Origin of the sequence: Actinomadura flavalba DSM 45200 (genome assembly GCF_000374305.1) — a bacterium.
Lineage (GTDB): Bacteria > Actinomycetota > Actinomycetes > Streptosporangiales > Streptosporangiaceae > Spirillospora > Spirillospora flavalba.
In genome coordinates, this window is the sequence record NZ_KB894098.1 from 224,867 (window position 1) to 280,932 (window position 56,066).

General features: G+C 74.4%; 58 protein-coding genes (2 of these 58 running past the window's edge). 15 read left to right on the top strand and 43 right to left on the bottom strand.

All coding sequences use genetic code 11. The annotated features are described in order from the left end of the window. From C229_RS0121670 to C229_RS0121735, 14 genes are all read right to left on the bottom strand, one after another. On the bottom strand, positions 1-537 hold the 5' portion of the coding sequence (locus C229_RS0121670) for a hypothetical protein (protein ID WP_155884972.1). Its footprint begins 207 nt before the window's first position; only the first 537 of its 744 coding nucleotides appear in the window; its start codon is at positions 535-537; the stop codon falls past the left edge of the window. A 1,143-nt stretch (positions 538-1,680) separates the two neighbouring features. Further along, positions 1,681-2,469 (bottom strand): hypothetical protein, encoded by a 789-nt coding sequence (locus C229_RS0121675; RefSeq protein ID WP_018657207.1) that lies wholly within the window; start codon positions 2,467-2,469, stop codon positions 1,681-1,683. 73 nt (positions 2,470-2,542) lie between these two features. Then, entirely contained in the window at positions 2,543-4,204 is a 1,662-nt protein-coding gene (gene lgt / locus C229_RS35055; RefSeq protein ID WP_240487364.1) for a prolipoprotein diacylglyceryl transferase, read from the bottom strand. Between the two features lie 196 nt (positions 4,205-4,400). After that, a complete protein-coding gene (locus tag C229_RS0121685) occupies positions 4,401-5,168 on the bottom strand; it encodes a DsbA family protein (RefSeq protein WP_018657209.1) in 768 nt (255 codons plus the stop codon). Between the two features lie 45 nt (positions 5,169-5,213). Continuing rightward, on the bottom strand, positions 5,214-5,708 hold the full coding sequence (locus tag C229_RS0121690; RefSeq protein ID WP_155884984.1) for a vitamin K epoxide reductase family protein: 495 nt from the start codon (positions 5,706-5,708) through the stop codon (positions 5,214-5,216). Between the two features lie 125 nt (positions 5,709-5,833). Next, positions 5,834-6,661 carry a tryptophan synthase subunit alpha gene (gene trpA, locus C229_RS0121695; protein ID WP_018657211.1) on the bottom strand — a complete coding sequence of 276 codons (828 nt, stop codon included), beginning with the start codon at positions 6,659-6,661 and terminating at the stop codon, positions 5,834-5,836. After that, complete coding sequence (gene trpB, locus C229_RS0121700; protein WP_018657212.1) at positions 6,658-7,899, bottom strand: tryptophan synthase subunit beta; 1,242 nt, start codon at positions 7,897-7,899, stop codon at positions 6,658-6,660. The genes trpA and trpB overlap by 4 nt, the downstream gene beginning before the upstream one ends. A gap of 119 nt (positions 7,900-8,018) precedes the next feature. Beyond that, a complete protein-coding gene (gene trpC / locus C229_RS0121705) occupies positions 8,019-8,825 on the bottom strand; it encodes an indole-3-glycerol phosphate synthase TrpC (RefSeq protein ID WP_018657213.1) in 807 nt (268 codons plus the stop codon). A gap of 88 nt (positions 8,826-8,913) precedes the next feature. Next, on the bottom strand, positions 8,914-9,330 hold the full coding sequence (locus C229_RS35840) for a DUF2752 domain-containing protein (protein WP_026314036.1): 417 nt from the start codon (positions 9,328-9,330) through the stop codon (positions 8,914-8,916). A 117-nt stretch (positions 9,331-9,447) separates the two neighbouring features. After that, a complete protein-coding gene (locus C229_RS0121715) occupies positions 9,448-10,116 on the bottom strand; it encodes a winged helix-turn-helix transcriptional regulator (RefSeq protein ID WP_018657215.1) in 669 nt (222 codons plus the stop codon). Further along, positions 10,113-10,703 carry a Trp biosynthesis-associated membrane protein gene (locus C229_RS0121720; protein WP_033424672.1) on the bottom strand — a complete coding sequence of 197 codons (591 nt, stop codon included), beginning with the start codon at positions 10,701-10,703 and terminating at the stop codon, positions 10,113-10,115. Before C229_RS0121720 ends, C229_RS0121715 begins: the two co-directional genes overlap by 4 nt. Positions 10,704-10,741: 38 nt before the next feature. Continuing rightward, positions 10,742-11,125, bottom strand: coding sequence for a phosphoribosyl-AMP cyclohydrolase (gene hisI / locus C229_RS0121725; RefSeq protein WP_018657217.1), 384 nt, complete (start codon positions 11,123-11,125; stop codon positions 10,742-10,744). A gap of 110 nt (positions 11,126-11,235) precedes the next feature. Beyond that, positions 11,236-11,442, bottom strand: coding sequence for a cold-shock protein (locus C229_RS0121730; RefSeq protein WP_018657218.1), 207 nt, complete (start codon positions 11,440-11,442; stop codon positions 11,236-11,238). A 235-nt stretch (positions 11,443-11,677) separates the two neighbouring features. Continuing rightward, complete coding sequence (locus C229_RS0121735) at positions 11,678-12,358, bottom strand: TIGR03085 family metal-binding protein (RefSeq protein ID WP_018657219.1); 681 nt, start codon at positions 12,356-12,358, stop codon at positions 11,678-11,680. A 191-nt stretch (positions 12,359-12,549) separates the two neighbouring features. Here C229_RS0121735 and C229_RS0121740 point away from each other — a divergent pair, with 191 nt between their 5' ends. The 6 genes from C229_RS0121740 (at position 12,550) to C229_RS0121770 (ending at position 19,595) form a co-directional block, all read left to right on the top strand. Continuing rightward, positions 12,550-14,340, top strand: coding sequence for an ABC transporter ATP-binding protein (locus C229_RS0121740; protein ID WP_033424673.1), 1,791 nt, complete (start codon positions 12,550-12,552; stop codon positions 14,338-14,340). A gap of 85 nt (positions 14,341-14,425) precedes the next feature. Next, on the top strand, positions 14,426-16,237 hold the full coding sequence (locus C229_RS0121750) for an ABC transporter ATP-binding protein (protein WP_018657222.1): 1,812 nt from the start codon (positions 14,426-14,428) through the stop codon (positions 16,235-16,237). 82 nt (positions 16,238-16,319) lie between these two features. Next, complete coding sequence (locus tag C229_RS0121755) at positions 16,320-17,579, top strand: hypothetical protein (RefSeq protein WP_240487365.1); 1,260 nt, start codon at positions 16,320-16,322, stop codon at positions 17,577-17,579. Positions 17,580-17,637: 58 nt separating this feature from the next. Next, positions 17,638-18,012, top strand: a complete 375-nt coding sequence (locus tag C229_RS0121760) for a hypothetical protein (protein ID WP_018657224.1) — start codon at positions 17,638-17,640, stop codon at positions 18,010-18,012. 10 nt (positions 18,013-18,022) lie between these two features. Beyond that, positions 18,023-18,391 carry a hypothetical protein gene (locus C229_RS0121765; protein WP_018657225.1) on the top strand — a complete coding sequence of 123 codons (369 nt, stop codon included), beginning with the start codon at positions 18,023-18,025 and terminating at the stop codon, positions 18,389-18,391. Between the two features lie 37 nt (positions 18,392-18,428). Beyond that, positions 18,429-19,595 (top strand): winged helix DNA-binding domain-containing protein, encoded by a 1,167-nt coding sequence (locus tag C229_RS0121770; protein ID WP_018657226.1) that lies wholly within the window; start codon positions 18,429-18,431, stop codon positions 19,593-19,595. Positions 19,596-20,025: 430 nt separating this feature from the next. On the opposite strand, the gene hisF is transcribed toward C229_RS0121770, so the two are convergent. From hisF to C229_RS0121810, 8 genes are all read right to left on the bottom strand, one after another. Beyond that, positions 20,026-20,796, bottom strand: a complete 771-nt coding sequence (hisF, locus tag C229_RS0121775; protein WP_018657227.1) for an imidazole glycerol phosphate synthase subunit HisF — start codon at positions 20,794-20,796, stop codon at positions 20,026-20,028. After that, entirely contained in the window at positions 20,793-21,524 is a 732-nt protein-coding gene (gene priA / locus C229_RS0121780) for a bifunctional 1-(5-phosphoribosyl)-5-((5-phosphoribosylamino)methylideneamino)imidazole-4-carboxamide isomerase/phosphoribosylanthranilate isomerase PriA (protein WP_018657228.1), read from the bottom strand. The genes hisF and priA overlap by 4 nt, the downstream gene beginning before the upstream one ends. A gap of 307 nt (positions 21,525-21,831) precedes the next feature. Continuing rightward, positions 21,832-22,473 (bottom strand): imidazole glycerol phosphate synthase subunit HisH, encoded by a 642-nt coding sequence (gene hisH / locus C229_RS0121785; protein ID WP_018657229.1) that lies wholly within the window; start codon positions 22,471-22,473, stop codon positions 21,832-21,834. Positions 22,474-22,645: 172 nt separating this feature from the next. Then, positions 22,646-22,816 carry a hypothetical protein gene (locus C229_RS34730; protein WP_018657230.1) on the bottom strand — a complete coding sequence of 57 codons (171 nt, stop codon included), beginning with the start codon at positions 22,814-22,816 and terminating at the stop codon, positions 22,646-22,648. Between the two features lie 2 nt (positions 22,817-22,818). Further along, complete coding sequence (hisB, locus tag C229_RS0121795) at positions 22,819-23,409, bottom strand: imidazoleglycerol-phosphate dehydratase HisB (RefSeq protein WP_026314039.1); 591 nt, start codon at positions 23,407-23,409, stop codon at positions 22,819-22,821. A 251-nt stretch (positions 23,410-23,660) separates the two neighbouring features. Beyond that, entirely contained in the window at positions 23,661-24,749 is a 1,089-nt protein-coding gene (locus tag C229_RS0121800; protein WP_018657232.1) for a histidinol-phosphate transaminase, read from the bottom strand. Then, a complete protein-coding gene (gene hisD, locus C229_RS0121805; RefSeq protein WP_018657233.1) occupies positions 24,746-26,053 on the bottom strand; it encodes a histidinol dehydrogenase in 1,308 nt (435 codons plus the stop codon). The genes C229_RS0121800 and hisD overlap by 4 nt, the downstream gene beginning before the upstream one ends. Positions 26,054-26,251: 198 nt before the next feature. Beyond that, a complete protein-coding gene (locus C229_RS0121810) occupies positions 26,252-27,046 on the bottom strand; it encodes a PhzF family phenazine biosynthesis protein (protein ID WP_018657234.1) in 795 nt (264 codons plus the stop codon). A 116-nt stretch (positions 27,047-27,162) separates the two neighbouring features. On the opposite strand from C229_RS0121810, the gene C229_RS0121815 reads away from it, so the two are divergent. Next, positions 27,163-27,813 carry an LON peptidase substrate-binding domain-containing protein gene (locus C229_RS0121815; protein WP_018657235.1) on the top strand — a complete coding sequence of 217 codons (651 nt, stop codon included), beginning with the start codon at positions 27,163-27,165 and terminating at the stop codon, positions 27,811-27,813. Between the two features lie 24 nt (positions 27,814-27,837). Next, positions 27,838-28,335: a Cys-tRNA(Pro) deacylase gene (ybaK, locus tag C229_RS0121820; RefSeq protein WP_018657236.1), complete on the top strand. Its 498-nt coding sequence runs from the start codon at positions 27,838-27,840 to the stop codon at positions 28,333-28,335. On the opposite strand, the gene C229_RS34440 is transcribed toward ybaK, so the two are convergent. Beyond that, positions 28,219-28,761, bottom strand: coding sequence for a hypothetical protein (locus C229_RS34440; RefSeq protein ID WP_240487366.1), 543 nt, complete (start codon positions 28,759-28,761; stop codon positions 28,219-28,221). The genes ybaK and C229_RS34440 overlap by 117 nt on opposite strands. A 191-nt stretch (positions 28,762-28,952) precedes the next feature. Between C229_RS34440 and C229_RS0121830 the strand changes: the two genes are divergently transcribed. After that, positions 28,953-29,660 (top strand): DUF6882 domain-containing protein, encoded by a 708-nt coding sequence (locus C229_RS0121830; protein ID WP_018657238.1) that lies wholly within the window; start codon positions 28,953-28,955, stop codon positions 29,658-29,660. Here the strand turns inward: C229_RS0121830 and C229_RS0121835 are convergent. Then, positions 29,657-30,490, bottom strand: a complete 834-nt coding sequence (locus C229_RS0121835; protein WP_018657239.1) for a helix-turn-helix transcriptional regulator — start codon at positions 30,488-30,490, stop codon at positions 29,657-29,659. The genes C229_RS0121830 and C229_RS0121835 overlap by 4 nt on opposite strands. Before the next feature lie 23 nt (positions 30,491-30,513). Between C229_RS0121835 and C229_RS0121840 the strand changes: the two genes are divergently transcribed. The 4 genes from C229_RS0121840 (at position 30,514) to C229_RS0121855 (ending at position 32,406) form a co-directional block, all read left to right on the top strand. Then, positions 30,514-30,948, top strand: coding sequence for a GNAT family N-acetyltransferase (locus C229_RS0121840; protein WP_018657240.1), 435 nt, complete (start codon positions 30,514-30,516; stop codon positions 30,946-30,948). Positions 30,949-31,055: 107 nt separating this feature from the next. Continuing rightward, on the top strand, positions 31,056-31,367 hold the full coding sequence (locus C229_RS0121845; RefSeq protein WP_018657241.1) for a chorismate mutase: 312 nt from the start codon (positions 31,056-31,058) through the stop codon (positions 31,365-31,367). A gap of 68 nt (positions 31,368-31,435) precedes the next feature. Beyond that, entirely contained in the window at positions 31,436-32,104 is a 669-nt protein-coding gene (locus tag C229_RS0121850) for an AzlC family ABC transporter permease (RefSeq protein ID WP_033424676.1), read from the top strand. Next, the gene (locus C229_RS0121855; protein WP_018657243.1) at positions 32,101-32,406 is read left to right on the top strand and encodes an AzlD domain-containing protein; all 306 of its coding nucleotides are present in this window, start codon (positions 32,101-32,103) and stop codon (positions 32,404-32,406) included. Before C229_RS0121850 ends, C229_RS0121855 begins: the two co-directional genes overlap by 4 nt. 6 nt (positions 32,407-32,412) lie before the next feature. On the opposite strand, the gene C229_RS0121860 is transcribed toward C229_RS0121855, so the two are convergent. The 3 genes from C229_RS0121860 to C229_RS35535 are packed head-to-tail and all read right to left on the bottom strand — an operon-like array spanning position 32,413 to position 34,300. Further along, complete coding sequence (locus C229_RS0121860; protein ID WP_018657244.1) at positions 32,413-33,342, bottom strand: RluA family pseudouridine synthase; 930 nt, start codon at positions 33,340-33,342, stop codon at positions 32,413-32,415. Then, positions 33,339-33,944, bottom strand: a complete 606-nt coding sequence (gene lspA / locus C229_RS0121865; RefSeq protein ID WP_081639982.1) for a signal peptidase II — start codon at positions 33,942-33,944, stop codon at positions 33,339-33,341. The genes C229_RS0121860 and lspA overlap by 4 nt, the downstream gene beginning before the upstream one ends. Beyond that, entirely contained in the window at positions 33,917-34,300 is a 384-nt protein-coding gene (locus C229_RS35535) for a TraR/DksA family transcriptional regulator (RefSeq protein ID WP_240487368.1), read from the bottom strand. The genes lspA and C229_RS35535 overlap by 28 nt, the downstream gene beginning before the upstream one ends. A 618-nt stretch (positions 34,301-34,918) precedes the next feature. Between C229_RS35535 and ileS the strand changes: the two genes are divergently transcribed. Further along, a complete protein-coding gene (ileS, locus tag C229_RS0121875; protein WP_018657247.1) occupies positions 34,919-38,095 on the top strand; it encodes an isoleucine--tRNA ligase in 3,177 nt (1,058 codons plus the stop codon). A gap of 184 nt (positions 38,096-38,279) precedes the next feature. After that, positions 38,280-38,912, top strand: coding sequence for a DUF1707 SHOCT-like domain-containing protein (locus C229_RS31395; protein WP_018657248.1), 633 nt, complete (start codon positions 38,280-38,282; stop codon positions 38,910-38,912). A gap of 56 nt (positions 38,913-38,968) precedes the next feature. Here C229_RS31395 and C229_RS0121885 read toward each other — a convergent pair whose 3' ends face one another. The 16 genes from C229_RS0121885 to C229_RS0121960 all read right to left on the bottom strand — a co-directional run. After that, complete coding sequence (locus tag C229_RS0121885) at positions 38,969-40,417, bottom strand: hypothetical protein (RefSeq protein WP_026314043.1); 1,449 nt, start codon at positions 40,415-40,417, stop codon at positions 38,969-38,971. 147 nt (positions 40,418-40,564) lie between these two features. Further along, a complete protein-coding gene (locus C229_RS0121890; protein ID WP_018657249.1) occupies positions 40,565-41,500 on the bottom strand; it encodes a DivIVA domain-containing protein in 936 nt (311 codons plus the stop codon). 49 nt (positions 41,501-41,549) lie between these two features. Then, positions 41,550-41,834, bottom strand: coding sequence for a YggT family protein (locus tag C229_RS0121895; RefSeq protein WP_018657250.1), 285 nt, complete (start codon positions 41,832-41,834; stop codon positions 41,550-41,552). Between the two features lie 22 nt (positions 41,835-41,856). Further along, positions 41,857-42,393, bottom strand: coding sequence for a cell division protein SepF (locus tag C229_RS0121900; protein ID WP_018657251.1), 537 nt, complete (start codon positions 42,391-42,393; stop codon positions 41,857-41,859). Between the two features lie 109 nt (positions 42,394-42,502). After that, positions 42,503-43,204 (bottom strand): YggS family pyridoxal phosphate-dependent enzyme, encoded by a 702-nt coding sequence (locus C229_RS0121905; RefSeq protein WP_018657252.1) that lies wholly within the window; start codon positions 43,202-43,204, stop codon positions 42,503-42,505. Next, positions 43,201-43,935 carry a peptidoglycan editing factor PgeF gene (gene pgeF, locus C229_RS0121910; protein WP_018657254.1) on the bottom strand — a complete coding sequence of 245 codons (735 nt, stop codon included), beginning with the start codon at positions 43,933-43,935 and terminating at the stop codon, positions 43,201-43,203. The genes C229_RS0121905 and pgeF overlap by 4 nt, the downstream gene beginning before the upstream one ends. Further along, positions 43,932-45,386, bottom strand: coding sequence for a cell division protein FtsZ (gene ftsZ, locus C229_RS0121915; protein ID WP_018657255.1), 1,455 nt, complete (start codon positions 45,384-45,386; stop codon positions 43,932-43,934). Before ftsZ ends, pgeF begins: the two co-directional genes overlap by 4 nt. A 378-nt stretch (positions 45,387-45,764) precedes the next feature. Next, entirely contained in the window at positions 45,765-46,505 is a 741-nt protein-coding gene (locus tag C229_RS0121920) for a cell division protein FtsQ/DivIB (RefSeq protein WP_081639985.1), read from the bottom strand. 55 nt (positions 46,506-46,560) lie between these two features. Then, entirely contained in the window at positions 46,561-47,973 is a 1,413-nt protein-coding gene (murC, locus tag C229_RS0121925; RefSeq protein ID WP_033424640.1) for a UDP-N-acetylmuramate--L-alanine ligase, read from the bottom strand. A 47-nt stretch (positions 47,974-48,020) separates the two neighbouring features. After that, a complete protein-coding gene (gene murG, locus C229_RS31400) occupies positions 48,021-49,118 on the bottom strand; it encodes an undecaprenyldiphospho-muramoylpentapeptide beta-N-acetylglucosaminyltransferase (protein ID WP_018657258.1) in 1,098 nt (365 codons plus the stop codon). Between the two features lie 47 nt (positions 49,119-49,165). Next, positions 49,166-50,419: a putative lipid II flippase FtsW gene (gene ftsW, locus C229_RS0121935; RefSeq protein WP_018657259.1), complete on the bottom strand. Its 1,254-nt coding sequence runs from the start codon at positions 50,417-50,419 to the stop codon at positions 49,166-49,168. A gap of 6 nt (positions 50,420-50,425) precedes the next feature. After that, on the bottom strand, positions 50,426-51,844 hold the full coding sequence (gene murD, locus C229_RS0121940; RefSeq protein WP_051109041.1) for a UDP-N-acetylmuramoyl-L-alanine--D-glutamate ligase: 1,419 nt from the start codon (positions 51,842-51,844) through the stop codon (positions 50,426-50,428). Continuing rightward, on the bottom strand, positions 51,826-52,887 hold the full coding sequence (gene mraY, locus C229_RS0121945; RefSeq protein WP_018657261.1) for a phospho-N-acetylmuramoyl-pentapeptide-transferase: 1,062 nt from the start codon (positions 52,885-52,887) through the stop codon (positions 51,826-51,828). Before mraY ends, murD begins: the two co-directional genes overlap by 19 nt. Then, the gene (locus tag C229_RS0121950) at positions 52,884-54,308 is read right to left on the bottom strand and encodes a UDP-N-acetylmuramoyl-tripeptide--D-alanyl-D-alanine ligase (RefSeq protein ID WP_018657262.1); all 1,425 of its coding nucleotides are present in this window, start codon (positions 54,306-54,308) and stop codon (positions 52,884-52,886) included. The genes mraY and C229_RS0121950 overlap by 4 nt, the downstream gene beginning before the upstream one ends. Then, the gene (locus C229_RS0121955) at positions 54,305-55,849 is read right to left on the bottom strand and encodes a UDP-N-acetylmuramoyl-L-alanyl-D-glutamate--2,6-diaminopimelate ligase (protein ID WP_018657263.1); all 1,545 of its coding nucleotides are present in this window, start codon (positions 55,847-55,849) and stop codon (positions 54,305-54,307) included. Before C229_RS0121955 ends, C229_RS0121950 begins: the two co-directional genes overlap by 4 nt. 82 nt (positions 55,850-55,931) lie before the next feature. Beyond that, positions 55,932-56,066, bottom strand: the final stretch of a protein-coding gene (locus C229_RS0121960) for a peptidoglycan D,D-transpeptidase FtsI family protein (protein WP_476692100.1). The gene runs 1,560 nt beyond the window's last position; only the last 135 of its 1,695 coding nucleotides appear in the window; its start codon lies beyond the right edge, outside the window; its stop codon occupies positions 55,932-55,934.

Below are 56,066 nucleotides of genomic sequence, written 5' to 3' on the forward strand. Positions count from 1 at the left end.
GACGAACCCGGCGCCGCGCGCCGCGTCCAGGCCCGCGACGAGACGTTCGGCCTCCTCCCGTCCGGCCAGGTTGAACACCGTCACCGACAGCACGTGCCCCGGCTCCGGGTCGGGCGCCGCGTACAGGGTGCGGGCCGCCTGCGTGCAGCCGCCCCGCATCAGCTCGGCGGCCACGCCCCGGCCCCACACGGCGGCCGTGCAGTCGGCGTCCAGCCGCTCGGCGCGGCGCGTCAGCGTGCCCGGGACGCCGTCGGCGTCGAGCTTCTTCGCCGCCGACGGGAACGCCTCGCGCTCGGTCAGGGGCTTCGGGTCGCCCGCGCGGTCGGCGAGCGCGGCGTACACCTCGTCCGACGGGGAGCTGGAGTACGACGCCGGAGACGGCCCGCTCTGCGCCACGTGCCCCACCTCGGGAGCGGGCGCGGGCGCGGCCTCGTCGCCGCCGCGCAGCACGAACACCGCTCCCCCGGCCAGCAGCACCACCCCGAGCACGACGGCCGCCACGAAGTAGCCCCGCCCCCCGGACCACCGGCTCCTCACGGGCCGGTCATGCCCCGCCCCACCGGACGGCACACGCCCGTCCACACGCGGCCGCGGCGACCGACGCCCCACCGGCCGCGCCCCCCGCCCACCAGACCCACGACCAGAGACTCCCCGCCGAGCAGACCGACCCTCCAACGACTCCCGCCCACCCCCACCACGCCCGGCGGATTCCCGCCCCAAGGCATCACGGCCGCCTGACGCGCCCCCGAAGGACGCACGATCACCGGACTCGCGCCGCACGGGACCACGCCCGGCGGATTCCCGGCCCGAGGCATCACGACCGACCGACGCGCGCCCCGTGGACGCGCGGTCGCCGGGATCGCGCCGCGCGGGACCACGCCCGGCGGATTCCCGGCTGGAGGCATCGCGACCGGACGACGCGCGGCCGGTGGACGGGCGGTCGCCGGACTCGCGCCGCGCGGGATCGTGTCCGACGGGTTCCGTGCCTGGGACATTGCGGCCCGACGGCGCGTGCCCCGTGAAGGCACGCTCGCCGGACTCGCGGCGTACGGGATCGTGTCCGGCGGGTTCCAAGCCTGGGGAGTCGCGGCCGACCGGCGCGCGGCCGGTGGAGGCGCGGTCGCCGGGATCGCGCCGCTCGGAATCGTGTCCGGCGGGTTCCCGGCGCGGGGCATCGCGGCCGACCGACGCGCGGCCCGTGGAGGCGCGGTCGCTGGTCTCGCGCCTCGCGGGGCCACGCCCGGCGGGTTCCCGGCCGGAGGCGTCGCGGGCGGACGGGGCGCGGCCAGAGGGCGCGCGGTCGCCGGACTCGCGGCGCGCGGGATCGTGTCCGGCGGATTCCAAGCCTGGGGAACTGCGGCCGACCGGCGCGCGGCCAGTGGGGGCGCGGTCGCCTGGATCGCGCCTCGCGGGATCGTGTCCGGCGGGTTCCCGGCGCGGGGCATCGCGGCCGACCGACGCGCGGCCCGTGGAGGCGCGGTCGCTGGTCTCGCGGCGCGCGGGGTCGTGTCCGGTGGGTTCTCGGCCTGGGGTGTTGCGGCCCGGGGCGTCGCGGCGGGTGGGTGCGCGGTCGACTGGGTCGCGTCGTGCGGGATCGCGGCCGGTGGAGGGGCGGTCGCCGGGATCGCGGCGAGCGGCCGGGCGGCGTGGGGCGCGGTCGCGATCGTCGTGCCGCACGGGTCAGCGGCGTCCGTCGGCCATCTGGACCCGGACCCACACGAAGTCGACCGGGTACTCGATGGGGAGGCTCGCCTCCAGGAGTTCGTTCAGGGACGCGGGGTCGGCGCCGCCAGCCTTCTGCACCCAGGCCAGGACCGCGTAATGGCCGCGCGCCTGCGCGAACGCCGAGCTGAAGCCCTTCACGAACGGCGGGGCGCCCTCGGGGTTCAGCGGCAGCACGAATCCGGCGCCGTTGGCGGGGTCGAGCGAACGCAGGATCTGCTGCACGCCCGCGGCGTCGGCCAGGTCGATCGCGATGAACTGTCCGCTGAAGCGCTTGTCCGCGCTGAGGTAGGCGCCGCGCACGATCGCGCGGCACTGCGCCTTGGCCAGGTCCTGCTGGAGGACGGCGCCCCAGGAGACGGCCTTGCAGTCCTTGCTGAGGTGCGTGCCGGTGAGGGCGAAGGTGAGCCCGCCGCCCTTGACGGTCTTGGTGTCGGCGCCGAACACCTCCTCGACGGTCAGCTCGCGGGGGTCGGCGGCGCGCTTGGCGATCGCCGTCGTGCCCTCGTCCCCGAAGTCGGGCGTGTAGGCGGTCGGCTCGATCCGCTGTTCGGGCGGCGGCCCGGCGGCCTTATCGTCGCCGCCGCCCAGCAGGAACACGGCCCCGGCCGCCAGCGCCAGCACGACGACCAGCGCCGTGGCACCGAACAGCAGCTTCGGCTTGGCGCCGCCCTCGCGCCCGCCGTTCCTCCTGCCCGGAGGGCTGTCAGTTCCCGCGCCCGAACCCGCGCCACGTGCCTCGATCACAGACGTGAGCCTAGCGCTCGCCCCGGCCCGGCCGCGCCCAAAAGGGCGATTCCTCCGTATTGCACGCGAGCCCTCAGCCTTCGCCCTTCACAGACCCGCCCCGGGCCTTGCCCACGGACTCCCCCGACGCCCCGACGTCCCCGCCGGAAGGCTTCTCGACGTCCCCGTCGCCCTTGGCGGCAGGGTCCTCGATGGGCTCGATGGCGGCCGCGCCATTCCCCGGCGAAGCGGCAACGGAGGGCGCACCCACCGCCTCGTCACCCGCACCGGCCTTCTCCCCGGACGCACCGACCGGCCCGTCAGCCCCGGCGGTGGAATCAGCGCCCTCTCGCACACGCGCGCCGTCCGGCTCCCCGGCTTCGGCGACAGGCTCGTCGACCGGCTCGACGGCCCTGTCCGCACGCGCGTCGTCCGGCTCCTCGGCCTTGGCCCCGGGGTTGTCGACCGACTCAGCCGCCTTGGCCACATGCGCGTCGTCCGGCTCATCCGCCTTGGCCACAGGCACGCCGTCCGTATCGTCGGCCTTGGCCGCAGGCCCGTCGACCGGCACGTCCGCCTTGGCCACGCGCGCGTCATCCGACTCGCCCGCCTTGGCCGCAGGCCCGTCGACCGGCTCAGCCGCCTCGACCACACGCGCGCCGTCCGGCACATCCGCCTCGACCACGCGCGCGTCATCCGACTCACCGGCCTTGGCCGCAGACCCGTCGACCGGCTTCTCGGACTTGGCCCCGGGGTTATCGACCGGCTCATCCGCCTTGGCCGCACGCACGTCGACCGGCTTCTCTGGCTTGGCCCCAGGGTCGTCGACCGGCTCGTCCGTCTTGGCCGCGCGCGTGTCGTTCGGCTCGTCGGGCTTGATCGCGGGGGGCTTGGCTTTCTCGTCGGTGGGTTCGGCGGCATCCGCGTCGGCCGGTCGGGGCGACTGGTCTTCCGGATCGGTGTCCTCGTTCGTGCCCGGCTCCGGGTCGGCGGGGGCCGCGCCGACCGCCTCCGGGGTCGTCTTGTTCCGGGCCCAGTACAGGTAGGCGACGGCGCCGAGGAAGATGATCAGCGCGGTCCAGTCGTTGAGGCGCAGGCCGAGGACGTGGTGGGCGTCGTCGATGCGCAGCCACTCGATCCAGAAGCGCCCGGCGGTGTAGCCCGCGACGTACAGCGCGAACGCCCGGCCGTGCGTCAGCTTCCAGCGGCGGTCGGCCCAGATGACGAGCACCGCCACGCCGACGCACCACAGCGACTCGTACAGGAACGTCGGGTGGTAGGTGGCGACGTCGGCGTACTGCGGGTCGAGCGCGCCGTCGGCCAGCCGGGGCCGGTGCTCGACGTCGATCTCCAGCGCCCACGGCGCGTTCAGCGGACGCCCGTACAGCTCCTGGTTCCAGTAGTTGCCCCAGCGGCCGATCGCCTGGCCGAGCGCGATGCCCGGTGCGACCGCGTCCCCGAACGCCATGATCGACACGCCCCGGCGGCGGCACGCGATCCAGGCGCCCACCCCGCCCATGATCACGGCGCCCCAGATGCCGAGGCCGCCCTCCCAGATCTTCAGCGCCCGCACCGGGTCGCCGTCCGCACCGAAGTACCGCTGCCAGTCGGTGATCACGTGGTAGAGCCGGCCGCCGAGCAGCCCGAACGGCACCGCCCACACCGCGACGTCCACGACGAAGCCGGGCTGCCCGCCCTTGGCCGCCCAGCGCCGCTCGCCGAGCCACACCCCGACGATGATGCCGACGATGATCATGAGCGCGTACGCGCGGAGCGGGAACGGCCCGAGGTGCCAGACGCCCTGCGCCGGGCTCGGGATGGATGCGACCGGGTGCATGAGCGATGACGTTACCGCCTTCGGCGGCCTGTCCGGGCCGCCGTCCGGCACGATCCGGAAACGCCTCGGGGGCGTGCCCGCGAACGCGGGCACGCCCCCGAGGGACGGGCGGGTGCTACTTGGCCGCGGCGGCGGCCTCGACGGCGCCGCGCACGTCTGACATCTGCTGGTCGCTGAGCTTGGTGCCGTTCAGGTAGACCGACGGAGTGCCGGTGACGCCCCGCTCCTCCAGCGCGTACTTGGTCATCTGGTCGACCTGCGGCTTCTTCTGCTCGTCGCGGACGCACTTCTCGAACCCGGCGTCGTTGACGCCGACGTCCTTGCCCCAGGCGACGAGGTCGTCGGGCGCGAAGCCCTTCGAGCCCTCGCGCGGCTGGAACTCGAACAGCGCGTCGTGGTACGACAGCCACTGCGGCGCCGGGACGCACAGCGCCGCCGCCGCCGACCGCAGCGAGTTGCCCTTGATCGGGTCCTGCTGCTGATTGAACAGGTGGAAGGGCCGGAACACGACCTTCACCTTGCCCTCGGCCGCCAGCTCCTTGATCGTCTTGCCGTTGGCCTCTTCGAACGCCTTGCAGGCCGGGCACTGGAAGTCCTCGAAGATCTCCAGCGTCGGAGCGTTCACTCCGGCCTTGGCCATGACGACCGAGCCGTCGTCCTGACGGGTCAGCGGTGCCTGCGGGCCCGTGTAGGCGGCGGCCGTCTGGTCGCGCTTGCCGCGCTGGTCGAGGACGACCACCGTGACGGCCACGACGGCGGCGATCGCCACCACCGCGCCGATGACGATGCCGAGCAGCCGCTGCTGCTTCTGTCGCGCGGCCTGGCGCTTGCGCTCGGCGGCCAGCTTCTCCCGCGCGGACCGCTCACGTGCGGCCTTGCTCATGGAACTCTCCTCGGGCGCGCAGAGCGGCCACCGGCTCGACGGGAATCAGTCGAGCTGGCCGATACGCCGGAACTCGTCGGACAGGACAAGGACGAACAGCAGGATAGTGATGGCGTGCACCCCGGTGCACCACAGGCAGATCTTGCCGAGCAGGAACTCGGCGGTGACCAGGTACACGACGAACAGGACGCCCGCGCACACCGACGCCAGCCGGCCCCAGCGCAACAGCGGGGACGGCGACCGCAGCGCGGGCGGGGTGACGAGGACGGCGAACCCGACGAAGAACGCCAGGCCCAGCAGCGGCAGGGGTATGCCGAGCAGGGTGGAGAACTCGCTCGTCGTCACGGCGTGGCAGTCGACCGCGCCGGTCGTGGAGCAGATCAGCGCGCCCTCGTCGTAGTGGGACACCGTGAGGTACGCGGAGATTCCCAGCCCGGCCAGGGTGAGGACCCAGGCGACCGGCGCGAACCAGCGCGCGTGCGGGGTCGCCCGCGGCGAACCCTGCGCCTCGTCACCGGGCGCCTCGACGTGCTGCACCATCGCCATCCTCCCGCGTTCCTGCCGGTGGTCTCCGGCCGGGACGGACGCACCGCCACCGGCCGGAGTTCAGCCTAGGGGACCACCGATAAGGTTCGCGTTCGATACGCGCCGGGTTTTACCCTCCGTCAGCGGACGCGTCCGGCGCGGACGCCCTCGGCCAGCTCGGCGGTGAGGGCGCGGACGCCGTCCAGGCCGGAGCGGGCGTCGGGGGCGTCGAGCAGGCGGCGGATGAACGCCGAGCCGACGATGACGCCGTCGGCGAACCCGGCGACCTCGGCGGCCTGGGCGCCGGTGCCGACGCCGAGGCCGAGACCGACGGGCAGGCCGGAGCCGGACTTGTCGATGATGGTGCGGGTGCGCTCGACGAGCCGGGGCGCGCCGGTGTCGATGGCGCTGCGGGCGCCGGTGACGCCCATCAGCGACGCCGCGTACACGAAGCCCCGGCACACGCTCGTGATCTTCTCGATGCGCTCGTCGGTGGAGCTGAGCGCGACGAGGAAGACCTTGTCGAGGTCGTGCGCGTCGGCGGCCTCCAGCCAGGGCCCGGCCTCCTCGGGCGTGAGGTCGGGCGTGATCAGCCCGGCCCCGCCCGCGTTGGCGAGGTCGCGGGCGAACCGCTCGACGCCGTACCGGTCGACGGGGTTCCAGTACGTCATGACCAGCGTGGGCGCCCCGGTCGCGGCGACGGCCTCGACGGTGGCGAACACGTCGGCGAGGCGGGCGCCGCCGGTGAGGGCGCGGTGCACGGCGTCCTGGATGGTGGGGCCGTCCATCATCGGGTCGCTGTAGGGCAGCCCGATCTCGATGACGTCGCAGCCGGACTCGACCATCGCGACGGCGGCCTCCTTGGCCCCCTCGACGGACGGGAACCCGGCGGGCAGGTAGCCGACGAGGGCGGCGCGGTCTTCCCCGCGGGCCCGGTCGTAGGCGGACGTGACGCCGGTGCCGCTCACTGGTCGTTCTCCTCGGGCATCAGGCCGAAGTACCCGGCGGCGGTGTGCATGTCCTTGTCGCCTCGGCCCGACAGGCACACGACGAGCGTGGCGTCGGGGCCGAGCTCGCGGCCGACTTTGAGCGCCCCGGCCAGGGCGTGCGCGGACTCGATGGCCGGAATGATGCCCTCGGTGCGGCACAGCAGCGCGAACGCCTCCATCGCCTCGGCGTCGGTGACGGGCCGGTACTCGGCGCGGCCGGTGTCGTGCAGCCAGGAGTGCTCGGGGCCGACGCCGGGATAGTCCAGGCCGGCCGAGATCGAGTGGGACTCGATCGTCTGGCCCTCGTCGTCCTGGAGGAGGTAGGTGCGCATGCCGTGGATGACGCCGATCGAGCCGCCGGAGACGGTGGCGGCGTGCCGTCCGGTCTCGACGCCGTCGCCGGCGGCCTCGAAGCCGATGAGGCGGACGGACTCGTCCGGGATGAAGGCGTGGAAGGCGCCGATGGCGTTGGAACCGCCGCCGACGCAGGCGAGGACGGCGTCGGGCAGGCGCCCGGTGAGGGCCAGGACCTGCTCGCGGGCCTCGACGCCGATGATGCGGTGCAGGTCGCGGACCATCATCGGGAACGGGTGCGGGCCCATGGTGGAGCCGACGCAGTAGTGCGTGTGCTCGACGCTGGCGACCCAGTCGCGGAACGCCTCGTTGCAGGCGTCCTTGAGGGTGCGGCTGCCGGTCTGGACCGGGACGACCTCGGCGCCGAGCATCCGCATCCGGGCGACGTTGAGGGCCTGGCGCTCGGTGTCGACGGCGCCCATGAACACGGTGCAGTCGAAGCCGAACAGGGCGGCGGCGGTCGCGGTGGCGACGCCGTGCTGCCCGGCGCCGGTCTCGGCGATGAGCCGCGTCTTGCCCATGCGGCGGGCGAGCAGCGCCTGCCCCAGCACGTTGTTGATCTTGTGCGAGCCGGTGTGGTTGAGGTCCTCGCGCTTGAGCAGCACGCGGGCGCCGCCCGCCTCCCGCGAGAAGCGGCGGGCCTCGGTGAGCAGGCTGGGCCGTCCGGCGTAGTCGCGCAGGAGGCCGTTCAGCTCGGCGACGAACTCGGGGTCCTCGCGGGCGGCGGTGAAGGCGACGGTCAGCTCGTCCAGCGCGGCCATCAGGGCCTCGGGGGCGAACCGGCCGCCGAAGACGCCGAAGTGGCCGGAGGCGTCGGGAACGGTCGCGGGCACGGCGGAGCCGGGCGCGGTTTCGGTGGTCATGGGAGTGCGTCCTGTCAAGGGTGATGGAGGGCGGTGCCTGGTCTATGACGACGTCAGGACGGCCCGCCATCGCTCGTGCAGCGGCTCCATCGGCATGTCCACAGCGTACCGCTTCCCGATCAGTTGCCCTGCCGCAGCGCGGGGTGCGCGCCCGCGGCGACCAGGTCGGCGACGGCGGCGCGCGGGTCCTTGCCGCGCACCAGGCTCTCACCGACCAGGACGGCGTCCGCCCCGGCGCCCGCGTAGGCGAGCAGGTCGTGCGGGCCGCGCACGCCCGATTCAGCGATCTTGACGACGTCCTTGGGGATGAGGGGGGCGAGCCGGGCGAAGGTGTCGCGGTCGACCTTGAGGGTCTTCAGGTCGCGGGCGTTGACGCCGAGGACCTTGGCCCCGGCGTCGAGGGCGCGCTCGACCTCCTGCTCGGTGTGGACCTCGACGAGCGGCAGCAGGCCGAGCGACTCGGCGCGCTCGACGAGCGAGACCAGGGCGTCCTGTTCGAGGGCCGCGACGATGAGCAGCGCGACGTCGGCGCCGTGGGCGCGGGCCTCCCAGAGCTGGTAGGCGGTGACGATGAAGTCCTTGCGCAGGACGGCGATGTCGACGCTGGCGCGGACGGCGGCCAGGTCGTCCAGGCTGCCGCCGAAGCGGCGCCGCTCGGTGAGGACGCTGATGACCTTGGCGCCGCCGGCCTCGTAGTCGCGGGCGAGCGCGGCCGGGTCGGCGATGGCGGCGAGGGCGCCCTTGGACGGGCTGCTGCGCTTGACCTCGGCGATCACGCCGACGCCCTGGCCGCGCAGGGCGCCGAGGGCGTCGCGGGGCGGCGGGGCCTGCGCCGCCTTCGCCTTGAGCGAGTCGAGCGACGTCTCTCGCTGCCTTTCGGCGAGATCGGCACGTACGCCGTCGATGATCTCGTCGAGCACGCTCACGCGGTCTGGCCCCCTAGTTCCGGCGATCCGTCGGTCGATCGTATCCATGCGCGCGGACGGTCCCCGACGGCGGGGCGGCCCGGCCGGGTCACGGGGCGAGCGCGTGCCCGAACGGAAGATTGCGGACGATCCAGTACACGACGAACACGACGGCCAGGACGCCGCCGACGACCGGACGCAGCAGCGGATCGCGCAGCCGCTCCCCCCGCGCCGACGCCCACGTCCAGCGTCCCCACAGGTAGACGGCGAGGGGAAGCAGCAGCACCAGCAGCGGATTGGACCCGAACGCGGCGCCGAGGTCCCCGTGCGCCAGTGAGTTCGTCATCCGCAGCCCACCGCACCCCGGGCAGTACCACCCGGTCAGCGCGAGCGCCGGGCATGTGGGGTAATGCCCGGGTTCATGAGGGTCGACGGACGCGACGAGGATCACTCCGGCGACCACCCCGGCCGCGACCGAGACCGGCCCAGCCACCCGCCACCGGCTCCCCCGCACGACCCCGTCCATGTCCCCAACCTAGCCATCCCCGCGCCGATCAGCGCCGCCGCGCCGCCCATGACCCGGCGCGGCCGGAACCGCACGGCCTGGCCGGTTGTCCGGCGGCGGTGTGGTGCGGGACGGTCGTCAGGCGTCGAGGACGTAGCCGACGCCGCGGACGGTGCGGATGGGGTTGCCGGTGCCGAGTTTGGCGCGGAGCTGGGCGACGTGGACGTCGACCGTGCGGCTGCCCGACCCGGCGCCGGCGGACCAGGCGGCGGCGAGGAGCTGTTCGCGGGTGAAGACGCGGCCGGGGTGGCCGATGAGGTGTTCCAGCAGGTCGTACTCGGTGGAGGTGAGGGCGAGCGGCCGGTCCCCGACGCGGGCGGTGCGCGTCACCGGATCGACGGCGAGACCACCGGCGCGCAGGGGCTCGGCGGGGGGCGCGGCGGTGTCGCCGCGCAGCGCCGCCAGCACCGCCGCGACGAGGACGCGCGGCGCGAACGGCCGGGTCACCCGGACGTCGCCGATGCCGCGCGCGGCGGGTTCGGGCGTCGGGACCAGGACGACGACCGGCGCCGGGCGGGCCGCCTCGGTCACCCGCCGGTACAGCTCGGCGGGCCGGGCCGCGGTGGACAGGTCGAGGACGACGGCGTCCGGCCGCAGCCGCGCGCACGTGCCGGGCGCCCGCGCCGGGTCGCGTTCCAGCTCGACCTCCAGGCCCTCGCGGGCCAGGTAGCGGCGTTGCAGCTCCGCGACGGCGGGCTCGTGCTCGGCCACCAGGACCAGCACGGGCCGGTCGTCGCCGGTGGTCACGGCCGCGCCGCGCGGTCCGGCGGGGCGGCGGTCGGGTCCTCGCCCCGGTCGAGCGACTTCCAGAGGGCGGCGGGGTCGGCGTCGTCGCGCGGGGCGGCGGCGCGGCGCTCGTAGCGCGCGGACAGGCCCGGCCAGCGCCGTCCCCGGACGAGCGTGACGATCCCGGCGGTCGCCACGAAGACGCCGCCGGCCGCCGACACCAGCCACCACGGGGACGTCGCCACCTCGGGCGCCGACCCGAGCCGCAGGAGCGCGCTCCGGTCTCCGGCGGCGGCGAGGATGTCGGCGCGGCCCGTCACGGTGACGCTCGCCCACACGATCCCGGCCCCGAACGCGGCCAGCAGCGCGCCGACCACGGCCCGCCCCCGGCCGCCGACGGCGAACAGCGCGGCCAGCCCGGCGAGCGCGGCCCAGCCGAGCGCCCCCGCCGTCGCCCCGAGGTCGCCGCCGGTGACGTCGAGCGTGAACGGCGTGATGGCGTTCTTCGCGGTGACGGTGGCCCAGGCGCGTCCGGCGGCGAGCAGCGTGAGCCCCGCCCCCGCCGCGCACAGCAGGGCCGTCAGCCCCCGTTCCCGGCCGGCGCTCATCGGCCGCCGGTCCGCGCCGGTCTCGGGCGGGCCGGGGCTCACGACGAGGCGGTGGGCCGTTCGCCCACGGTGGCGGGGAGGACGTCGGCGTCCCAGCAGGTGCGGTCGCCGGTGTGGCAGGCGCCGCCGATCTGGTCGACCTTCACCAGGACGGCGTCGGCGTCGCAGTCGAGCGCGACCGACTTGACCCACTGCTGGTGGCCCGAGCTCTCGCCCTTGACCCAGTACTCCTGGCGGCTGCGCGACCAGTACGTGCAGCGGCCGGTGGTCAGCGTGCGGTGCAGGGCCTCGTCGTCCATCCAGCCGAGCATGAGCACCTCACCGGTGTCGTACTGCTGGGCGATGGCCGGGACGAGGCCGTTCGGGTCGCGCTTGAGGCGTTCGGCGATCTTGGGGTCCAGATTGGACGGGCGAGCGGACATGCCCCCCATTGTGCCGCGTGCGGGCGGCGGACGCGCCCGGGCCGGGCCGGGACACGTAAGAGCCCGCGCACCGGGAGCGGAGCACGGGCCCTGACGTACGGCTTCGGGTGTTACAGGGGGACGACCTGGTCGGCCTGCGGTCCCCGGTTACCCTGCGTCACTTCGAACTGGACGCGCTGGTTCTCGTCCAGCGTGCGGTACCCGGAGCTCTGGATCGCCGAGTAGTGCACGAAGACGTCCGGCCCGCCGCCGTCCACGGCGATGAATCCGAAGCCCTTCTCGGCGTTGAACCACTTCACGGTGCCCTGCTGGGGCATGTCTTTCTCCTTGCGGCAAAACCTGGGCCCACACCTCGCGGACCCCGCGGTCGCGCGGAACGCTCTCGCCCCCCGTACGGTCCCGGAAAAGCCAAAACGCCCGCTGCCATCAGTCCGCGGGCGTTACCAAACGATCGAGAACCACGACTGCAACCGACGGCACCACCGTATCACCGGTTCCACCGAAATCGCAGGAGTGGGGACGCCTCGGATTCACCTCCGGGCGAACCCCCGGTTAAAGGCCCCAACCGGCCTCGGTAAGGGCGTTGACCGCCGCCGTCGGACCGGTGGGACGCACGCGTGCGACGTCCGTGCGGCCCAGTGCCCACAGGACGAGTTCGCCTACGGGGCCGTGCACGCGGACCGATCCGGCGGAGGGTCCGCGGCGTCCGCGCGCAACGCGGGCGGCACGGCCGTCCGGACGCACCAAGTTGACCTCTACCGGCACATTTCTTAGGACAAACCGGGCAATTTTGATACGAGCCCACAACGCTTGTTCCAGCTCCGACGTCAGCTCGCGCGGCTCCCACTGGGCGCTTGCCCGCCGCACGTCCTCGTGATGCACAAAGAACTCGACCGTGTTGGCATTATTGTCCACGACCGGAACCCGGTACGGGGAGAACCGGGGCGGCCCCTGCCGGACGCGTTCGACGAGCTCGTCGAACGGCACCCGCGCGGCCGTCCGCCGCCGGACCCGCTCGGTGTACCGGGCCAGCGGCGGCAGCAGGATGCCCGGCGCCGCGTCGGGCCGGCCCTCCCGGACGACCAGGTGCGCGGCCAGGTCGGCGGTGGTCCAGCCCGCGCACTCGGTCGGGGCCGCGGGGCCCCGCTCGGTCAGCGCGTCGCAGAGCAGCGCCCGTTCGGCCTGGGCCGGACGGGGCGCTCGCGCGGGCCCGGCGGATCGGCTCTCGCTCATCCTTCGATCGTAGGCGGGCGCCCGCCGGACCCGCACCCCGGGAATATCGGGCCTCCGCCGGTGGTAGGCATTACCGGGCCCCGACCCCGGCTTGACCGCGCGCCGCGCGGCGGCCGGGCCGTCGCGGCCCGTTTCGCCGTCGAGCCGAGGAGTACGCCGTGCCGCCACCGTCCCGCCGCGTCAGTCCGCGCATGCTGCGCGAGGGCCTCGGGGTGATCGGGGTGGCGATCAGGGCCGAGCCGCGCGTCTTCGCGCTGGCGGTGCTGGCCAGCGCCCTGTACGCGGCGATGACCGTGGGCACCGCGCAGGTGCTCGGCTGGGCGACCGAGGACGTCGTGCTGCCCGCGTTCGCCGAGGGGCGCACGACGGCGGGCGCGCTGTCGGGCGCGGCGGCGGCGATCCTCGGCGTCGCGCTGCTCAAGGCGCTCGGCGTCGCCGGACGGCGGTTCTTCGCCGGGCTCATGCAGTACCGGATGCAGGCCCGCTACCGGCGGGCCGTGACGCGCCAGTACCTGCGGCTGCCGCTGGCCTGGCACCAGAAGCACCCGACCGGCCAGTTGCTGTCCAACGCCAACGCCGACGTGGAGGCGTCCTGGGCGCCGCTGGCGCCGCTGCCGATGGCCGTGGGCGTCGTCGCGATGCTGGTGATCGCGGCGGTGTCGATCGTGCTGGTCGACCCGGCGCTGGCCGCCGTCGGCTTCCTCGTCTTCCCGGCCATCGCGGTGCTGAACCTGGTCTACCAGCGCAAGCTGGCGCCGATCGCGGCGCGGGCGCAGCAGTTGCGGGCCGAGGTGAGCGAGGTCGCGCACGAGAGCTTCGAGGGCGGTCTGGTCGTCAAGACGCTGGGCCGCGAGACGTCCGAGACCGCCCGGTTCGCCGAGCGCGCCGACCGGCTGCGCGACGCCAACATCGCGGTCGGGCGGGTGCGCGGCATGCTCGACCCGCTGCTGGAGGCGCTGCCGAACCTGGGCGTGCTCGCGGTGCTCGTCGTCGGGTCGGTCCGGCTGGAGTCGGGCGCGCTGACGGCGGGCGGCCTGGTCAGCGTCGCCTACCTGTTCACGCTGCTGGCGTGGCCGATCCGGGCGCTCGGCTGGGTGCTGGCGGACGTGCCGCGCAGCGTCGTCGGCTGGCGGCGGGTGCGCGGCGTGCTGGACGCGGGCGGCTCGCTGCCGTTCGGTGAGCGGGAGGCCGGCGGCGACGGCGCGGCCCGGCTGGAGGTCAGCGAGGTGCGGTTCGGGTACGCCGACGGCGCCGACGTCCTGCACGCGGTGTCGTTCGCGGCCGAGCCGGGCCGCACGATCGCCGTCGTCGGGCCGACCGGGTCGGGCAAGTCGACGCTGACGTCGCTGCTGGTGCGGCTGGTCGACCCGGCGGGCGGGAACGTGCTGCTGGACGGCGTGGACGTGCGCGACGTGCGGCGCGGCGGGCTGGCGGCGAGCGCGGCGCTGGTGCCGCAGCAGACGTTCCTGTTCGACGACACCGTGCGCGGCAACGTCACGCTCGGCCTGGACGTCCCGGACGAGCGGGTCTGGGAGGCGCTGCGGCTCGCGCAGGCCGACGGGTTCGTCGCGGCGCTGCCGCACGGCGCGGACACGCAGGTCGGCGAGCGGGGCATGACCCTGTCGGGCGGCCAGCGGCAGCGCCTGGCGCTGGCCCGCGCGCTGGTCCGGCGGCCCCGGCTGCTCGTCCTGGACGACGCCACCTCCAGCGTCGACCCGCAAGTGGAGGCGCGCATCCTGGCGGGGCTGCGCGACGGGGCGGGCGCGGACACGACCGTCGTGGTGGTCGCCTACCGCAAGGCGACGATCGCGCTGGCCGACGAGGTCGTCTACATCGAGCACGGCCGCGTCGCCGGGCGCGGCCCGCACGCCGACCTGGTGACCCGCTCCCCCGGCTACCGCCGTCTCGTCAACGCCTACGAGCGCGCCGAACGCGACACCGGCGACGACGTCGGCCTGAACGACGAGGAGGCGCTGCGATGACCGCCGTACCCGGACGGCCCGCGCACCGCCGCGGCACCGGACCCACCGCCGACGCGCTCGGCCCGCACGACCAGGAGGGGCCGCGATGACCGCCGTGACCGAACGGCCGGAGAAGACGACGACGCTGAGCGAGGCGGCGCGGGACGAGGGCGCGGTCCGCACGCTGGCGCGCGGGCTGCGGCTGAACCCCGAGTTCCGCGCGGGCCTGCCGATGACGCTCGTCCTGGCGCTGCTGGCCACGGCGGGACGGCTCGTCGTGCCCGTCGCCGTGCAGCAGACCGTCGACCGTGGCCTGACCGGCGAGGGCGGCCCCGACGTGGCGTTCATCCGCACGATGGTGCTGGTGTGCGCGGTGGCGGTGCTGCTGACGGCCGGCTGCGCCTACCTGATGAACGTGCGCCTGTACCGGACGTCGGAGACGGGCCTGGCGGCGCTGCGCGTGCGGGCGTTCCGGCACGTGCACGACCTGTCGATGCTCACCCAGGGCGGGGAGCGGCGCGGTTCGCTGGTGTCGCGGGTGACCGGCGACGTCGACCAGATCAGCCAGTTCATGCAGTGGGGCGGGCTGATGATGATCATGTCGGTGGGGCAGCTCCTCATCGCCAGCGTGCTGATGTTCGTGTACTCGTGGCCGCTGGCGCTGCTGGTGTGGGTGTCGTTCCTGCCGCTGATGTACGCGCTGCGGCTCATCCAGCGGATCATCTCCCGCGCGTACACGCGCGTCCGCGAGCGGATGGCGGACCTGCTCGCGGCCGTCAGCGAGTCGGTGGTGGGCGCGCCGGTGATCCGCGCGTACGGCGCCGAGGACCGCACCGCCGCCAAGGTCGACACCACCGTGGACGCGGCCCGGTCCGCGCAGACGCGCGCGCAGGGGCTCGTCGCGATGACGTTCCCCGCGAGCGAGCTGGTCGCGGCGCTGGCGACGGCGGCGGTCGTCGTCGCCGGGACGCTGCTGGGCATCGGCGGGCACCTGACCGCCGGGGAGCTGGTCGCGTTCCTGTTCCTGGTGACGCTGTTCGTCAGCCCGATGCAGGCCGCGACGGAGATCCTCAACGAGGCGCAGAACGCCATCGCGGGCTGGCGGCGGGTGCTCGGCGTCCTGGACACCGAGCCGGACGTTGCCGACCCCGGCGAGGCGGGGCGGTCGCTGCCGCGCGGGCCGATCGAGGTGCGGTTCGAGGACGTCGGGTTCGCCTATCCGGGCGGGCCGCCCGTCCTGCACGGGGTGTCCGCGACGATCGCGCCGCAGGCGCGGATCGCCGTCGTCGGCGAGACCGGGTCGGGCAAGACGACGTTCGCCAAGCTGCTGACGCGGCTGATGGACCCGGCGTCGGGGCGCGTCCTGGTGGACGGGGTGCCGCTGGACGAGGTGCGGTTCTCGTCGCTGCGGGAGCGGATCGTCATGGTGCCGCAGGACGGCTTCCTGTTCGACGCCTCGCTGGCCGACAACATCCGCTATGGGCGTCCCGGGGCCACCGACGCCGACCTGGCCGCCGCCGTCCGCGAGCTGGGCCTGGGCGACTGGCTGGACGGGCTGCCGCGCGGGCTGGACACGCCCGTCGGGCAGCGCGGCGAGTCGCTGTCGGCGGGCGAGCGGCAGCTCGTCGCGCTGGCCCGCGCCTACGTGGCCGACCCCGACCTGCTCGTGCTGGACGAGGCGACGTCGGCGGTGGACCCGGCGACGGAGGTCCGCATCCAGCGGGCCCTGGACGGGCTCACCCGCGGCCGGACGGCCGTCGCGATCGCGCACCGGCTCTCGACGGCCGAGGCCGCCGACGAGGTGATCGTCTTCGACCGGGGCCGGATCGTGCAGCGCGGCGCGCACGCCGAGCTGGCGGCGGTGCCGGGCGTGTACGCGGACCTGTACGCGTCCTGGACCGCGCAGCGGGCGCTGTGAGCGCGCACAGGTCCGGGTTCGGCCGCACGGGAACCCGGGAAAGCACTTGCCCGATATCTGCTCGCCTGCGCATTCTGGCAGGGTGAGCAACGAGGTCATGCGGGAATCTTCGACGACGCTGCACGGTCAGTTGCAGCGAGGGCTCGGCCGGGCGGCGCGGCGTGCCGCCGCCTCGCGCGGGGCGGGCGAGTACGTGTACGACTGCGTCCGCCGCGACCCGCGCTGGGACGCCCAGTGCGAGGAACGCGGGCTCTATTACGCGCGCCTCATCGTCGACCTCGAACTGCCCGCCGGCCCCCTGGCCGACCACCTGTTCGACCCCGCCGACGCCGCCGGCTCCGACGCCGACCGCGGCTGGCTCACGCTGTGCGTCCTCGGTGATCTGGTGCGGCTCAGCCGCCGCGAGTCCGCCGCGATCCTGCGCCGGTACGCCGAGGACGGCACGCACTGGTCCGACGCGCTGGAGATCCTCGCGGACCTCGGCGACCCGTCGCTCACCGCCGGGCTGGACGGGCTCGTCGCCGCCCGCTGCGACGAGGACGACCTGTTCTGGCTGCTGCGCGACCCCGACAACCCGGTCTTCGCGTCGTGGGCGGCCCGGCAGCCGCGCATCGCCGCCGCGCTGAGCCGCAACCGGGACCGGACGCTCGTCCCCCGGCCCGCGCCGGGCCCGGCCGGTCTCTCGCTGCTGCCCGAGGACGTCCTGCACGCGATGGCGTCCGGACGCGGCGACGACGCCATGCCCGCGATCTTCGAGCTGGGCCGCCGCCGCTCCCCCGCCCTGCTCGACCTCGCCGAGGAGTTCGCGCCGCTGCGGCCGAGCCGCTGGGGCGGCGCCGTCGCCCGCGCGCTGCGCGGCTGCGGGCCGCGGACCGTCCCCCGGGCGCGGATCTGGGCCGCGTCACCGGGGTCCGCGCACGGCCTGGACGCCCTCGGCCTCGACATCCTCGCCCGGCACGGCACCCGGCAGGACATCCCGCTGCTCATGACGGCCCTGGACACCGCGCTGACCGGGCGGGCGTGGGGTTCGGCGGCGTCGCCCATCGAGGGCCTGGGACGGCTGCGCGCGGGCGAGTCCGTCCCGCTGCTGAAATCGGCGTGGACCGAGTCGGAGTACTCCTATCTGCGTCCCCGCGTCCTGACCGCGCTGGCCCGCACCGCACCGCACACCGCCGAGGCGTTCACCACCGAGGGCCTGTGGGACGCCGAGGAGGCCGTCCGCGAGATCGCCGCGCAGACCGCCCCCCGCACGCCCGACACCACCACCCGCCTGCGCCGCCTGCACCACGACGCCGCCGAGGACCCCGGCATCCGCGCCACCGCCGCCGCCCGGCTCCTCTGAACCTCCCGGCTCCCCCGCCGCGTACCTGCCGGTGACATCCCGTCTCCCGGAGGACGCCATGGCCCCCTCGCACCTGACCGGCGCCGTCGTCGCCGTGCTCACGCTCGCCGGTTGCTCGGCCGGAACGCCCGCCGCCGGGGCTCCGGCGACGATCGAGCAGCTCGCCGCCCGGACGGGCTGCTCGCTGAACGGCTCCCGGGGCGCCGAGGAGCTGCGGCAGGGATCGTGCTCGACGTCCCGGGGCCGGTACACGCTCGTCGGCTTCACCACCGACCAGGGCCAGGCGGCGTGGCTCCGGGAGGCCAAGCCGTGGGGCGGCACCTACCTCGTCGGGACGCGGTGGGTCGCCGTCGGCACCCCCGCCGTGCTGGAGGGGCTGCGCGCCGACCTCGGCGGCCGGATCGACCACGGGGACCGGCACCACGGCGGTTAGGATCGGCGGCATGGTCACCTCTCTGCGGCGGCGCCTCGCCGTGCTGCCGTTCCTCGCGCTCCCCCTCGCGACCGTCGCCGCGTGCGGCGGCGAGAACGCCTCGACGTCCTGCGACCTCAACGCCTGCACGGTCACGTTCCAGCGCGGTGTGCAGGCCAGCGCGTCGATCCTCGGCGTGAAGGCCGAGCTGGTCGGCGTGCAGGGCAACATGGTCACGCTCCGCATCGCCGGGCAGCAGATCACGGTGCCGAGGGGCGGTGAGGGCGAGGCCGAGGGCTTCAACGTCGCCGTGCAGTCGGTGACCGCCGAGCAGGTCGTCGTCCGTGTCGACCACGGCGCGGGCGGCGGCGGTGACGGCGGCGAGGAGGGCGAGAACTGAGCCCGGAACTGTCACCGGCGGGCGCTAGCCTGCGCGTATGTTGCACATCGGCGCCGACCAGCGGCGCGCCCGGCTCGGCGTCCGGCACCGGCTCGCCGCGCCCGCACCCGGCCCGGCGGAGGTGGCGCGCTCGCTCGTCGCCCTGCACGCCACCGATCCCGCGACCGTGTACCTGTCGGTCGCGGCGCGGACGCGGGGGCTGACGCCCGGGGACGTGTCGGCGGCGCTCTACGACGACCGGACGCTGCTGCGGATGCTCGCGATGCGGCGCACGATGTTCGTCGTGCCCGTCGAGGACGTGCCGATGTTCCAGGCCGCCAGCGCGGACGCGCTCGTCGCCAAACAGCGCCGCACCTATAGCGGCCTGCTCGCCAAGGCGGGCATTCCGGACGCCGAGGCGTTCTTCGACGCCGCCGCCGACGCCGCGCACGCGGCGCTCGTCGCGCGCGGGTCCGCGACGGGCGCGCAGCTCTCCGCCGAGGTGCCCGCGCTGCGCACGATGGTCGACCCCGCGCCCGGCAAGTCCTATTCGCGGCCGGCGAGCATCACCACGTGGGTGCTCGTCACGCTCGGCGTCGAGGGGCGGGCGGTGCGGGGGCGCCCCAACGGCTCGTGGGCCAGCAGCCAGTACGTGTGGGCGCCCGTCGAGGAGTGGATTCCCGGCGGCATTCCGGACATGTCCGTCGAGGACGCGCGGGCGGCGCTCGTCCGGCGCTGGCTGGAGCGGTTCGGCCCCGCGCCCCTGGCCGACCTGGCGTGGTGGACGGGCTGGTCGCAGCGCGACGTGAAGGCCGCGCTGACGCGCGTCGACACCGTCCCGGTCGATCTGGACGGCACCCCGGGCCTCGTCCTGGCCGACGACACCGACCCCGTCCCGGAACCCGAGCCGTGGGCGGCCCTGCTGCCCGCCCTCGACCCGACGCCGATGGGCTGGAAGTCCCGCGACTGGTATCTCGGCCCGCACGCCCCGTCCCTGTTCGACCGCAACGGCAACATCGGCCCGACCCTCTGGTGGAACGGCCGCGTCGTCGGCGGCTGGGCCCAACGCCGCGACGGCGAAATAGCCCTCCACCTCCTAGAGGACCCGGGCCCCGAGGCCCGCACCGCCCTAGAGACCGCCGCCCACACCACCACCACCTGGTACGGCCCCACCCGCACCATCCCCCGCTTCCGCACCCCCCTGGAACGCACCCTCACCACCTGACCAACCCCAAAGCCACACCACGACCAGCCGCACCCAACCACCACCGCCTACGCCCGCCCCCAACGAACCGGCCGTGGGCAGACGCCACCACCGGCGCCCGCCCACCACGAACGAGCACCGCCACCGCCCGCGACGAACCGGCCGCGTTCAACCTCCGCCAGCAGTGTTCGCCCACCACGGACCCGTCACACCCAATGACCACCGCCTACGCCCGCCCGCGACGAACCAGTCGTGGGCAGACGTCACCACCGGCCTCCGCCCGCCACGAACGAGCCACGCCCAAGCGATACCGACGGTGGCCGGGCGTGACGGGCCGGTCGTGGGCAGATGTCGGCTCGGCCAGCTCGGCGTTTGCCGTGGTCGGGGGTGCGGGGCGGGTGGTGTTCGTGCGGTGGTTTCCTCGGTCGGGGGCGGGGTGGGCTGGGGTGGGTCAGCGGACGGGTTCGCCTGCTGCTCGGAGGGAGGCTTTTACCTCGCCGATGGTGAGGTCTCCGAAGTGGAAGACGCTGGCGGCGAGGACGGCGTCGGCGCCTGCGGCGACCGCCGGGGCGAAGTGCTCGACGCGGCCCGCGCCGCCCGAGGCGATGACCGGGACGCGGACCGCGGCGCGGACGCGTTCCAGCATCTCCAGGTCGAAGCCGTTCTTGGTGCCGTCCGCGTCCATCGAGTTCAGGAGGATCTCCCCGACGCCCAGTTCCTCGCCGCGGCGCGCCCACTCGATCGCGTCGATGCCGGTGCCGCGCCGCCCGCCGTGGGTGGTGACCTCGTAGCCGGACGGCGTCACGGTGCCGTCGGTGACGCGGCGCGCGTCCACCGACAGCACGATGCACTGCGAGCCGTACCGGTGCGCGGCCTCGCGCAGGAACTCCGGACGCGCGATGGCCGCCGTGTTGATCGACACCTTGTCGGCACCGGCGCGCAGCAGCGTGTTCACGTCCTCCACGGTGCGGATGCCGCCGCCGACCGTGAGCGGGATGAACACCTGCTCGGCGGTGCGGCGCACGACGTCGTAGGTGGTGGAACGGTCGGCGCTGGACGCGGTGATGTCGAGGAACGTCAGCTCGTCGGCGCCCTCGGCGTCGTAGCGGCGGGCCAGCTCGACGGGGTCGCCCGCGTCGCGCAGGTTCTGGAAGTTGACGCCCTTCACCACGCGCCCGGCGTCGACGTCCAGGCAGGGGATGACGCGGACGGCGACGCTCACTTCGCGGCCTCCGCGACGGCGGCCAGCGCCTCTTCGAGCGTGAACGCCTGCGCGTACAGGGCCTTGCCGACGATCGCGCCCTCCACGCCGAGGCCGGTCAGCGCGGCGAGGGCGCGCAGGTCGTCCAGGGACGACACGCCGCCGGACGCCACGACCGGGCGGTCGGTGCGGGCGCAGACCTCGCGCAGCAGGTCGGTGTTGGGGCCGCGCAGGGTGCCGTCCTTGGTGACGTCGGTGACGACGTAGCGGGGGCAGCCGTCGGCCTCCAGCCGGTCCAGGACCTCCCACAGGTCGCCGCCCTCGCGGGTCCAGCCGCGCGCGGCGAGCGTCGTGCCGCGCACGTCGAGGCCGACGGCGATCTTGTCGCCGTGCGAGGCGATGATCTTCCGGCACCAGTCGGGGTTCTCCAGCGCGGCGGTCCCGATGTTGACGCGCTCGCAGCCGGTGGCCAGGGCCGCCTCCAGCGACGCGTCGTCGCGGATGCCGCCGGACAGCTCGACCTTCACGTCCAGGCGTCCCGTCACCTCGGCGAGCAGCTCGCGGTTGCCGCCGCGTCCGAACGCGGCGTCCAGGTCGACGAGGTGAATCCACTCCGCGCCCGCCTTCTGCCACGCCAGGGCCGCATCGAGCGGCGCGCCGTAGGAGGTCTCGGTCCCGGCCTCGCCCTGCACGAGCCGCACGGCCTGGCCGTCGGCGACGTCCACGGCGGGAAGCAGCGTCAAGGTCATCGTCTGGTCTCCACAACTCACCACCCGGCACCCGCCGAGCGAACCAACAGAACACGAACAACACCGGCCGCCCGTCACACCCCGGCCACCCGATCCTCCCAACCCGAGCGGGCCTGCCCCAACCCGAGCCAGCCTGTCCCTACCTATTCCAGCCTGTCCCTACCTGTCCCAGCCCCAACCCCGCCCGGCTCGGCGGGGTGCGGCTCACTCGACCGAGCTTCCAGGGCCGGGAGGGGTTCCGGCTTCGGGCGTTCCCTTCGGCGGGCCGGTGGGTGATCTGCGTGGGGCGGTCGGTCTTGCGGGTGGGTCAGCGTAGGGTGCCGAGCCAGTTGCGCAGCAGGTGGGCGCCTGCGTCGCCGGACTTCTCGGGGTGGAACTGGGTGGCGCAGAGGGGGCCGTTCTCGACGGCGGCGACGAACCGGTCTCCGTGCTCGGCCCAGGTGACCAGCGGCGGCGTGAGGTTGCCGAGCGGGTCGGGTTCCAGCTCCCAGCGGCGGACGGCGTAGGAGTGCACGAAGTAGAAGCGGGTGCCGGCGCCGAGACCGGCGAACAGCTCCGACCCCTCGGGCACGTCCACGGTGTTCCACCCCATGTGCGGCAGGACGGGCGCGTCGAGCCGTTCGACGGTGCCGGGCCATTCGGCGCAGCCCTCGGTGGTGACGCCGTGCTCGACGCCCTTCCCGAACAGGATCTGCATGCCGACGCAGATGCCGAGCACCGGCCGGCCACCGGCGAGCCGACGCCCGATGATCTGTTCGCCCCGGATTCCGCGCAACCCCTCCATGCACGCCGCGAACGCCCCGACGCCGGGCACGACGAGCCCGTCCGCCTCCAGCGCGGCGTCCCAGTCGGCGGTGACGGTGACGTCCGCACCGTGCCGCGCGACGGCCCGCTCGGCCGACCGCAGATTCCCCGACCCGTAGTCGAGCACGACGATCGACGGACTCATGTCCCCATCACTCCCCCACGCACGACCACCATCCCGACCTGTCCCGCGCCGACCTGCCCGCCCGTCCCCGGCGCGACGCGCTCGGCGCCGCGCACACCCGGGCGGTGCGGGAGGGCGCTCATCCGCGAGGCCGACGCACTCGCGCGTCCGGGCACCACCGTGCCGCCGTGTGTCAGCCCCACAGGAGCCCCCCGGTGGCCGCGAGGGCGGCGAGGACGCCGACGACGAGCGCGGCGATCTTGAGGCCCTGACGGACGAAGCTGTAGACGCCGGCCAGCAGGAACAGGGCGAGGCCGAGGAGCAGGACGTTGGCGTAGCCGAGTTCGAGGCCGAAGATCTCCACGGCTACAGCGCCCCCTTGGTGGAGGGGATGCCGTGGACCTTCGGGTCGAACGCGACGGCGTCGCGCAGGGCGCGGGCCAGGGCCTTGAACTGCGCCTCGACGATGTGGTGCGCGTTGCGGCCGTAGGGGACGTGGACGTGCAGCGCGACCTGCGCGTTGGACACGAACGACTCCAGCACGTGCCGCGTCATCGTGGTGTCGTACTCGGGGCCGATCATCGGCGCCATGCCCCCGGGCTCGGAGTGCACCAGGTAGGGGCGGCCGGACACGTCGACGGTGACCTGGGCGAGCGCCTCGTCGAGCGGGATGGACGCGTCGGCGAAGCGGCGGATGCCAGCCTTGTCGCCGAGCGCCTGCCGGAACGCCTGCCCGAGCGCGATCGCGGTGTCCTCGATGGTGTGGTGGCTGTCGATGTGCAGGTCGCCCCGCGTCTTGACGGTGAGGTCGAACGAGCCGTGCTTGCCGAGCTGGGCGAGCATGTGGTCGAAGAACCCGACCCCGGTCGCCACGTCGACCTCGCCCGTTCCGTCGAGGTCGATCTCGACGAGCACGGACGTCTCCTTCGTCCCCCGCTCGACCTTTCCCTTACGCATTCCCGGACCTCCACTCGCTCCCGGCGCACGCACCGGCGCCACCGAACCTCACCGTCCCCACGCCCCCGGCCCCGCTCCGGAACCGGACATCACACGCGCCCGGCCTCCGCGAACCACCCTGCCACCCGTCACGTCCCACCCGCACTCGGACGGACGTACGCCCGCTCACAGTGCCCTACCTTCCTCAAGGTGCCCCGAGGTATCCGTGAGAGCGGGATGCTCGGGTGGCGCGAGTGAGGCAGGGATGGCTCTCACAGTGCCGCCTGGAGCGCCGCGCGGAAGGCGGTCATCTCGGTGGGGGTGCCGATGGTGACGCGGAGCCAGCCCGGCGGGCCGACCTCGCGGACGAGGACGCCGTGGTCGAGCAGGGTCTGCCAGACGCGGTGCCGGTCGGGCAGGTGGCCGAACAGGACGAAGTTGGCGTCGGAGGCGGCGACCGTGAGGCCGAGGTCGCGCAGCCACGTGACCAGGGCGTCGCGTTCGGCGCGGAGCGCGTCGACGGTGCCGAGGAGTTCGGCCCGGTGGGCGAGCGCCGTGCGGGCGACCGCCTGGGTGATCGCCGACAGGTGGTAGGGCAGCCGGACGAGCAGCAGCGCGTCGATCACGGCGGGATCGGCGGCCAGGTACCCGACGCGGGTGCCCGCCATCGCGAACGCCTTGGACATCGTGCGGGTGACGATGAGCCGGGGACGGCCCGGCAGCAGCGTCAGCGCCGACGGCGTGCCCGCGCGGCGGAACTCGGCGTACGCCTCGTCGACCACGACCATGCCCGGGGCGGCGTCGAGGACGGCCTCGACGGCGGCCGGGTCGAGCGCGGTGCCGGTCGGGTTGTTGGGCGAGGTGAGGAACACCACGTCGGGGCGGTGCTCCTCGATCGCGGCGACGGCGCGGGCCGGGTCGAGGCCGAAGTCGTCGTCGCGGGCGGCGTCGACCCAGGCGGTGCCCGACACCCGCGTGATGATCGGGTGCATCGAGTACGACGGTTCGAACCCGAGCGCGGTGCGCCCGGGCCCGCCGAACGCCTGGAGGATCTGCTGGAGGATCTCGTTGGAGCCGTTCGCGGCCCAGACCTGGCGGCCGGTGAGTCCGGCGCCGGGCGTGTCGAGGTTGAGGAAGTCGGCGAGTTCGGCGCGCAGGACGGTGGCGTCGCGGTCGGGGTAGCGGTTGAGGCCGCCCGCGACCTCCTCGACGGCCTTGCCGAGCGCGGCGACCAGCGCCGGGGACGGCGGATAGGGGTTCTCGTTGGTGTTGAGCGCGTAGGGCACCTGGATCTGGGGTGCCCCGTACGGCTCCCGGCCGCGCAGGTCGTCGCGGATGGGGAGGTCGGAGAGCGAGGTCACGACGGGATCTCCCAGTCGAAGCGGGCGCGCAGCGCGGCGCCGTGCGCGGGCAGGTCCTCGGCGTCGGCCAGGACGGACACACGCGCGGTGGCCTCCGCGAGGGCGGCACGGTCGTAGCGGACGACGTGCACGCCGCGCAGGAACGACTGCACCGACAGGCCCGACGAGTGGCACGCGCACCCGCCGGTGGGCAGCACGTGGTTGGACCCGGCGAGGTAGTCGCCGAGGGAGACCGGCGAGTACGGCCCGATGAAGATCGCCCCGGCGTTGCGGACCCGGCCGGCGACGGCGTCGGCGTCGACGGTCTGGATCTCCAGGTGCTCGGCGGCGTAGGCGTTGACGACGGCGAGACCGGCGTCGAGGTCGTCGACCAGGACGATGCCGGACTGCCGCCCGGCGAGGGCCTCGGTGATGCGCTCGGTGTGCCGGGTGCGGGCCACCTGCGCCTTCAGCTCGTCCTCGACGGCCTCGGCCAGCGGGACCGAGTCGGTGACGAGGACGGCGGCGGCGAGCGTGTCGTGCTCGGCCTGGCTGATCAGGTCGGCGGCGAGGTGGACCGGGTCGGCGGTGGCGTCGGCCAGGACGGCGATCTCGGTGGGCCCGGCCTCGGAGTCGATGCCGATGACGCCCTTGAGCAGCCGCTTGGCGGCGGCGACGTAGACGTTGCCGGGGCCGGTGACCAGATCGGCCCGGGGGCACTCCCCGGTGCCGTAGGCGAGCATCGCGACGGCCTGCGCGCCGCCCGCGGCGTACACCTCGTCGACGCCGAGCAGCGCGCACGCGGCGAGCACGACGGGGTGCGGCAGGCCGCCGTGGTCCTTCTGGGCGGGCGAGGTGACGGCGAGCGAGCCGACGCCGGCCTCCTGCGCGGGCACGACGTTCATGACGACGCTCGACGGGTACACCGCGCGGCCGCCCGGCACGTACAGGCCGACGCGGTCGACGGGGATCCACCGTTCGGTGACGGTGCCGCCGGGCACGACGCGCGTGGTGACGTCGGTGCGGCGCTGGTCGCGGTGGACGAGCCGGGCCCGCCGCACGCACTCCTCCAGCGCGTCGCGGACGGCCGGGTCGAGCGTGCCGAGGGCGGCGCGCACCGTCTCGGCGGGGACGCGGACGCGGTCGATCGCGACGCCGTCGAAGGCGAGGGTGTACTCCCGGACGGCATCGTCGCCGCGATGGCGGACGTCCTCGCAGAGGGGCCGCACCTTCTCCAGGGCGGCCTCGACGTCGAGTTCGGCGCGGGGCAGCACGGTGCGCAGGTCGCCGGGGAGCGAGCCGCGCAGGTCGATACGGGAGATCACGCCCCCCAGTCTACGGAGCCCCGGACCCTCACCGGGCCACGTCTCAGCAGCCGAGATGGGCGGTGTGGACCGCTTCGTCGCCGTTCGCATGGTGAGACCCCCGATGGTCGAACGCTCGCCCGGGCGGCGGCGTCCCCCCGATTCTGGAACAGGCGAACGCGCCGCGCGCGACCCCGGCCGGGGCTGTGGATAACTTTTTCAGACCCGCAGGTCACCGGCGAGAACGGTGACGGCCCGGCCGCGCAGCACGACCCGGTCGCCCTCCACGCGGACGCCCACCGAGCCGCCGCGTGCGGACGCCTGGTACCCCGTCAGCGCCGTCCGCCCGAGCCGTTCCGCCCAGTACGGCGCGAGCGCGCAGTGCGCCGAGCCCGTGACCGGGTCCTCGGCGCCGTCCAGGGACCGGGCGCCGAAGAAGCGGGAGACGAAGTCGTGGTCGCCGTCGGCCGGGGCGGTGAGGATGACGCCGCGCGCGTCGAGCCGGGCGACCGCCTCGGCGTCGGGGTCCAGGGCGCGGACGGTGGCGGCGTCGGAGACTCGGACGAGCCAGTCGTCCTGGGCGTTGCGCCCGGTCCACAGCGGCGTCACGCCGAAGACGTCGGCGAGCCCGTCCGGGGCGGGCGCCTCCTGCGCCGGGACGGACGGGAAGTCCATCTCCAGCACGCCGTCCGCGTCGCGCCGGACGGTCAGCACGCCGCTGTGCAGCGTCCGGAACCGGATCGGCGCGTCCGGCGCGGCCAGGCCCGTCTCGTAGAGCGTGTGCGCGGAGGCCAGTGTCGCGTGGCCGCACAGTGCCACCTCTAGCACCGGCGTGAACCAGCGCAGCTCCCATTCGGCGCCGTCGCGCCGCACGAACGCCGTCTCGGAGTGCCGCATCTCCGTCGCGACCCGCTGCATCCAGGCGGGGTCGGCGGCGGCGTCGAGCAGGCAGACCCCGGCGGGGTTGCCGGCGAACGGACGGTCGGTGAACGCGTCCACGACGATGATCCTCATACCCGGGACGCTACCGGCGCCGCATCACCATGTGAGAATTCCACCCGTTCGGACACGCGGGAACCGTCCTACCCTGGCGGCGAGCAGGTGCCGCAGCCGGAAGCGAGGACCGGGCCATGACCGAGCGGGTGCCGCTGTTCCCCCTCGGAACCGTGCTCTTCCCGGGGATGGATCTGCCGCTGCGGGTCTTCGAGGACCGCTATCTGGCCCTCGTCCGCGACGTGCTGGCGGGCTCCGCGCCGCACCGGTTCGGGATCGTGGCGGTCGAGTTCGGCCATCCGGTGATCGGGACGCCCCGGATCGCGGAGGTGGGCTGCGTCGCGGAGGTCACCGAGGCGGAGGAGCGGCCGGACGGCCAGTGGGCGCTGACCACCGTCGGCGGCGCCCGGTTCCGGGTGAAGGGCGTCGATCGCTCCCGTCCGTATCCGCTCGGTGAGACGGTCCCGCTGCCGGACGAGCCCGGCCCCGATCCCGAACCCCTGGCCCGGCTCGCCGGGGCGGCGTTCGAGCGCTACCGGGGGCGGATGGCGGCGCTCGGCGTCGCGTTGCGGGCCTCGGCGGCGACCGAGCCGGTCGCGCTGTCGCACGAGATCGCGTCCCGCCTGGTGCTGGACGGCAGCGAGACGCAGCGGCTGCTGGCCGCCGAGCACGCCGCCGAGCGGCTGCGCCGCGCGCTCGCCCTGCTGGAACGGGAGAACCGGCTGCTGCGCGACCTTCCGGCGCTGCCCTACGCCCCGTTCGCGGACGGCTCCTTCCACCCGAACTGAGCGCGGTTTCGGCACACTGTGCGGATGAGTCCCGCGAAGTCCAAAGGCGGCAAGGGCACCCCGGCCACGGTCGCCGCCACCCGCGCCGGTGCCGCGTTCACCCTGCACGAGTACACCGTCGACCCGGACGCCCCGTCCTACGGCCGGGCCGCCGCCGACGCGCTGGGCGTGCCGCACGAGCGGCTGTTCAAGACGCTGCTCGCGGCGGTGGACGGGGCGCTGACCGTCGGGATCGTCCCGGTCTCGTCCTCGCTGGACCTCAAGGCGCTGGCCGCCGCCGCGGGCGGGAAGAAGGCCGTGATGGCCGAGCCGCGCGACGCCGAGCGCGCGACCGGCTACGTCGTCGGCGGGATCAGCCCGCTCGGGCAGAAGCGGCGGCTGCCGACGGTGCTGGACGCGTCGGCCTCAGCGTTCGCGACCGTCTACGTCTCGGCCGGCCGGCGCGGCCTCCAGATCGAACTGGCCCCCGCCGACCTGATCGCCCTGACCGGCGCCGCGACCGCCGTGATCGCCCGCGGGTAGGCGTTTGACGAGGACCTCGAAGAACGCGTACGAGCCGACGGAGGCCATCGGCCAGAACGTGAGGACGCCGAGGGCGCGCAGGTCGGCCGGGCCGCTGAGGACGCGGCCGTCGGGCGCGGCGGCGACGGCGGCGCGGAAGTCGGCCAGGCCGACGTGGTGGCCGGTGCGCCAGGCGAGCACGGCCGCCGCCGCTCCCCCGGCGGCGAGGCCGAGCAGCAGCGCGATGTCGTTGCCGCGTCCGCCCGCGAGGTAGGCGGCGCCGCCGCAGAGCACGCCGAGACCCACGGCGATCAGGGCGAACCGGGCGTCGGTGCCGATGGGCCCCTGTCCCTCGGGGTCGGCCAGCAGCGCCCGCCCGCGTACCACGACGAAGCGGATCTCGGGCGCGATGTGCGCCCAGAGCAGGCCGGCGAGGGGTCCGAGCATGGCGATGAGGGCACAGGTCAGCGTCCAGGTTCGCAAGGCCCTGCCGACCGGTCCCCGCACCTCGTACGCTCCTTGTGAACGACCCGCTCCCGACAGCGAAAGACTAACCCGCCCTGGTGAACCGTTCGACAACCGGAAGGTGCTCGATTTCCGCCCACGACCGGCCCGATCCCTGGGATAATGTGCCCGACATGTCCGGATTCAGCCCCGCTTTCGAACGCCTCGGCGCAGCGCTCGCCGCGGTGGTCCTCCAGCAGCAGGAAACGCTCGCCGAGTTCCTGCCGCGCGAGGACTGGAGCGCGGACCTCACGGCGCGCAGCTACACCAGCGGCGGCGTGACGGTCCGGGTGACGCTCCTCGGCAGCTACGCCGCGCGCGAGCGCACCTGGCTGTGGGGCTGGGCCAATCCGCAGTTCGGCGAGGACCATCCGGCCGTCGCCCCGACCCTGCGCATCCGGACCCTCGGCGCACGGCTCGGCATCCCCGAGTTCACCACCCCGGAAGTCGATCTCGGCTGGTACGACGGCCCGGCCGGGCACGGCGGCGAACTGATGGCCATGGCCGCAGGCGGCGTCCTCGCGGGCGGCGGCTACATCGGCGCGGGCTACGACGGCGGCTCGGCCTACCTGCACGTGGACGACGAGAAGGCGCCCCCCGCCGCGTGGGACCCGGTCCCCGTCCCTCGGCTGCTCACCACGGCCGTCAGCCTCTTCCCCGCCGACCCGCGCCTCACCCTGGCCCGGTTCCTCAGCCACCACCGCGTCCCCTACCGCGAGGGCGACGGCGTCCTCGACCTCACCCCGCCCGAGGGCCCGGCCCGCGCGCACTTCGACGGCCTGGGCCGCTTCACCGGCTGGGAGAGCGTGCTGGTCGGCGCGCGGCCCGCCGCGCTCGCCTAGCCCGGGTGGCGGGTGCGGCGGTAGGCGCCGGGCGGGACGCCGACGGCCTTCTTGAAATGGCGGGTGAGGTGGGCCTGGTCGGCGAAGCCGGTGGCGGCGGCGGTCGCGGCGGGGGTGTGGCCCTCGTCCAGCAGACGGCGGGCGGCGCGGACGCGGACCTGGTTCAGGTAGGCGTGCGGCGGCAGGCCCAACGTGGTGCGGAAGGCGCGCAGCAGCGGGAACGGGCGCGTCCCGGACGCGGCGGCCAGTTCCTCCAGCGTCGGCGGGTCGACGAGACGGGCGTGCAGGATGTCGCGGGCGCGGGCCACGTCGGCCGGGAGCGCGGCGCCGTCCGGCAGGTCGGCCCCGGCGTGCCGGAGCAGCGCCGCCAGGCCCCGGCGCAGCAGTGTCGAGCCGGTCAGCGCGTCGCTGCCGTCCTCGCCCGCCCGGTGCGCGGCGCGCAGCAGCGCGGCGGCCTCGGGGTCCCAGATCACCGGATGCCCGAACGAGGGCGCGCCGCGGCGGCCCAGCTCGGCGGCGACCTCGCGCACCAGCCGCTCGCCCGGGTACAGCACCCGGTACGTCCAGCCTTCGGGCGTTCCGGCGTGCCCGGTGTGCACGACGTCGGGGTTGACGACGGCGAGCGCGCCGGGCCCCGCCCGGTCGACGCCGCCGGGATGGGCGAACTCCTCGACGCCGCTCTCGATGACGCCGACCGTGTAGCCCTCGTGGACGTGGCGCCCGAACCGGTAGGTGACGAAGCGGGCGCGGAGCAGGTCGACGTCGGCGACGGCCGGATGCCGCCAGTGCCGGGCGTTCTCGCCCGGTCCGAGATCCCGCAGCTCAGCCATTCCGACATGGTAGGACGTAAGGCGTGAAGACCGAGATCATCACTATCGCGACCGACACCGACCGGGCCGCCGCCCTCGCCATCCGGATGCGCGTCTTCGTCACCGAGCAGGGCGTCCCGCCGGAGATCGAACTCGACGCCGACGACGCCGCGGCCCGGCACTTCCTGGCCCGGCTGGACGGGCGTCCCGTCGGCACCGCCCGGCTGCTCGACCGCGACGGGACGGGCGTGCTCGGACGGCTGGCCGTACTCCCCGAGACGCGCGGGACGGGGCTCGGCGCGGCACTGGTGCGCGCCGTCGAGGCGCAGGCGCGCGCCGAGTCGCTGACGGCGGTGCGGCTGCACGCGCAGACGTCGGCGCGCGGCTTCTACGAACGCCTCGGCTACACCGCCTACGGCCCCGAGGACGAGGAGGCGGGCATCCCGCACGTCTGGATGCACCGCCGTCTCACCGGCTGAGACGACGGTCCCGCCCGTTGGCGCCACGTCCTACGATGGACGGCATGGGACGTCGCTCCGGGCACCCTCTCCCGCGCGGACGGCCGCAGCGAGAAGGGAAGCGACCCATGACCGACCCCGCCCGGACGCTCGACGTCCGCCTCCCCGACCCCGCGTCCCTGGACGCCGTGGCCGACGCCCGCACCGCCATCGACGACATCGACCGCGTCCTCGCGACGCTGCTCGAACACCGCGCCGCCGTGGCGGGCCGAATCCAGGACCTCAAACCCGTCGGCGGCTTCGCCGGACGCAACCCCGCCCGCGAGGCCGAGATCGTCGCCGCCATGGCCCCCCACGCCCCCACCCTCGGCCCCGACCGCCTGGCCCGCATCATGTCCACGATCATCGAATGCGGCCTGGAACTCGCCGAGCACCGCTGAACGCCCACCGGCGGCACCGCGCAAGAACGTTCAAGAAGGGGTGCCGGGGGCGGGTCTAGCGTGCGGGCATGGGTTCCTTGGAGGTCGACGCCCGGCGGGCGGCGGTGCGGGATGCCGTTGGCGTCGGGGTCGCTGTGGGGTTGTCGGGGTTCGCGTTCGGGGCCGCGGCCGTCACCGCCGGGTTGTCGGTGGGGCAGGCGTGCGTGCTGAGCCTGGTGGCGTTCACCGGGGCCTCGCAGTTCGCGCTCGTCGGGGTCATCGCGGGGGGCGGGAGCCTGGTCGCGGGCGCCGCCGGGGCCGTGCTGCTCGGAGGGCGGAACGCGTTCTACGGGCTGCGGCTCTCGCAGGTCCTCCGGATCACCGGGTGGCGGCGGGCGGTGACGGCGCAGGGGGTCATCGACGAGACGGCCGCCGTCGCCACCGCGCAGCCGGACGCGGACAGTGCACGGGTCGGGTTCTACGCCACGGCCGTCAGCATCTACCTGATGTGGAACGCCACGACGCTGCTCGGGGCGCTCGGCGCCGCGCGGATCGGTGATCCGGAGGCGTTCGGGCTCGACGTCGTGGGGGCGGCCGTGTTCCTGGCGCTGCTGTGGCCCCGGCTGACCGCCGGGCGGGGACCGGCGAGGGTCGCCGCCGTGGCCGCCGTCGTCGCGTTCGCGGCAACGCCCGTGCTGCCGCCGGGGGTGCCCGTCATGGTCGCCGCCGTCGCCGTGATCGCGGGAGGGCGGCGGTGAGCGTCTGGATCGCCGTGATCGCCACCGGGATCGGGTGCTACGCGCTCAAGCTCGGCGGGCTCGTCATGCCGCAGCGCGTCCTGGACGACCCGCGCGTGCAGCGGTTCGCCGAACTGGTGCCGGTCGCGCTGCTCAGCGCGCTCGTCGTCGTCCAGACGTTCGCGGACGGACGCTCCCTGGAGTTCGACGGCCCCCGCGTCGCGGGCATGGGGGCCGCCGTCGTCGCGCTCGTGTGCCGGGCGCCGTTCCTCGTCGTGCTCGCCGTGGCAGGTGCCGTGGCGGCGGCACTGCGGCTGCTGTGACGGGGGTCAGGACTCGGCGGCGACGATCTCCAGGGCGCGGGCGAGGTCGTCGGGATAGGGGCTCTCGAACTCGACCCACTCGCCGTGCCCGGGATGCTCGAAGCCGAGGCGGACCGCGTGCAGCCACTGGCGGGTGAGGCCGAGGCGGGCGGCGAGCGTGGGGTCGGCGCCGTAGGCCATGTCCCCGGCGATGGGGTGCCGGATCGCCTGCATGTGGACGCGGATCTGGTGCGTGCGCCCCGTCTCCAGGTCGACGTCGAGCAGCGTCGCGGCGCGGAACGCCTCAACGGTGTCGTAGTGGGTGACCGACGGCTTGCCGCCCGCCACCACCGCGAACCGGCCGTCGCCGGACGGGTGCCGGTCGATCGGGGCGTCCACCGTGCCCCGGAACGGGTCGGGATGCCCCTGGACGAGCGCCTGGTACCGCTTCTTGACGGTGCGTTCCTTGAACGCCCGCTTCAGCCGCGAGTACGCCGTCTCGGACTTGGCGACGACCATCGCGCCGGTGGTGTTGGCGTCGAGGCGGTGCACGATGCCCTGCCGCTCGGACGCGCCGCTCGTCGCGATCGTGTGCCCGGCGCCGAGCAGGCCGCCGAGGACGGTCGGGCCGGTCCAGCCGGTCGTCGGGTGGGCGGCGACGCCGATCGGCTTGTTCACCACGACGATGTCGTCGTCCTCGTACAGCAGGCCCATGCCGGGGACGGGTTCGGCCACGGGCGCCGGCGCGGCGGGCGGCGGCGGGAGCGTCACCTCCAGCCAGGCCCCGGCGTGCAGCCGGTCGGACTTGGCGACCTCGCGGCCGTCGAGCAGGACGTCGCCGGCGGCGATGATGTCGGCGGCCCGGCCGCGCGACAGGCCGAACAGGCGGGCGAGCGCGGCGTCGGCCCGCTCCCCCTCCAGCCCGTCGGGGACGGGCAGGCTCCGCACGTCGCTCACGCGTCCTCCCGGGGTCCGGCGTCGGCCGCGCGGCGCTTCTCCTCGGCGCGCGACGGCAACCGGGTGCCGTCGAGCTGGAGGCCGCGCGCGGCCAGCAGGACGGCGAGGACGCCGCCGCACACGATCGCGGAGTCGGCCAGGTTGAACACCGGCCAGTTCGGCAGCTCGATCCAGTCGACGACGTGGCCCTTCAGCGGCGCCGGGGCGCGGACGACGCGGTCGACCAGGTTGCCGAGCGCGCCGCCGAGCAGCAGCCCGAGGCAGATCGCCCACGGGAGGCTGCGCAGGTTGCGGGCCGTCCGGATGATCGCGACGACGACGCCGATCGCGATCAGCGTGAAGACGATCGTGTAACCGGTGCCGATGGAGAACGCGGCCCCGCTGTTGCGGGTCTCGCGCAGCGTCAGCAGGCCGCCGAGCAGCCGGATGGGCGCGCGGTCCTGGAGGGTGGCGACCACGACGATCTTGGTGATGACGTCGAGACCCAGCGCCGCCGTGGCGACGGCGGCCAGGACTCCGACGCGGCGAGGCCGGGACGGCGCACCGGCCTCGCCCTGAATGTCCGATGGTGAGCTCAGCGACGTTCCTCGCGTTGTTTGCATGTCACACAAAGTGTGGCACGGGGGAACGCCTGGAGACGCGCCTTCCCGATCGGACGGGCGCACGACTCGCAGACGCCGTACGTGCCGGCGTCCATGCGCTGGACGGCCCGCTCGTTCTGGTCGAGCAGGTCCCGGGCATTGTAGGACAGCGACAGCTCGTGCTCGCGCTCGTACGTCTTGGCCCCGGCGTCGGCCTGGTCGTCGCCGGCGCCCTCGTTGGTGTCGCCCGCCGCGATCTGGGACGCCGACAGGTCGAGGTGGACGCGCAGCTCGGAGATCTCGCCGGTGAGGGCGGCGCGGACGTCGGCCAGCTCGGCCTCGCTCCACAGGTCCTCGCCCTCGCGGACGGGCAGCACGCCCGCCGTCGCCCGCGCGGGCGCCGCCCCGGTCTTCGCGGCGGTCTTCGCCTTGACGGCCCTGGCCTTGGCGGCGGGTTTCGCGGCCGGTTTCGCGGCGGGCTTGGTCGCGGGCTTGGCCCGTCCAGCGGGCTTGGACCGCGTCCCGGAAGCGGTCGCGACCGCCTCCTCCACGCTGGACTCCTCGACAGGCAGTGTGGACACGGTTGGGCCCCTTTCACCGGACGGACGATGACCTGGCGGTACTACAGGCCGCATATGCCCCGTCACGCCGCAAAGAGAAACCCACGCGCCGGGAAATGCGGGGAGAAGAGCCGGGGCGCCGGGTAGGTTAGAATTCCACGTCTGAGCGGCAGGCGGAGATGGGGACACCCGCCGGCGAGAGCGGCCAGGAGCGATCCGGGGACGGTGCGAGCCCGGAGGCACGGCGCGCCGGTCCGATCACCCCGGAGCCGCCGGAGGAAACGGCGCCACGCGCCGCGTAGAACCGGCAGCCGCGACGAGCAACGAAGTGGGCCGTCCGAGCCAGGACGGCCAAGGAGGGTGGTACCGCGGGCCGCGCCGGGCGCGTCTCGTCCCTTCGGTTTCCGCGTCGTCCGAAATCGAGAGGTCCGCCCCGTGAGCCGTCAGTTCCGGCCCCTGCCCGCGCAGGTCGATCTTCCCGCCCTGGAGCGGGACATGCTGCGCCGCTGGCAGGACGGCCAAGTCTTCGAGCGTTCGCTGGAGCGTACGGCGGACGGCACGCCGTGGATCTTCTACGAGGGCCCGCCGACGGCGAACGGCATGCCGGGCGTCCACCACGTCGAGGCACGCGTCTTCAAGGACGTCTTCCCCCGCTTCAAGACGATGCAGGGCTTCCACGTGCCCCGCAAGGCCGGCTGGGACTGCCACGGCCTGCCGGTGGAGGTCGCCGTCGAGAAGGAACTGGGCCTCACCGGCAAGAAGGACATCGAGGAGTACGGCGTCGCCGCGTTCAACGACCGCTGCCGCGAGTCGGTGCAGCGGCACGTGGACGCGTTCGAGGAGATGACCGACCGGATGGGCTACTGGGTCGACAAGGAGTCGGCCTACTGGACCATGAACCCCGACTACGTCGAGTCCGTGTGGTGGTCGCTGAAGGTCGTCTTCGACAAGGGGCTGCTGTTCCGCGACTTCCGCATCACGCCGTACTGCCCGCGCTGCGGCACGGGCCTGTCCGACCACGAGCTGGGCCAGCCGGGCGGCTACGAGACGGTGTCGAGCCCGTCGGTGTTCGTGCGGATGCCGGTGACGGCCGGGCCGCTGGCCGACCTGAACGCCTCGCTGCTCATCTGGACGACGACGCCGTGGACGCTGGTGTCGAACACGGCCGTGGCCGTCCACCCCGACGTCGCCTACGTCGCCGCCCGCGTCCCGGTGACCGGCGAGGTGCTGGTGGTGGCCGAGCCGCTGCTGGAGCAGGTCCTCGGTGACGGCGCCGAGCGGCTGGCGACGTTCTCCGGCCGCGAGCTGGAGCGCACGCCGTACCGCCGCCCGTTCGACCTGGTGGACATCCCGGACGCGCACTACGTCGTCCTCGGCGACTACGTGACGGTCGAGGACGGCACCGGCCTCGTCCACCAGGCGCCCGCGTTCGGCGCCGACGACATGACGGTCTGCAAGAACTACGGGATGCCGGTCGTCAACCCGGTCGGCCCCGACGGCCGGTTCCTGGAGGACGTCCCGCTCGTCGGCGGCACGTTCTTCAAGGACGCCGACGAGACGCTCACCAACGACCTGCGCGGCCGGGGCCTGCTGTTCCGCGACGGCCACTTCGAGCACAGCTACCCGCACTGCTGGCGCTGCCACACGCCGCTGCTCTACTACGCGCTCCCCGCCTGGTACATCCGCACGACGGAGATCAAGCAGCGGCTGCTGGAGGAGAACCAGAAGACCAACTGGTTCCCCGAGACGGTCAAGGAGGGCCGGTACGGCGAGTGGCTGCGCAACAACGTCGACTGGTCCCTGTCGCGCTCGCGCTACTGGGGCACGCCGCTGCCGCTGTGGGTGTGCGAGCAGGACGACGCCCACATCACCTGCGTGGGCTCGCTCGCCGAGCTGGGCGAGCTGGCCGGGCGGGACCTGTCCAAGCTCGACCCGCACCGCCCGTACGTCGACGACGTGACGTTCGCGTGCCCGCAGTGCGGCGGAGAGGCGCGGCGCGTCCCCGACGTCATCGACGCCTGGTACGACTCGGGCTCGATGCCGTTCGCGCAGTGGGGCGCCCCGCACCGCAACGACGAGATCTTCGAGCGCTCGTACCCGGCGCAGTACATCTGCGAGGCGCAGGACCAGACGCGCGGCTGGTTCTACTCGCTGATGGCCGTCGGCACGCTGGTGTTCGACCGGTCGTCGTACGAGAACGTGCTGTGCCTCGGCCTGATCCTCGCCGAGGACGGCCGCAAGATGAGCAAGCACCTGGGCAACGTGCTGCGCCCGATCCCGCTGATGGACGAACACGGCGCCGACGCGCTGCGCTGGTACATGCTGGCGGCGGGACTGCCGTGGGCGGCGCGGCGGGTCGGCCACGGCGCGATCGAGGAGATCGTCCGCAAGGTCCTGCTCACGTACTGGAACACCGCGTCGTTCTTCGTCCTGTACGCCAACGCGGCGGGACGGAACGGGCGGGCATGGACGCCGGACCGGCTCGGTGAGGCCCCGGCCCCGGCCGACCGGCCGCTGCTGGACCGGTGGGCGCTGGCCGAACTGCACCGCACGGTCTCCGAGGTGACCGAGGCGCTGGAGCGGTTCGACACCTCGCGGGCGGGCCGCCGCCTCGCCGACTTCGTGGACGACCTGTCCAACTGGTACGTGCGGCGGTCGCGGCGGCGGTTCTGGGAGGGCCCGGAGACGCCCGCGGGCGCCGCGGCGTTCGCGACGCTGTACGAGTGCCTGGAGACGCTGACGCGGCTCATGGCGCCGCTGACGCCGTTCGTCACCGACCACGTGTGGGACGTCCTGCGCGCCGAGGACGCCCCCGACTCGGTGCACCTGGCCGACTGGCCGACCGTCGACGCGGCGCTGCTCGACGCGGACCTGTCCGCGCAGATGGCGCTGGTGCGGCGGCTGGTGGAGCTGGGCCGGTCGGCGCGCGCGGCGAGCGCGGTGCGGACGCGGCAGCCGCTCGCGCGCGCCCTCGTCGGCGCCGCGGGCTGGGCGGCGCTGCCCGCCGAGCTGCGCGGGCAGATCGCGGACGAGCTGAACGTGACGGCGTTCGAGGAGCTGGCGTCGGTCGCGGGCGACCTCGTCGAGTACGAGGTGAAGCCGAACTTCCGCGAGCTGGGCCGCCGCTTCGCCAAGGAGACCCCGAAGGTCGCCAAGGCCGTCTCCACCGCCGACCCCGTCGCGCTGGTCGCGGCGCTGCGCGCGGGCGGCGCGACCGTGGACGCCGAGGGCGTCGGGACGGTCGAGCTGGCGCCCGGCGAGGTCATCGTCACCGAACGTCCCCGGTCGGGCTGGGCGGTGGAGAGCGCGGCGGGCGAGACCGTCGCGCTCGACCTGGAGCTGACGCCGGAGCTGCGCCGCGCCGGGCTGGTCCGCGAGGTCGTCCGGCTCGTGCAGGACGCCCGCAAGTCCGCGGGCTTCGACGTCACCGACCGCATCGAGCTGTGGTGGCGGGCCGCCGGCGACGACCTGGCCGAGGCTCTCCGCGCCCACGGCGACGAGCTGGCCGCCGAGGTCCTCGCGACGCACGTCGGGGAGGGCCGCCCCGACGCCGACCTGGCCCACCGCCGCGACGACGAACTCAACCTCGACCTCTGGCTCCGCAGGGTCTAGCCCGCACGCGGCCTCCGGGACGCCCGTCCCGGAGGCCGCGCCCGGTTTCCGATCGTCCAAGGGGTTAGACGCGACACATCGCGTTTGCGATGATGGGTGCGTGAGTGCTTCAGAGGACCCCACGCCCGGCACCGGTTCCGGCGGCCCGGGGGCGTACCGTGCGTCGGACGCCGACCGTGACCGGGTGGCCGACCGGCTGCGGGAGGCCCTGGCCGAGGGACGGCTGACGCCGGACGAGCACGCCGAGCGGCTCGACGCGGCCTACAACGCCCGCACGTACGGCGAGCTTGAACCGTTGCTGCACGACCTGCCGTCGGCGGACGAGGCGCGGCCCCGGATCTCGCTCCAGAAGGACGCGCCGCCCGAGGCGCCGCCCCGGCGGTACTCCACGTCGATCGCGGCCGTCTTCTCGGCCGCCGAGCGGCGGGGGCGCTGGATGGTGGAGGCGCAGACGAGCGTCAGCGGCGTGTTCGGCTCGGTCGAGCTGGACTTCCGGCGGGCCGTGCTGTCGCAGCGCGAGGTCACGGTCAGCGTGGCGGCGATCTTCGGCTCGATCGAGATGATCGTCCCGCCGGGCGTTCGCGTGGTGAACGAGACCACGACGATCTTCGGGCAGGTGGAGAACCCCGACGACGACGGCTGCGACCTCGACGCCCCCACGATCCGGCTGACCGGCTTCGCGTTCTTCGGCAGCGTCGAGGTCAAGCGCCGCGAGGCCGGTGCCACCCGGGCCGACCGCCGCCGCGACCGCAAGGAGGCCCGCCGGGCCGCCGTCGACGCCCACCACGACTCGGTACGCCGCCACCTCGGCCACTGACCGCACGTGAACGGGCCGCGTCCCCAGGGGGAGGCGGCCCGTTGCGCGTGGCGTGGTCAGTCGCGGGCGTGCTCGCGGTCGGGCTGGCAGACGAGGCACGGCGTGCAGCCGCGTGACTTGGCCTCGGCGCGGCTGATCGACTCCAGGTCGTCGGCTTCGTCGCCGATGTCCTCGATGAGGGCGCAGTCGACGCGGTGGTAGCGCTTGGTGCCGCTGAGGATGCGGACCTCGGTGCTGTCGTCGCCCGACGACGGGACCGGCGGCGCGGGAGCCGGACCGGGCGCCGAGGCGACCGGGGTGTCGGACGGCGTCTCGCCGGGCGTGCGCGGACGCGGGGCGCCCAGGTCGCCGGTGGCGGGGTCGTTCAGAGGGTCGCGTCCCAGCGGGCCCGACAGCGGGTCGTCCAGGGGAACGTTCAACGGGTCGTTCAGCGGGTCGACCGGGCCCGGACGGGCGGGCGGCTCGGGGGCCGCCTCCGGCCGCGAGGCGGTCGCGCCGGGCGTCGGCCACGCGGACGGGATCGGCGCCGACGCGGCGGGCTCCGCGTCGAAGGACCGGGACGAGTACGCCTCGGAGTCGCCGCCGTACGACCGCCCGGAGTAGGACTCGGACGAGCCGGAATCGCCGCCGTACGACCCGGTGGACGAGGCCCCGGAGTCGAAGGACGAGCCCGAGCCCGTGTCGAAGGACCGGGACGGCTCGGAGTCGAACGAACGGCTCGCGTACGGCTCGGACACGTCGTCCCGGCTCGCGGACGGCTCCGCGCCCGGGGACTCGGACCGTGCCACGTCCTCCGCGGGCGCCGGGTCCTCCGGACGCCGGAACGCCGACGGGTCGGACGAGACCGCCGGTGAGACCGGGGACGAGGCGGAGGCGCCGCCGTCCCGGCCGGAGGGTTCGGCGCCCCGCTCGGAGCCTGCCGCGACCGGCACCGCGGCGCGCGCCGCCAGGGCGGTGTCGGGCATGCAGGCCGTGCAGGGGCTGAACCCCTCCTCCTTGGCCTCGGCGTAGGTCAGTTCCTCCTCGTCGCGGCCGGCGAGCTGCCGGCACGTGTCGAGGTGGTACCGCTTGCGGCCGCGGATGACGAAGACGCTGGCGTCCTCGGGGACCTTGGAGGGCTCGGCGGAGAGGACCACGGTCGCCGCGCCGGAGCGCGACTCGTCGGGCTTCTCGCCGGGGACGGCGTCGCCGTCCCCGCCGGGCTCGTCCGACTTCTTGGCCTTCTCGGCCTTCTTCTCCTTCTTGCTCTTCTTCTTCTCCTGCGGATCACGGCGGGCGCGGTTGGCGTGGGCCACGGCCGCGCCCGATCCGAACAGGTCCTTACGGCGCAGGAACACCCCGATGGCCAGGCACAGAGCGGCGACGATGCTGACCCCGATGGAGAGGTAGAACACCATCAGGACGTCCATGCCGAACAGCTCGGTGATGTCGCGCTCGGCCGCGACGATGCCCGCCACGAGCAGGGCTATCGCCACCACCACGAGCACGCCGCTCAGGATGATCACAGGGTCACTCCAACTTTAGGGCGCGCGCCCCGAGCCGTCGTCCCGGCTCAGGGAACGCCGCCGACGCTATTCCGACACGCCGCCGGGATGGCGTGGGGGCCATCCACGGCGCGGCGATCGGAGAACACTATCGCCTGGGGGTGGCGATCAGCGCCGCTCGTGCGGCGGGTTGTCGCCGCCGGAGTGGAACGCGCCGGTGGCGGAGTGCTGGACCTGCTGGGAGTGCTGCGGCTCGCCGGGCGGCGGGAACGGGTTGGCACCGGTCGGACCGGCGCCCGGACCCGCGACACCGCGGTTGTCGTTGTGCGGGATCGCGTTCTGCGGACCGGTCTGCGGGCCGCCCTGCTGGATGGACGCCTGGACGGCGGCCTGCACCGGGAACCCGCCGGTCTCGTTGCCGCCGGCCTCCAGGTCGCGGAGCTGGCTCTCCAGGTAGACCTTGAGGCGGCTGCGGTACTCGCGCTCGAAGCCGCGCAGGTGGTCGACCTCGCGGTCGAGCTCCTCGCGCTGCTGCACGAGCGAGCCCATGACCTGGCGGTGCCGCTCCTGGGCGTCGCGGTCGAGCGCCTCGGCGCGGCCCCGCGCCTCGGAGACGATCTGGTCGGCCTGGCGGCGCGCCTTGCCGAGGATCTCCTCGGCCTCACGGCGGGCGCGGCCGAGCGTCTCGTCGGCCTCGCGGCGCGCGTCGGCGATCGCCTGGTCGGCGGTCTGCTGCGCGAGCGCCAGCACGCGGGCGGCGGTGTCCATGTTGTCCTCGCCGGACGGCTGGGACATGCCGAGACCGGCGCCCAGCGGGGCGGGCTCGGGCTCCGGCTTGGGCTGCGGCACCGGCTCGGGCCGGGGAGGCTCGGGGATGGACTGCACGTCGGGCTTGGGCTCGACGATCGGGGCCGCCATGGCGGGCACCTTGCCGCGCAGGCACTCGGCCAGCTTGGCGCGCAGCTCCTCGTTCTCCTGGATGAGGCGGTCGAGCTCGGACTCGACCTCGTCGAGGAACGCGTCCACCTCCTCCTCGTCGTACCCCGGCCTCAGCCGGGTCGTGCTGAACTGCTTGTTCCGCACATCGGCGGGTGTCAGCGGCATGTTCGTCTCCTTGGCGCGCTTGGAGTCTTTCCCCAAGGACGGTATCCGATCAGAGCCTCTGCACGAAGATGATCAAGATCCAGACCACAAGGATGAGGAAGGTGAAGCTGAGGTCCAGGGCCACGTTACCCAGACGGACCGGGGGGATGAAACGCCTCAGCAGTTTCAGTGGGGGGTCCGTCACGGTGTAGACGGCCTCGGCGATCACGAGAACCACTCCGGTGGGCCGCCACGACCGGGCGAACGACTGGAGGATCTCCAGGATCAGCCTCCCGATGAGGAACAGGAGGAAGAGGTACAGCAGTGCGCTGAGCACCTGTCCGACGATAGTCACGGCCTACTCTCACCTGTGGCTGTCAGCTTTGGTTGAAGAACCCACGTTCTGCCATCCGGGCCTTGTCCTCGGCGGTCACCTCCACGTTGGCGGGCGACAGCAGGAACACCTTGTTCGTAACACGCTCGATGCTCCCGTGCAGCCCGAACACCAGACCCGCCGCGAAGTCGACGAGACGCTTGGCGTCGCTGTCGACCATCTCGGTGAGGTTCATGATCACCGGGGTGCCCTCACGGAAGTGCTCCCCGATGGTCCTGGCCTCGTTGTAGGTCCTGGGATGCAGCGTAGTGATGCGGGCGAGGTCGGTGGTACCGGACTCGTAGAGTGCCACGGAGCGACGCTCGGCGGGGGCGGGAAGCGGATGGTCGCGTTCGCGCTCCACGGCCTCGTCGGCTCGGGTATGCTGACCGCCGGAATCGTCCAGGGAGCGGCGCCCCTGCACCAGGTCGGCCTCGTCGTCGTAGACGTCGTCATCGTCGTAGTCGGCGTACTTGTCGCCGTAGCGGTCGTCCTCGACCAGGCCGAGGTAGACCGCCATCTTGCGCATCGCGCTGGCCATGTGCCCTCTCCTCGTCCTGGTGACCGCGGCCTCCGGCGCGCCCGGCGCCGCGGATGATGCTTTGCGCTTGTCAGGGGCCTGCCACGTCGCAGGGCCCACCCGGGGGACATTACCTGACGATTGCCCGTCGGCCTCCGAGCAACGCCGTACCGACCCGCAGGTGTGTCGCGCCGCACGCGACCGCCTCCTCCAGATCGCCGCTCATTCCCGCCGAGACGACCGTCGCGTCCGGGTGCCGGGCGCGCAGGTCGGCCGCGACGGCCGCCAGCCGCTCGAACGCCGGACGCGGCGCGGCGCCGAGCGGCGCCACCGCCATCACGCCGCGCAGGCTCAGCGCGTCCGCGGCGGCGATCCGGTCGGCCAGCCCGGCGACGTCGGCCGGGGCGGCTCCCCCGCGTCCGGGCTCGTCGTCCAGGGAGACCTGGATCAGGCACTCCAGCATGCGCCCGGCGTTCTGCGCGGCCGCGGACAGCGCCGTGACGAGACGCGCCCGGTCGACCGACTGCACGACGTGGGCGTAGCCCGCGACCGACTTCGCCTTGTTCGTCTGGAGCTGCCCGACGAAGTGCCACGTCAGTGGGAGGTCGGCGGTGGCCTCGGCCTTGGGCCGGGCGTCCTGGTCGCGGTTCTCCGCGACCTGGGTGAGCCCGAGCCCGGCCAGCAGCCGCACGTCCGAGGCGGGGAACGTCTTGGTGACGGCGATGAGCGTGACGTCGCCGGGGTCGCGCCCGGCGGCGGCGCACGCCGCGGCGATGCGGGCGCGGACGTCGGCGAGGTTGGCCGCCAGCTCGGCGGCGCGCCCGCCGCTCACCGGGCGTCCTCGCGCAGCCAGACGAAGCCCGCGAAACGGCCGGTGAGGCCGTCGCGGCGGTAGGAGAACAGGCCGGGGTCCTCCAGGGTGCAGCGGGGGTCGACCGAGACGCCGGTGACCCCGGCGCGGGCGAGCTGCCCGGCGATCCCGGCGCGCAGGTCGAGGGCGGGGGTGCCCCGGCGCGTGGTCGCGGCGCTGCCGGGGACGGCGGCGGCGACCTCGTCGCGCATCGCGGCGGGCACCTCGTAGCAGCCGCCGCACGCGGCGGGACCGATGGCGGCGGTGACGCGGGCGGGGTCGGCGCCGAGGCCGGTCATCGCGTCGAGCAGGGCGGGCACGACGCCCGCGGCGGTGCCGGGGCGGCCCGAGTGGGCGGCCCCGACGACACCGGCGGCGGCGTCGGCGAGCAGGACGGGGGCGCAGTCGGCGACGAGGACCGCGAGGGTGACGCCGGGCCGGTCGGTGACGACGGCGTCGACGGGGGGAAGTTCGGGGCCGGGGCCGGTGACGTGCGCGACGTCGGCGCCGTGGACCTGCCGCATCCACACGGTGCGGGCGGCGTCGGTGCCGAGCGCCGCGGCGGCGCGGTGCCGGTTGCCGGTGACGGCGGCCGGGTCGTCACCGACGGCGCCGCCGAGGTTGAGCGAGGCGTACGGGGCGGTGCTGACGCCGCCGGCGCGGCCGGAGAACCCGGCACCGATCCCGGCGCCGAGCGCGACCGCCGTGATCACTTGAGGAAGTCGGGGACGTCGAGGTCGTCGTCCTCGTCGAACACCACGGGCCGGCGGCGGGACGGCGCGTCGCCGCCGCGCCCGGCGGGCTGCTCGCCGGACGAGCGCGGCCCCGGCGCGCGGGGCGCGTCGTCACGCCGTTCGTCGCGGTTCTCGGCGGGGGCGGGCACCGGCTCGGGCCGCGACGGCGCCGCCTCCTCGCGCGCCGGGGCCGGCGGCGGCGCCGGAGCCGGGGCGGGCTGCGGCGCGGGCGCCGCCTGCGACGGCTCGGGACGCGGCGGCTGCGGCGCGGCGGCGGCCTGCGCCACCGACTGCTGCGGCGGCGGGGTCGGCTGCGTCGGCGCCTCGGCGCGCCCGACCCGGCTCGGGATCGGGTTGGCCGGGGTGCTCGGCGTCGGCGTGGGCGCGGACGCCGGGGCCGGTGTCGCGGGCGGCGGTGCCGGACGCGGTGGCGGCGGCGTCGCGCGGCGCGGTTCGGCGGCGGGCCCGGCGGGCTTGCCGGGGCGCAGCTCGTCGAACCCGGCGGCGATGACGGTGACGCGCACCTCGTCGCCGAGGGCGTCGTCGATGACGGCGCCGAAGATGATGTTCGCGTCGGGCGCGGCGGCGTTGGAGACGAGCTGCGCCGCCTCGTTGATCTCGAACAGGCCGAGGTCGGAGCCGCCGGAGATCGACAGCAGGACGCCGTGGGCGCCGTCGATGCTGGCCTCCAGCAGCGGGCTGGAGATCGCCATCTCGGCGGCGGCGACGCTGCGGTCGTCGCCGCGCGCGGAGCCGATGCCCATGAGCGCCGAACCGGCGCCGGACATGACGGACTTCACGTCGGCGAAGTCGAGGTTGATCAGGCCCGGCGTGGTGATCAGGTCGGTGATGCCCTGAACACCGGACAGCAGGACCTGGTCGGCGGCCTTGAACGCGTCCAGGACGCTGACCTGCCGGTCGGAGATCGACAGCAGCCGGTCGTTGGGGATGACGATGAGGGTGTCGACCTCGTCGCGCAGGGTCTCGATGCCGGCCTCGGCCTGCATCGCGCGGCGCTTGCCCTCGAAGGAGAAGGGCCGGGTGACGACGCCGATCGTCAGCGCGCCGAGGGACCGGGCGATGTTGGCGACGACGGGCGCGCCGCCGGTGCCGGTGCCGCCGCCCTCGCCCGCGGTGACGAAGACCATGTCGGCCCCCTTGAGGACCTCCTCGATCTCCTCGCGGTGGTCTTCGGCGGCCTTGCGGCCGACGTCGGGGTTGGCGCCGGCGCCGAGGCCGCGGGTGAGTTCCCGGCCGACGTCGAGTTTGACGTCTGCGTCACTCATCAGCAGCGCCTGGGCGTCCGTGTTGATCGCGATGAACTCGACGCCCTTGAGTCCCTCCTCGATCATCCGGTTGACGGCGTTGACGCCGCCGCCGCCGATGCCGACGACCTTGATGACCGCGAGGTAGTTCTGCGGTGCTGCCACGAGGAGGGGCCTTTCCGCTCGCTCTGTTCGCGCGGCCCGGACCGGTGGGCCGGGTCCGCGCGGTGTTCTGACGTGTGTCCGGACGGGGCGGGGGTACGGCGGTCGCCGCAAACCCTCACCCTCAACTTGAGGCTTACAGTTATGTCAACCTCTCCACTGATACGGACAGTAGGGCGGCCTTACCGCCAGGGTCAACTAACCTGCCGCCAACTGCGTCGGCGTGTCGCACAGGGCACGACTTGCCTGGTTGGTGCCGGTACTGTCCCCAGCTCATGCCGCCTCAACCCCCGCGTTCGGGCCGACCGTTCCAGCGTGCCCCATCCGGGAGCCATCGTCGGCGCGACACACGGGCCGCACCGGACCCGGCCTGCGGGCTCCTCACCGCGTCGTGACCACGTCGGGTGAGCTGACGTCCACCGTCCGGGGTCCGTCCGCGCCCGCCGAGCGCAGCAGCGCCGCCGCCAGCCGGGCCTTCTCGGCCGACCGGTCCGGCGATCCCCAGACGATCGTCACCCCGTCCCTGAGCCGCAGCGACACCGCCTCCGGGCTGGGCGCCGCCACCTCGGCGACCGTGCCGCGCAGCGGCGCGGGCAGGTCGCGCACCACGCGCAGCGCGGCCAGCGTGGACGGGTCGGACGGGCCCGGCGCGGCCACGGTCAGCAGCGGCAGCGCGGCCGGGCGCTCGACGCCGTCGAGCACGGTGACGCCGCCCTTGTCGAGCTGGAAGTGCCGTCCGTTGCGGGCGACGGCCGCGATCGGGACGCGCTCGCGGACCCGGATGCGGATCGTCGCGGGCCAGCTCCGCTCCACCCGCGCCGACTCCACCTGCGCCAGCCGCTCCACCCGCGCCCGCACGTCCCCGGTGCCGAGCCGCACCATCGGCACGCCCAGCCGCACCCCGGCCGCCGCGACGACGCGGTCGCGCGGCGCCAGCTCGGTGCCGCTGACCTCGACGTGCCGCACGACCAGCAACCGCGAGCCGAGCAGGACCCAGCCGGACGCGCCGAGCACCGCGCACACCAGCAACGTGACGAACAACGCCTTCCACCGGCCGGGCCGCCCCCTGCGGGCGGCCGGTTCGCGGTCTCGGGGTCGCGGCCTCGGGCGCGTCTGCGTCATGGGTCCAGCATGGACGGCGCGCGCCGCCGCGTGCGGGAGCCCACGCCCGGCCCGGTCACGACGTGGCCGAGACGGCGTCCAGGACGAGCGGCCCGAGGCGGGTGACGTCGCCCGCGCCGAGCGTGATCACCAGGTCGCCGCGCCGGGCCAGCCCCGCGACCAGCGCGGGCACGGCGTCGAAGTCGGGCGCGTAGACGGTCTCGGTCGCGGCGGGCACCCGGTCCGCGACGAGCTGCCCGGTGACGCCGGGTTCGGGGTCCTCGCGGGCGCCGTAGACGTCCAGGACGACGGCGACGTCGGCCAGCCCGAGCGCCGCGCCGAACTCCTCGGCGAAGAACCGGGTGCGGCTGTACAGGTGCGGCTGGAAGACCGCGACGATCCGGCCCTCTCCCCCGCGCTCGCCGAGGTAGTCGCGGGTGGCCGACAGGTCGGCCGACAGCTCGGTCGGGTGGTGGGCGTAGCTGTCGAACACCTCGACGCCGCCCGCCGAGCCCTTGCGCTCCAGCCGCCGCATCGCGCCGCCGAACTCGCGCAGCCCCTCGCGGACGGCGTGCAGGTCGAGTCCGAGCGCCCGCGCGACCGCGACGCACGCGGTGGCGTTGTGGGCGTTGTGCCGGCCGGGCACGCCGAGCGCGACGTCCCCGACGCCCGGGATGGTGAACACCGAGCCGAGCCCGCGCGGCGTGAACGCCGTGGTGCGCAGGTCGGCGTCCGCGGCCTCGCCGTAGGTGAGGACGGTCAGCCCGCGCCCGCGCGCCCGGTCGGCCAGCTCCCGCACGACGGGGTCGTCGGCGGACGCCACGAGCGTGCCGCCCGGGACGATCCGGTCGACGAACCGGGCGAAGTTCTCCTTGACCTCGTCGAAGCCGCCGTAGTTGTCGAGGTGGTCGGCCTCGACGTTGGTGATGACGGCGATCGACGGGCTGTAGCGCAGGAACGAGCCGTCGCTCTCGTCGGCCTCGGCCACGAACACGTCGCCGGTGCCCTCGTCGGCACCGAGCCCGGTGGTGACGAGCTGCCCGCCGATGCAGTACGACGGGTCGGCTCCGGCGCGCTGGAGCGCGACGGTCAGCATGGACGTCGTGGTCGTCTTGCCGTGCGTGCCCGCGATGGCGACCGCGCGGCGGTCGGCCATGAGCGCGGCCAGCGCCTCGGACCGGTGCAGGACCCGCAGTCCCCGGCGCCGCGCCTCGGCCAGCTCGGGGTTGGACTCGCGCACGGCGGTCGACACCACGACGGTGTCGGCGTCGCCGAGGTGCGCGGCGTCGTGCCCGACGTCCACCTTCGCGCCGAGCGCGGCGAGCTGGCCGAGCAGCTCGCCGTCGCGGGCGTCGCTGCCCGACACGGGCAGGCCCCGCCGCAGCATGATCCGGGCGATGCCGGACATGCCCGCACCGCCGATCGCGATGAAGTGAATCCTGCCGAGGTCCTCGGCCGGCGGCACGCCGCCGGAAACTGTCGAGCTCATCGAGTCCTTCTGTGTTGAATCGCCGCGCCCTCCGGCGCGGCGGGCCGTCAGCCCTGCCGGTGGGCGTTGCGGACGACCTCGTACACCATCTGGGCGAGCGCGACGTCGGCGTCGCGGCGGCCCATCCGGCCGGCGGCCTCGGACATGGCGGCGACGCGGCCCGGGTCGGCCAGGACCGGCAGCAGGTGCTGCGCGATCCACTCGGGGCTCAGCTCGGCGTTGTCGACGAGCAGCCCGCCGCCCGCCGCGACGATCGGCTCGGCGTTCAGCGCCTGCTCGCCGTTGCCGATGGGCAGCGGCACGTACACCGCCGGGAGGGCCACGGCGGCCAGCTCCGCGCAGGTCATGGCCCCGGCGCGGCACATCGCCATGTCGGCGGCGGCGTAGGCCAGGTCCATCCGGTCGCAGTACGGGATCGTGACGTACTGCGGGCCGCCCGGCGGCGCCGGTTCGGGCTGCTCGGTGTTCTTGGGGCCGACGATGTGCAGCACCTGGATGCCCGCCTGCCGGAAGAACGGCGCGGCGGCGACGGCGGCCTGGTTGAGCGAGCGGGCGCCCTGCGAGCCGCCGAAGATCAGCAGCGTCGGCAGGTCGGGCAGCAGGCCGAAGTAGGAGCGGGCCTTGTCGCCGAGGGCGAGCCGGTCCAGCGTGGCGATCTCGCGGCGCAGCGGGATGCCGACGAACCGGGCGCCGGGCAGCGGCGAGTCGTGGTGGGAGACCGCGACGTTCTCGGTGAACCGGGCGCCGAGCTTGTTGGCCAGGCCCGGCTTGGGGTTGGCCTCGTGCACGATGATCGGCACCTTGCGCTTGCGCGCGGCCAGGTAGCCGGGGGTGGCGACGTAGCCGCCGAAGCCGACGAGGACGTCGGCGCGCGCCTGGTCGAGGACGCCCGCCGCCGCGTTGATCGCGCCGCGCAGCCGGCCCGGGACGGTCAGGAGCTGCGGGGTGAGCGTGCGGGGCAGCGGCACCGGCGGGATGAGCGCGAGCTCGTAGCCGCGTTGCGGGACGAGCCGGGTCTCCAGTCCGCGTTCGGTGCCGAGGCAGACGATCCCGGTCTGCGGGTCGTCGCGGCGCAGGGCGTCGGCGAGGGCCAGTGCGGGCTCGATGTGTCCGGCGGTGCCGCCGCCGGCCAGGACAACCCTCATGCTCGTTGACAACTCCTCATCAGGCTGGGATGCGGTGGGGGGATGTTTCAGCGTCGTGCCAGGCCCAGCCAGCTTAGGGCCCGGGACGCCGGGCCGGGGCCCCGTGCGGCCAGCGCCTGCCGCGCGCCGGGCTCGCGTTTGGCGAACGACAGCAGCATCCCGAGCGTGAACAGCGTCGGGATCAGCGACGATCCGCCGTAGGAGACCAGCGGCAGCGGGATGCCCGTGACGGGGACCACGCGGATGACGGCGCCGATGTTGACGATGGCCTGGACGAGCAGCCACGCGGTCCCGGCGGCGGCGACCAGCCGGGTGAAGGGGTCTTTGACGCGGCGGGCGACGCGCAGCCCGGCGTAGGCGAGCAGCCCGAACAGGCCGAGGACGACGAGGGTGCCGACGAGCCCGAGCTGCTCGCCGACGATCGCGAAGATGAAGTCGGTCTCGGGGTGCGGCAGGAACCCCCACTGCGCGCGTCCCTCCCCGAGCCCGGTGCCGAACCAGCCGCCGGACGCGAGCGCGTACAGGCCCTGGGTGGTCTGGTAGTTGATGCCCTGGGCGTGCTGCTCGGAGGTGTCGAGGAAGCCGGTGACGCGTTCCATCCGGTACGGCGCGACGACGATGAGGATCGACACCAGCAGCCCGACGATGCCGAGGACGCCCGCGAACAGCCGGGCGGGCGCGCCGACGACCCACAGCAGCGTCAGGAAGATCGTCAACAGGACGAGCGTGGTGCCGAGGTCGTCGCCGAGCATGACGAGCAGCACGAGCAGGCCCGCGGCGGGCAGCAGCGGCATGAGCAGCGGGCGCCACTCGTTGAGCTGGCCGAGCCGGTCCTTGCGGGCGAGCAGGTCGGCGCCCCACAGCACGAGCGCGAGCTTGGCCGGTTCGGACGGCTGGAGCTGGAGCGGTCCGAGGTGGATCCAGCGGACGGCGCCGTTGACCTCGACGCCGAGCACGAGGACGAGCAGCAGCAGGACGTAGGACAGCAGCAGCAGCGGATAGGCGAAGGTGCGGAACACCTTGACCGGCATCCGCGACGCCGCCCACATGGCCGCGAGCCCGACCGCGACCCACAGCACCTGCTTCTGCACGAGCGTGTAGGGCGAGCCGGTGGCCTGGAGCTGTTCGACGGTGGACGCCGACAGCACCATCGTCAGGCCGAGCGCCAGCAGCATGAACGTGCAGCCGAGCAGCAGGTAGTAGGAGGTGAGGGGGCGGTCGAGCAGGCCGACGAGGGTGGCGATCTGCTCGCGCGGCCCCGGCCGGGCGGGCCGCTCCCGGGGCGTCGTCGCGGCGCTCACGGCGGCCTAGCGCGTCTCGGCGAGCCGCCGCACGGCCGCGGCGAACGCGTCGCCGCGCGCGCCGTAACTCGCGAACATGTCGAAGGAGGCCCCGGCGGGCGCCAGCAGCACCGTGTCGCCGGGCCGGGCCAGTTCCGCCGCGCGGCGCACCACTGTGTCCATGGCCCCAGTGTCGGTGTCGGAGACGTCCACGACCGGGACATCCGGGGCGTGTCGCGCGAGTGCCGCCGCGATCTGCGCCCGGTCGGTGCCGATGAGGACGGCGGCGCGCAGCCGCCCGGCGACGGCGGCGACGAGGTCGTCGACGTCGGCGCCCTTGAGCAGCCCGCCCGCGATCCACACGGCCGACTCGCACGCGGCCAGCGAGGACGCGGCGGCGTGCGGGTTGGTGGCCTTGGAGTCGTCCACGTACTCGACGCCGCCGACGGTGGCGACGTGGGCGATGCGGTGCGGGTCGGGGACGAACGCGCGCAGCCCGTCCCGGACGGCGTGCGGCGGGACGCCGAAGGCGCGGGCGAGCGCGGCGGCGGCGAGCGCGTTGGCGACGTTGTGCGGCGCGTAGGGCCGCACGTCCGACAGTTCGCCGAGTTCCTCGGCGGTGGCGGCGGGGTCGGGCACGAACGCGCGATCGCACAGGACGGTCTCGACGACGCCGACCTGCCCGGGGGCGGGGACGGCGAGCGTGAACGCGGCCGCGTCCGGTCCGGCGAGGGAGACGGCGACGGGGTCGGCGGCGTTGACGACCGCGATCGTGCCGGGCCCGAAGATCTTGCCCTTGGCGGCGGCGTACTCCCGCATCGACCCGTGCCAGTCCAGGTGGTCGGGCGCGAGGTTGAGCACGGCCGCCGCGAACGGCGCGACCGTGGACGACCAGTGCAACTGGTAGCTGGACAGCTCGACGGCCAGGACGTCGTGCTTCTCCAGCACCGCCTCCACGATGGGGGTGCCCACGTTGCCGACGGCGAGCGCGTCGTGCCCGGCGGCGGTGAGGATGGCGGTCAGCATCCGCACGGCGGTGGTCTTGCCGTTGGTGCCGGTCAGCGCGAGCCACGGCGCCGCGCCGGGGCCGCGCAGCCGCCAGGCCAGCTCGACCTCGCCGTACACCTCGACGCCCGCCTGCGCGGCGGCCACGAGCAGCGGCGCGTCCGGCCGCCAGCCGGGCGAGGTGACGACGAGCCCCGTGCCGGGCGGCAGCGTGGCGCCGTCGCCGAGCCGGACGGTGACGCCGAGCCCGGTCAGTTCGGCGACGTCCTCGGGGGCGGCGGTGTCGCGGGCGTCGACGATGGTGACGTCGGCGCCCTGTCGGGCGAGCACGCGCGCGGCGGCGCGTCCGGACAGGCCGAACCCGGCGACGGTCACCCGCCGCCCGGCATAGTCTTCGGGCACAGCCTCGGGAACCGGCTCGGTCACGACTTGGGCATCCATTCCAGGTAGAACAGGCCGAGGCCGATCGCGGTGAACAGCGCCGACATCAGCCAGAACCGCACGACGATCGTGGTCTCGGCCCAGCCCGACAGCTCGAAGTGGTGCTGTAGGGGCGCCATCTTGAACACGCGTTTCCCGGTCGCCTTGAACCCGCCGACCTGGATGATCACCGACAGCGTGATCATGACGATGAGGCCGCACAGGATGGCGAGCAGGAACTGGGTGCGGGTGAGGATCGCCAGGCCGACCAGGACGCCGCCGAGGGCCAGCGAGCCGGTGTCGCCCATGAAGATCTTGGCGGGCGGGGCGTTCCACCACAGGAAGCCGAACACGCCGCCGAGCACGGCCGCCGCGACGACCGCGAGGTCGAGGGGATCTCGGATCGTGTAGCAGTTGGGGGCGAGCGCGAAGTCGGTGCAGCTGTTGCGGAGCTGCCAGTTGCCGATGATGACGTAGGCGGCGAGCACCATGCCGGCGGGTCCGGCGGCGAGGCCGTCGAGGCCGTCGGTGAGGTTGACGCCGTTGGACATCGCGGCGATGAGCAGCAGCGCCCAGATGACGAACAGCACCGGGCCGATCGAGGGGCCGAAGTCGCGCAGGAACGACAGCCGCGGGGAGGCGGGGGTGACGTCGTAGCCGTTGGGGAAGTTCAGCGCCGCGACGGCGAAGATGACGCCGACGAGGACGATGCCGATCATCTTGGCGCCGCTGCGCAGGCCGAGGCTGCGCTGCTTGAACACCTTGATGTAGTCGTCGACGAAGCCGACGAGGCCGAGGCCCGTCATCAGGAACAGCACGAGCAGGCCGGACACCGTGGGGGCGGTGCCGGTGACCAGGTGCGCGACGGCGTAGCCGAGCAGCGACCCGACGATGAAGACCGCGCCGCCCATGGTGGGGGTGCCGCGCTTCTGCAAGTGCGCCTCGGGGCCGTCCTGGCGGATCATCTGGCCGTAGCCCAGCCGGGTGACGATCTTGATCCAGACGGGGGTGCCGAGCATGCCGATCAGCAGCGCGACACCCGCCGCGATGATGATGCTGGTCATCGGGGGCTGCCTCCCGGAGCACGGTCGCCGGGGACGGGCTCGGCCGCGCCGGCCAGCAGCGCCGCCGCGACCCGTTCCAGGCCCGCGACGCGCGAGCCCTTCACGAGCACGACGTCCCGCGGTCTCAGCCGCTCGCGCAGTGCGGCCACGGCCGCGCCGACGTCATCCACCTGTACGCACTCTCCCGTCCATGACCCCTCGCGCGCGGCCCCGTCGGCCATCGCGGCGGCGGTCTCACCTACCGTGACGAGCCCGGCGATCCCGCCGCGCGCGACATGCTGCCCGATCTTGGCATGTTCCGCCACAGCGGAGCCCCCGAGTTCGGCCATCTCCCCCAGGACGGCGAACGCGCGGCGGCCCTTCGCCATGTGGACGAGGACGTCCAGCGCGGCGCGCGTCGAGTCGGGGTTGGCGTTGTAGGCGTCGTTGACGACCGTGACGCCGTCGGCCCGCTCGGTGACCTCCATCCGCCACCGGCTCACCGGCCCGGCGGCGCCGAGCGCGGCGGCCACCGTCGCGACGTCGAGCCCGGCGGCGCGGCCCACGGCCGCGGCGGCCAGCGCGTTCGCGACGGCGTGGGCGCCGTGCAGCAGCAGCGCCACGTCGGCCTCGCCCTCGGGCGTGACGAGCCGGAACCGGGCGCGGCCCGCGTCGTCGAGCGTCTCGTCCACGGCGCGGACGTCGGCGTCGGCGCCGCGCCCGAACAGCACGACCCCGGCCCTCGTGCGGGACGCCATCGCGCGCACCAGCGCGTCGTCGGCGTTGAGGATCGCGGTGCCGTCCGGCGGCACCGCCTCGACCAGCTCGCCCTTGGCCTCGGCGATGGCCTCGCGGCCGCCGAACTCGCCCAGGTGCGCGGTGCCGACGTTGAGGACGGCGCCGACGCCGGGCCGGGCGATGCCGGTCAGGTAGGCGATGTGGCCGATGCCCCGGGCGCCCATCTCCAGCACGAGGTTGCGGGTTCCGGCGTCGGCGCGCAGCACGGTCAGCGGCACGCCCATCTCGTTGTTGAACGAGCCGACCGGCGCGACCGTGGGGCCGTCGGCGGCCAGCACGGCGGCGATGAGGTCCTTGGTGGACGTCTTGCCCGCCGAGCCGGTGACGGCGACGACGCGGACGTCCGGCAGCCGCGCCAGCACGCCCCGCGCCAGCGCGCCCAGGGCCTCCAGCGCGTCCTTCACCAGGACGGCGGCGCCGGACTCCGGCGCCCGCTCGGCCAGGACGGCGGCGGCGCCGTTCGCGAACGCGGTGCCGATGTAGTCGTGCCCGTCGGCGCGCTCGCCGCGCAGCGCGACGAACAGCGACCCGGGCCCGGCCTCGCGGGAGTCGAACACGACGGGGCCGGAGACGACGGTCTCCGGGTCGCCGTGGACCGTCCCGCCGGTGATCTCCGCGATCTCGGCCAGTGCAAGTGGGATCACGCCTGCGTCCCGTCCCCTCTCGCCGCCGGAGCGGCCCCGGCCCGGCGCAGCGCCGCGCGGACGACCTCGCGGTCGTCGAACGCGAGGACCTCGCCGGCCACGTACTGTCCCTGTTCGTGGCCCTTGCCCGCGACGACGATCACGTCGCCGCGGCGGGCCCGGCCGATCGCCAGCTCGACGGCGGCGGCGCGGTCGGGCTCGACCACGATGTGCGCGCGCTCGGGCTGCGGCACCTTGAGCCCGCCCTCGACCATAGCGGCGAGGATCGCCAGGGGGTCTTCGGATCGCGGGTTGTCGCTCGTGAAATAGGCCATGTCGGCGAGCCGTGCGGACGCCTCGCCCATCAGCGGGCGCTTGCCCCGGTCGCGGTCGCCGCCGCAGCCGAGCACGATCGTCAGCCGTCCCTCGGTGACGGGCCGCAGCGCCGTCAGCACCGCCTCGACGGCGCCCGGCTTGTGCGAGTAGTCGACGAGCGTGGTGAAGTCCTGGCCCTCGTCCACCGGCTCCAGCCGTCCCGGCACGCCGGGCGTGGCGGCGACGCCGCGCACCGCCGCCGGGAGGCCGATCCCGGCCTCGACCAGCGCGACGATCGCGGCGAGCGCGTTCGCGACATTGAACGGTCCAGGCAGGCGCACCGATGCGTCGGCCTCCACTCCCCCGGGCCCGACGATGCGGAACGTGCTCCCGGCGGGGCCGCCGCGCACGTCCTCGGCGCGCCAGTCGGCGGCGCGGTCGCCGTTCGCCGAGAACGTCGTGACCGGGACCGAGGCGATCTCCACCAGTTCCCGCCCGTACAGGTCGTCGAGGTTGACGACGCCGACCCGGCTGTAGGCGGGCGTGAACAGCTTCGCCTTGGCCAGGAAGTAGTCCTGCATGGTGGGGTGGTAGTCCAGGTGGTCCTGGGAGAGGTTGGTGAACACCGCGACCTCGTAGCGGGCGCCGCCGACGCGGCCCTGGTCGAGCGCGTGGCTGGACACCTCCATCGCGGCGGCGCCGACGCCCCGCTCGCGCATCATCGCGAACAGGGCGTGCAGGTCGGTCGCCTCGGGCGTCGTCAGCGAGCTGGGGACGCGGTCGTCGCCGATGCGCATCTCGACCGTCCCGATGACGCCCGTCGCGATGCCCGCCGCGCGCAGCCCGCCCTCCAGCAGGTACACGGTGGTGGTCTTGCCGCTGGTGCCGGTGACGCCGATGAGCGTCAGGCCGGCGGCGGGCTCGCCGTAGACGTAGGCGGCGACGTCGCCGAGGCGGGCGCGCGGGTCGTCCACGACCAGCGTCGGCACCCGCGCGGCGCGGGCGCGGGCCCGGCCCGCCGGGTCGGTGAGGATCGCGGCGGCGCCCGCCGCCGCGGCCTGCTCGGCGAACTGGGCGCCGTGCGCGCGGGCGCCGGGCAGCGCGGCGTACAGGTCGCCGGGGCGCACGGCGCGCGAGTCGTGGGTGATGCCGGTGACCGTCGTGCCGCCGCGGATCACGGCGTCGTCGATGCCGAGCAGCTCCGCCAGCCCCGCCAGCGGCCGGGGGGTACTCGTGGTGGGGCGCATAACGTCTCTCTCGGAACGGGTGGTACGAGTGGGTCGGGGCACGGGTCCTGGGGTCACGGCGACAGAGGGTACTCCCCGGCCCTCAGTCCCGCGCGAAGATCTTCACCGACGGCGGCCTGCTTCCCGTCGGCGGGATCTTGCGGGTCGCCAGGGCGGCGCTCATCACGTCCCGGAAGACCGGTGCCGCGACGTCGCCGCCCAGGTGCGAGCCCCTGCT

Bases quoted from the DNA above. Each gene is read 5' to 3' on its own strand.
- C229_RS0121815 (WP_018657235.1), top strand. From the start codon at position 27,163: ATGACCGAGCGGGTGCCGCTGTTCCCCCTCGGAACCGTGCTCTTCCCG.
- C229_RS0121900 (WP_018657251.1), bottom strand. From the start codon at position 42,393: ATGGCCAGCGCGATGCGCAAGATGGCGGTCTACCTCGGCCTGGTCGAG.
- C229_RS0121760 (WP_018657224.1), top strand. From the start codon at position 17,638: ATGGCCCCCTCGCACCTGACCGGCGCCGTCGTCGCCGTGCTCACGCTC.
- C229_RS0121835 (WP_018657239.1), bottom strand. From the start codon at position 30,490: ATGGCTGAGCTGCGGGATCTCGGACCGGGCGAGAACGCCCGGCACTGG.
- hisH (WP_018657229.1), bottom strand. From the start codon at position 22,473: ATGAGTCCGTCGATCGTCGTGCTCGACTACGGGTCGGGGAATCTGCGG.
- C229_RS0121750 (WP_018657222.1), top strand. From the start codon at position 14,426: ATGACCGCCGTGACCGAACGGCCGGAGAAGACGACGACGCTGAGCGAG.
- C229_RS0121740 (WP_033424673.1), top strand. From the start codon at position 12,550: ATGCTGCGCGAGGGCCTCGGGGTGATCGGGGTGGCGATCAGGGCCGAG.
- lspA (WP_081639982.1), bottom strand. From the start codon at position 33,944: ATGCAAACAACGCGAGGAACGTCGCTGAGCTCACCATCGGACATTCAG.
- C229_RS0121810 (WP_018657234.1), bottom strand. From the start codon at position 27,046: ATGAGGATCATCGTCGTGGACGCGTTCACCGACCGTCCGTTCGCCGGC.
- C229_RS0121730 (WP_018657218.1), bottom strand. From the start codon at position 11,442: ATGCCCCAGCAGGGCACCGTGAAGTGGTTCAACGCCGAGAAGGGCTTC.
- C229_RS0121765 (WP_018657225.1), top strand. From the start codon at position 18,023: ATGGTCACCTCTCTGCGGCGGCGCCTCGCCGTGCTGCCGTTCCTCGCG.
- C229_RS0121735 (WP_018657219.1), bottom strand. From the start codon at position 12,358: ATGAGCGAGAGCCGATCCGCCGGGCCCGCGCGAGCGCCCCGTCCGGCC.
- lgt (WP_240487364.1), bottom strand. From the start codon at position 4,204: ATGATCATCGTCGGCATCATCGTCGGGGTGTGGCTCGGCGAGCGGCGC.
- trpB (WP_018657212.1), bottom strand. From the start codon at position 7,899: ATGACCACCGAAACCGCGCCCGGCTCCGCCGTGCCCGCGACCGTTCCC.
- priA (WP_018657228.1), bottom strand. From the start codon at position 21,524: ATGACCTTGACGCTGCTTCCCGCCGTGGACGTCGCCGACGGCCAGGCC.
- C229_RS35840 (WP_026314036.1), bottom strand. From the start codon at position 9,330: ATGGACGGGGTCGTGCGGGGGAGCCGGTGGCGGGTGGCTGGGCCGGTC.
- C229_RS0121685 (WP_018657209.1), bottom strand. From the start codon at position 5,168: ATGAGCAAGGCCGCACGTGAGCGGTCCGCGCGGGAGAAGCTGGCCGCC.
- C229_RS0121920 (WP_081639985.1), bottom strand. From the start codon at position 46,505: ATGACGCAGACGCGCCCGAGGCCGCGACCCCGAGACCGCGAACCGGCC.
- murG (WP_018657258.1), bottom strand. From the start codon at position 49,118: ATGAGGGTTGTCCTGGCCGGCGGCGGCACCGCCGGACACATCGAGCCC.
- murD (WP_051109041.1), bottom strand. From the start codon at position 51,844: ATGGATGCCCAAGTCGTGACCGAGCCGGTTCCCGAGGCTGTGCCCGAA.
- C229_RS0121690 (WP_155884984.1), bottom strand. From the start codon at position 5,708: ATGGTGCAGCACGTCGAGGCGCCCGGTGACGAGGCGCAGGGTTCGCCG.
- C229_RS0121770 (WP_018657226.1), top strand. From the start codon at position 18,429: ATGTTGCACATCGGCGCCGACCAGCGGCGCGCCCGGCTCGGCGTCCGG.
- C229_RS0121720 (WP_033424672.1), bottom strand. From the start codon at position 10,703: ATGAGCGCCGGCCGGGAACGGGGGCTGACGGCCCTGCTGTGCGCGGCG.
- ybaK (WP_018657236.1), top strand. From the start codon at position 27,838: ATGAGTCCCGCGAAGTCCAAAGGCGGCAAGGGCACCCCGGCCACGGTC.
- C229_RS34440 (WP_240487366.1), bottom strand. From the start codon at position 28,761: ATGCTCGGACCCCTCGCCGGCCTGCTCTGGGCGCACATCGCGCCCGAG.
- C229_RS0121850 (WP_033424676.1), top strand. From the start codon at position 31,436: ATGGGTTCCTTGGAGGTCGACGCCCGGCGGGCGGCGGTGCGGGATGCC.
- hisI (WP_018657217.1), bottom strand. From the start codon at position 11,125: ATGTCCGCTCGCCCGTCCAATCTGGACCCCAAGATCGCCGAACGCCTC.
- hisB (WP_026314039.1), bottom strand. From the start codon at position 23,409: ATGCGTAAGGGAAAGGTCGAGCGGGGGACGAAGGAGACGTCCGTGCTC.
- C229_RS0121955 (WP_018657263.1), bottom strand. From the start codon at position 55,849: ATGCGCCCCACCACGAGTACCCCCCGGCCGCTGGCGGGGCTGGCGGAG.
- C229_RS0121830 (WP_018657238.1), top strand. From the start codon at position 28,953: ATGTCCGGATTCAGCCCCGCTTTCGAACGCCTCGGCGCAGCGCTCGCC.
- C229_RS0121845 (WP_018657241.1), top strand. From the start codon at position 31,056: ATGACCGACCCCGCCCGGACGCTCGACGTCCGCCTCCCCGACCCCGCG.
- C229_RS0121890 (WP_018657249.1), bottom strand. From the start codon at position 41,500: ATGCCGCTGACACCCGCCGATGTGCGGAACAAGCAGTTCAGCACGACC.
- murC (WP_033424640.1), bottom strand. From the start codon at position 47,973: ATGAGCTCGACAGTTTCCGGCGGCGTGCCGCCGGCCGAGGACCTCGGC.
- mraY (WP_018657261.1), bottom strand. From the start codon at position 52,887: ATGACCAGCATCATCATCGCGGCGGGTGTCGCGCTGCTGATCGGCATG.